Source organism: Sphingomonas sp. Leaf28 (assembly GCF_001421685.1).
GTDB lineage: Bacteria > Pseudomonadota > Alphaproteobacteria > Sphingomonadales > Sphingomonadaceae > Sphingomonas > Sphingomonas aurantiaca.
The window spans coordinates 963354-1021024 of sequence record NZ_LMKX01000001.1; the positions used below are offsets into that span (position 1 = coordinate 963354).

53 protein-coding genes (2 of these 53 cut by a window edge) are annotated in these 57671 nt (G+C 67.4%); 26 read left to right on the plus strand and 27 right to left on the minus strand.

Features of this window, described 5'->3' with window-relative positions:
* From ASE79_RS04480 to ASE79_RS04505, 6 genes are all read left to right on the plus strand, one after another.
* On the plus strand, positions 1-2232 hold the 3' portion of the coding sequence (locus ASE79_RS04480) for a glycogen/starch/alpha-glucan phosphorylase (protein ID WP_056413385.1). It extends 201 nt beyond the left edge of the window; the window shows 2232 of its 2433 coding nt (coding positions 202-2433); its start codon lies beyond the left edge, outside the window; its stop codon occupies positions 2230-2232.
* Positions 2229-4391, plus strand: a complete 2163-nt coding sequence (gene glgB / locus ASE79_RS04485) for a 1,4-alpha-glucan branching protein GlgB (protein WP_056412217.1) — start codon at positions 2229-2231, stop codon at positions 4389-4391. Before ASE79_RS04480 ends, glgB begins: the two co-directional genes overlap by 4 nt.
* A gap of 87 nt (positions 4392-4478) precedes the next feature.
* Positions 4479-5741, plus strand: coding sequence for a glucose-1-phosphate adenylyltransferase (glgC, locus tag ASE79_RS04490; protein WP_082445047.1), 1263 nt, complete (start codon positions 4479-4481; stop codon positions 5739-5741).
* Positions 5742-5781: 40 nt separating this feature from the next.
* Positions 5782-7230 (plus strand): glycogen synthase GlgA, encoded by a 1449-nt coding sequence (gene glgA / locus ASE79_RS04495; RefSeq protein ID WP_056412220.1) that lies wholly within the window; start codon positions 5782-5784, stop codon positions 7228-7230.
* The gene (locus ASE79_RS04500) at positions 7227-8846 is read left to right on the plus strand and encodes an alpha-D-glucose phosphate-specific phosphoglucomutase (RefSeq protein WP_056412223.1); all 1620 of its coding nucleotides are present in this window, start codon (positions 7227-7229) and stop codon (positions 8844-8846) included. The genes glgA and ASE79_RS04500 overlap by 4 nt, the downstream gene beginning before the upstream one ends.
* Positions 8847-8860: 14 nt before the next feature.
* On the plus strand, positions 8861-9697 hold the full coding sequence (locus ASE79_RS04505) for an HpcH/HpaI aldolase/citrate lyase family protein (protein WP_082445114.1): 837 nt from the start codon (positions 8861-8863) through the stop codon (positions 9695-9697).
* A 93-nt stretch (positions 9698-9790) separates the two neighbouring features.
* On the opposite strand, the gene ASE79_RS04510 is transcribed toward ASE79_RS04505, so the two are convergent.
* The 4 genes from ASE79_RS04510 to ASE79_RS04525 are packed head-to-tail and all read right to left on the minus strand — an operon-like array spanning position 9791 to position 13348.
* Positions 9791-10372: an ABC-type transport auxiliary lipoprotein family protein gene (locus ASE79_RS04510; RefSeq protein ID WP_056412228.1), complete on the minus strand. Its 582-nt coding sequence runs from the start codon at positions 10370-10372 to the stop codon at positions 9791-9793.
* Positions 10373-10380: 8 nt separating this feature from the next.
* Complete coding sequence (locus ASE79_RS04515; RefSeq protein ID WP_056412231.1) at positions 10381-11343, minus strand: MlaD family protein; 963 nt, start codon at positions 11341-11343, stop codon at positions 10381-10383.
* Positions 11343-12239, minus strand: a complete 897-nt coding sequence (locus tag ASE79_RS04520; protein ID WP_056412234.1) for an ABC transporter ATP-binding protein — start codon at positions 12237-12239, stop codon at positions 11343-11345. The genes ASE79_RS04515 and ASE79_RS04520 overlap by 1 nt, the downstream gene beginning before the upstream one ends.
* Complete coding sequence (locus ASE79_RS04525; RefSeq protein WP_056412237.1) at positions 12239-13348, minus strand: ABC transporter permease; 1110 nt, start codon at positions 13346-13348, stop codon at positions 12239-12241. The genes ASE79_RS04520 and ASE79_RS04525 overlap by 1 nt, the downstream gene beginning before the upstream one ends.
* 62 nt (positions 13349-13410) lie before the next feature.
* Here ASE79_RS04525 and ASE79_RS04530 point away from each other — a divergent pair, with 62 nt between their 5' ends.
* Together ASE79_RS04530 and ASE79_RS04535 are read left to right on the plus strand one after the other, a co-directional pair.
* Positions 13411-14127, plus strand: a complete 717-nt coding sequence (locus tag ASE79_RS04530; protein WP_234422784.1) for an HAD family hydrolase — start codon at positions 13411-13413, stop codon at positions 14125-14127.
* A gap of 200 nt (positions 14128-14327) precedes the next feature.
* Positions 14328-14939, plus strand: a complete 612-nt coding sequence (locus tag ASE79_RS04535; protein WP_235516743.1) for a cupin domain-containing protein — start codon at positions 14328-14330, stop codon at positions 14937-14939.
* A 122-nt stretch (positions 14940-15061) separates the two neighbouring features.
* Here ASE79_RS04535 and ASE79_RS04540 read toward each other — a convergent pair whose 3' ends face one another.
* The 4 genes from ASE79_RS04540 to ASE79_RS04555 form a co-directional block, all read right to left on the minus strand.
* Entirely contained in the window at positions 15062-15556 is a 495-nt protein-coding gene (locus ASE79_RS04540; protein WP_082445048.1) for an SgcJ/EcaC family oxidoreductase, read from the minus strand.
* A 165-nt stretch (positions 15557-15721) separates the two neighbouring features.
* Complete coding sequence (locus tag ASE79_RS04545; protein WP_056412246.1) at positions 15722-16990, minus strand: DUF445 domain-containing protein; 1269 nt, start codon at positions 16988-16990, stop codon at positions 15722-15724.
* A gap of 87 nt (positions 16991-17077) precedes the next feature.
* Positions 17078-20308 (minus strand): efflux RND transporter permease subunit, encoded by a 3231-nt coding sequence (locus ASE79_RS04550; RefSeq protein WP_056412249.1) that lies wholly within the window; start codon positions 20306-20308, stop codon positions 17078-17080.
* Positions 20309-20313: 5 nt separating this feature from the next.
* Positions 20314-21492, minus strand: a complete 1179-nt coding sequence (locus ASE79_RS04555) for an efflux RND transporter periplasmic adaptor subunit (protein WP_056412252.1) — start codon at positions 21490-21492, stop codon at positions 20314-20316.
* Positions 21493-21721: 229 nt separating this feature from the next.
* Here ASE79_RS04555 and ASE79_RS04560 point away from each other — a divergent pair, with 229 nt between their 5' ends.
* Positions 21722-22459 carry an SIMPL domain-containing protein gene (locus tag ASE79_RS04560; protein WP_056412255.1) on the plus strand — a complete coding sequence of 246 codons (738 nt, stop codon included), beginning with the start codon at positions 21722-21724 and terminating at the stop codon, positions 22457-22459.
* A gap of 112 nt (positions 22460-22571) precedes the next feature.
* Here the strand turns inward: ASE79_RS04560 and ASE79_RS04565 are convergent, their stop codons facing one another.
* The 3 genes from ASE79_RS04565 to ASE79_RS04575 form a co-directional block, all read right to left on the minus strand.
* On the minus strand, positions 22572-22829 hold the full coding sequence (locus tag ASE79_RS04565; protein WP_056412258.1) for a GlsB/YeaQ/YmgE family stress response membrane protein: 258 nt from the start codon (positions 22827-22829) through the stop codon (positions 22572-22574).
* A gap of 93 nt (positions 22830-22922) precedes the next feature.
* Positions 22923-23222 (minus strand): DUF1153 domain-containing protein, encoded by a 300-nt coding sequence (locus ASE79_RS04570; protein WP_056412261.1) that lies wholly within the window; start codon positions 23220-23222, stop codon positions 22923-22925.
* Between the two features lie 103 nt (positions 23223-23325).
* A complete protein-coding gene (locus ASE79_RS04575) occupies positions 23326-23553 on the minus strand; it encodes a hypothetical protein (RefSeq protein WP_056412264.1) in 228 nt (75 codons plus the stop codon).
* 195 nt (positions 23554-23748) lie between these two features.
* On the opposite strand from ASE79_RS04575, the gene mnmA reads away from it, so the two are divergent.
* Complete coding sequence (gene mnmA / locus ASE79_RS04580) at positions 23749-24858, plus strand: tRNA 2-thiouridine(34) synthase MnmA (RefSeq protein ID WP_056412267.1); 1110 nt, start codon at positions 23749-23751, stop codon at positions 24856-24858.
* Between the two features lie 14 nt (positions 24859-24872).
* Positions 24873-25121, plus strand: a complete 249-nt coding sequence (locus ASE79_RS04585; protein ID WP_056412271.1) for a UvrB/UvrC motif-containing protein — start codon at positions 24873-24875, stop codon at positions 25119-25121.
* 149 nt (positions 25122-25270) lie between these two features.
* On the opposite strand, the gene ASE79_RS04590 is transcribed toward ASE79_RS04585, so the two are convergent.
* Genes ASE79_RS04590 through pdxH form a run of 3 tightly spaced genes read right to left on the minus strand, consistent with a single transcriptional unit; the run spans position 25271 to position 27581 of the window.
* Positions 25271-26062 carry a PhzF family phenazine biosynthesis protein gene (locus tag ASE79_RS04590; RefSeq protein ID WP_056412274.1) on the minus strand — a complete coding sequence of 264 codons (792 nt, stop codon included), beginning with the start codon at positions 26060-26062 and terminating at the stop codon, positions 25271-25273.
* Complete coding sequence (locus ASE79_RS04595) at positions 26059-27006, minus strand: cation diffusion facilitator family transporter (protein WP_055881558.1); 948 nt, start codon at positions 27004-27006, stop codon at positions 26059-26061. The genes ASE79_RS04590 and ASE79_RS04595 overlap by 4 nt, the downstream gene beginning before the upstream one ends.
* Entirely contained in the window at positions 27003-27581 is a 579-nt protein-coding gene (gene pdxH / locus ASE79_RS04600) for a pyridoxamine 5'-phosphate oxidase (RefSeq protein ID WP_056412277.1), read from the minus strand. Before pdxH ends, ASE79_RS04595 begins: the two co-directional genes overlap by 4 nt.
* Before the next feature lie 112 nt (positions 27582-27693).
* Between pdxH and ASE79_RS04605 the strand changes: the two genes are divergently transcribed.
* The 4 genes from ASE79_RS04605 (at position 27694) to ASE79_RS04620 (ending at position 35082) form a co-directional block, all read left to right on the plus strand.
* Positions 27694-28593, plus strand: coding sequence for a Ku protein (locus ASE79_RS04605; protein WP_056412280.1), 900 nt, complete (start codon positions 27694-27696; stop codon positions 28591-28593).
* Positions 28594-28709: 116 nt separating this feature from the next.
* Positions 28710-31241 carry a DNA ligase D gene (gene ligD, locus ASE79_RS04610; protein WP_056412283.1) on the plus strand — a complete coding sequence of 844 codons (2532 nt, stop codon included), beginning with the start codon at positions 28710-28712 and terminating at the stop codon, positions 31239-31241.
* A 267-nt stretch (positions 31242-31508) separates the two neighbouring features.
* Entirely contained in the window at positions 31509-34016 is a 2508-nt protein-coding gene (locus ASE79_RS04615; protein ID WP_056412287.1) for a circularly permuted type 2 ATP-grasp protein, read from the plus strand.
* Positions 34017-34191: 175 nt separating this feature from the next.
* Positions 34192-35082 carry a transglutaminase family protein gene (locus ASE79_RS04620; protein WP_056412290.1) on the plus strand — a complete coding sequence of 297 codons (891 nt, stop codon included), beginning with the start codon at positions 34192-34194 and terminating at the stop codon, positions 35080-35082.
* Positions 35083-35212: 130 nt separating this feature from the next.
* Here ASE79_RS04620 and ASE79_RS20695 read toward each other — a convergent pair whose 3' ends face one another.
* Positions 35213-35356 (minus strand): hypothetical protein, encoded by a 144-nt coding sequence (locus ASE79_RS20695; protein ID WP_156359508.1) that lies wholly within the window; start codon positions 35354-35356, stop codon positions 35213-35215.
* A gap of 94 nt (positions 35357-35450) precedes the next feature.
* Between ASE79_RS20695 and ASE79_RS04625 the strand changes: the two genes are divergently transcribed.
* From ASE79_RS04625 to ASE79_RS04650, 6 genes are all read left to right on the plus strand, one after another.
* Positions 35451-36386: a DnaJ C-terminal domain-containing protein gene (locus tag ASE79_RS04625; RefSeq protein ID WP_082445049.1), complete on the plus strand. Its 936-nt coding sequence runs from the start codon at positions 35451-35453 to the stop codon at positions 36384-36386.
* A gap of 82 nt (positions 36387-36468) precedes the next feature.
* Positions 36469-37359: a YihY/virulence factor BrkB family protein gene (locus tag ASE79_RS04630; RefSeq protein WP_234422879.1), complete on the plus strand. Its 891-nt coding sequence runs from the start codon at positions 36469-36471 to the stop codon at positions 37357-37359.
* Positions 37356-38159: an enoyl-ACP reductase FabI gene (gene fabI, locus ASE79_RS04635; RefSeq protein WP_107956678.1), complete on the plus strand. Its 804-nt coding sequence runs from the start codon at positions 37356-37358 to the stop codon at positions 38157-38159. Before ASE79_RS04630 ends, fabI begins: the two co-directional genes overlap by 4 nt.
* A 61-nt stretch (positions 38160-38220) precedes the next feature.
* Positions 38221-38634 carry an endonuclease domain-containing protein gene (locus tag ASE79_RS04640; protein WP_082445050.1) on the plus strand — a complete coding sequence of 138 codons (414 nt, stop codon included), beginning with the start codon at positions 38221-38223 and terminating at the stop codon, positions 38632-38634.
* Positions 38631-39698, plus strand: coding sequence for a chorismate synthase (gene aroC / locus ASE79_RS04645; RefSeq protein WP_056412299.1), 1068 nt, complete (start codon positions 38631-38633; stop codon positions 39696-39698). The genes ASE79_RS04640 and aroC overlap by 4 nt, the downstream gene beginning before the upstream one ends.
* 57 nt (positions 39699-39755) lie before the next feature.
* A complete protein-coding gene (locus ASE79_RS04650; protein WP_082445051.1) occupies positions 39756-40211 on the plus strand; it encodes a hypothetical protein in 456 nt (151 codons plus the stop codon).
* Between the two features lie 58 nt (positions 40212-40269).
* On the opposite strand, the gene ASE79_RS04655 is transcribed toward ASE79_RS04650, so the two are convergent.
* From ASE79_RS04655 to ASE79_RS04675, 5 genes are all read right to left on the minus strand, one after another.
* Positions 40270-41559 (minus strand): adenylosuccinate synthase, encoded by a 1290-nt coding sequence (locus tag ASE79_RS04655; RefSeq protein ID WP_055881592.1) that lies wholly within the window; start codon positions 41557-41559, stop codon positions 40270-40272.
* A 30-nt stretch (positions 41560-41589) separates the two neighbouring features.
* Complete coding sequence (locus ASE79_RS04660) at positions 41590-42690, minus strand: ATP phosphoribosyltransferase regulatory subunit (protein WP_056412307.1); 1101 nt, start codon at positions 42688-42690, stop codon at positions 41590-41592.
* Positions 42687-43043, minus strand: coding sequence for an endonuclease domain-containing protein (locus ASE79_RS04665; protein ID WP_268796149.1), 357 nt, complete (start codon positions 43041-43043; stop codon positions 42687-42689). The genes ASE79_RS04660 and ASE79_RS04665 overlap by 4 nt, the downstream gene beginning before the upstream one ends.
* Positions 43044-43302: 259 nt before the next feature.
* Positions 43303-44880, minus strand: coding sequence for a phosphoglycerate dehydrogenase (gene serA, locus ASE79_RS04670; RefSeq protein WP_056412309.1), 1578 nt, complete (start codon positions 44878-44880; stop codon positions 43303-43305).
* A gap of 126 nt (positions 44881-45006) precedes the next feature.
* The gene (locus ASE79_RS04675; RefSeq protein ID WP_056412312.1) at positions 45007-46161 is read right to left on the minus strand and encodes a phosphoserine transaminase; all 1155 of its coding nucleotides are present in this window, start codon (positions 46159-46161) and stop codon (positions 45007-45009) included.
* Positions 46162-46331: 170 nt separating this feature from the next.
* Here ASE79_RS04675 and ASE79_RS04680 point away from each other — a divergent pair, with 170 nt between their 5' ends.
* The gene (locus ASE79_RS04680; RefSeq protein WP_321163317.1) at positions 46332-47018 is read left to right on the plus strand and encodes an extensin family protein; all 687 of its coding nucleotides are present in this window, start codon (positions 46332-46334) and stop codon (positions 47016-47018) included.
* A 46-nt stretch (positions 47019-47064) separates the two neighbouring features.
* Positions 47065-47949: a TIGR00730 family Rossman fold protein gene (locus ASE79_RS04685; protein WP_056412318.1), complete on the plus strand. Its 885-nt coding sequence runs from the start codon at positions 47065-47067 to the stop codon at positions 47947-47949.
* 123 nt (positions 47950-48072) lie between these two features.
* Here the strand turns inward: ASE79_RS04685 and ASE79_RS04690 are convergent, their stop codons facing one another.
* A complete protein-coding gene (locus ASE79_RS04690) occupies positions 48073-48774 on the minus strand; it encodes a c-type cytochrome (RefSeq protein ID WP_056413401.1) in 702 nt (233 codons plus the stop codon).
* A gap of 116 nt (positions 48775-48890) precedes the next feature.
* Between ASE79_RS04690 and ASE79_RS04695 the strand changes: the two genes are divergently transcribed.
* Positions 48891-49793 carry a prephenate dehydratase gene (locus tag ASE79_RS04695; RefSeq protein ID WP_056412322.1) on the plus strand — a complete coding sequence of 301 codons (903 nt, stop codon included), beginning with the start codon at positions 48891-48893 and terminating at the stop codon, positions 49791-49793.
* 98 nt (positions 49794-49891) lie between these two features.
* On the opposite strand, the gene ASE79_RS04700 is transcribed toward ASE79_RS04695, so the two are convergent.
* From ASE79_RS04700 to ASE79_RS04710, 3 genes are all read right to left on the minus strand, one after another.
* Positions 49892-51202 carry an ATP-binding protein gene (locus ASE79_RS04700; RefSeq protein ID WP_056413403.1) on the minus strand — a complete coding sequence of 437 codons (1311 nt, stop codon included), beginning with the start codon at positions 51200-51202 and terminating at the stop codon, positions 49892-49894.
* Between the two features lie 83 nt (positions 51203-51285).
* A complete protein-coding gene (locus tag ASE79_RS04705; RefSeq protein WP_055881618.1) occupies positions 51286-51951 on the minus strand; it encodes a response regulator transcription factor in 666 nt (221 codons plus the stop codon).
* Between the two features lie 23 nt (positions 51952-51974).
* A complete protein-coding gene (locus tag ASE79_RS04710) occupies positions 51975-52283 on the minus strand; it encodes a hypothetical protein (protein WP_407818095.1) in 309 nt (102 codons plus the stop codon).
* A gap of 127 nt (positions 52284-52410) precedes the next feature.
* Between ASE79_RS04710 and ASE79_RS04715 the strand changes: the two genes are divergently transcribed.
* Positions 52411-54189 carry an ABC-F family ATP-binding cassette domain-containing protein gene (locus ASE79_RS04715; protein ID WP_056412325.1) on the plus strand — a complete coding sequence of 593 codons (1779 nt, stop codon included), beginning with the start codon at positions 52411-52413 and terminating at the stop codon, positions 54187-54189.
* Positions 54190-54289: 100 nt separating this feature from the next.
* Positions 54290-54547 (plus strand): hypothetical protein, encoded by a 258-nt coding sequence (locus ASE79_RS04720; RefSeq protein WP_056412332.1) that lies wholly within the window; start codon positions 54290-54292, stop codon positions 54545-54547.
* A gap of 68 nt (positions 54548-54615) precedes the next feature.
* Here ASE79_RS04720 and ASE79_RS04725 read toward each other — a convergent pair whose 3' ends face one another.
* The 3 genes in view from ASE79_RS04725 to prsR are tightly spaced (at most 38 nt apart) and all read right to left on the minus strand, a layout consistent with a single transcriptional unit that may run on beyond the window.
* Entirely contained in the window at positions 54616-55419 is an 804-nt protein-coding gene (locus ASE79_RS04725; protein ID WP_056412335.1) for an ATP-binding protein, read from the minus strand.
* 38 nt (positions 55420-55457) lie between these two features.
* On the minus strand, positions 55458-57458 hold the full coding sequence (locus tag ASE79_RS04730) for a tetratricopeptide repeat protein (RefSeq protein ID WP_056412337.1): 2001 nt from the start codon (positions 57456-57458) through the stop codon (positions 55458-55460).
* On the minus strand, positions 57451-57671 hold the final stretch of the coding sequence (gene prsR, locus ASE79_RS04735) for a PEP-CTERM-box response regulator transcription factor (RefSeq protein WP_056412341.1). Its footprint extends 1138 nt past the window's final position; only the last 221 of its 1359 coding nucleotides appear in the window; the start codon falls outside the window, past its right edge; the stop codon is at positions 57451-57453. The genes ASE79_RS04730 and prsR overlap by 8 nt, the downstream gene beginning before the upstream one ends.

Consider the following 57671-nt stretch of genomic DNA (forward strand, 5'->3'; position numbering starts at 1 on the left):
GCCAAGCGCGTCTATTATCTCAGCCTCGAATTCCTGATCGGGCGCCTGTTGCGCGACGCGGTGACGAACCTGCAACGCAGCCGCGAAGTGACGCGTGCGCTCGCGCTGCACGGCGTCGACCTCGCCGCGCTCGAGGAGATCGAGCCCGATGCGGCGCTCGGCAATGGCGGGCTTGGGCGGCTCGCGGCATGCTTCATGGAGAGCATGGCGAGCCTCGCACTGCCCGCCTATGGCTATGGCATCCGCTATGTGAACGGCATGTTCCGCCAGCGGATCGACGACGGCTGGCAGGTCGAGATGCCCGAAAGCTGGCTCGCGCACGGCAATCCGTGGGAATTCGAACGCCGCGAGAGCGCCTATTTCGTGGGCTTCGGCGGTGAGGTGACCGCAACCGACAGCGGACAGATCCATTGGAGCCCGGCCGAGGCGGTCGAGGCGATGGCGGTCGATACCCCCGTCGTCGGCTGGCGCGGCAAACACGTCAACACGCTGAGACTGTGGACCGCCCGCGCGTTCGATCCGATCAAGCTCGACCGGTTCAACGCGGGCGACTTCACCGGTGCGCTCGCCGACCAGCTGCGCGCCGAGACGCTCACGCGCGTTCTCTATCCCAATGATTCGACCGCGGCGGGGCAGGAATTGCGGCTGCGGCAGGAATATTTCTTCTCGTCCGCCTCGATCCAGGACATCGTCCGCCGCCACATCCAGTATTTCGGCGACATCCGCACGCTGCCCGACAAGGCCGCGATCCAGCTGAACGACACGCACCCCGCGGTGTCGGTCGCCGAGCTGATGCGGTTGCTGATCGATCATCACGAATTCGCGTTCGACGAGGCGTGGAAGATCACGCGCGCGACGTTCGGCTATACCAACCACACATTGCTGCCCGAGGCGCTGGAGAGCTGGCCGCTGCCGCTGTTCGAGCGACTGCTGCCGCGCCACATGCAGATCGTCTACGCGATCAACGCAAGGCTGCTGCGCGAGGCACGCGGCGTGGACGGCATCGACGACCGCGCGATCGCCGCGATCAGCCTGATCGACGAGGGTGGCGAGCGGCGCGTGCGGATGGCCAATCTTGCCTTTGCCGGATCGCACAGCGTCAACGGCGTCGCAGCCCTTCATACGCAACTGATGAAGAAGACCGTCTTCGCCGATCTCCACCGCCTGTATCCGACGCGGATCAACAACAAGACCAACGGGATCACGCCGCGCCGCTGGCTGCAACAGTGCAACCCGGGACTCACCACGCTGATCCGCGACGCGATCGGGGACGGCTTCCTCGACGATGCGGAAAAGCTGATCGATCTCGATGTTTTTGCCGACGATTCCGCCTTCAGGGAGCGGTTTTGGGCGGTTAAGCGTTCGAACAAGGTGGCACTGGCAAATCATATCAAGGACAGCATGGGGCTGCGCATCGACCCCGACGCGCTGTTCGACGTGCAGATCAAGCGCATCCATGAGTATAAGCGCCAGCTGCTCAACATCATCGAGACGGTCGCGCTGTACGACCAGATCCGCAGCCATCCCGAACGCGACTGGACTCCGCGCGTCAAGCTGTTCGCGGGCAAGGCGGCGTCGAGCTATCACAATGCGAAGCTCGTCATCAAACTGGCGAACGACGTCGCGCGCCGGATCAATGCGGACCCGTCGGTCGGCGGGCTTCTGAAGGTCGCGTTCCTGCCCAACTACAACGTGTCGCTCGCCGAGAAGATCATTCCCGCCGCCGATCTCAGCGAACAGATCTCGACCGCGGGGCTCGAGGCGTCGGGCACCGGCAACATGAAGTTCGCGATGAACGGCGCGCTGACGATCGGCACGCTCGACGGCGCGAATATCGAGATCAAGGACCGCGTCGGCGACGACAATATCTTCATCTTCGGCATGACCGCGGACGAGGTCGAGGCGAAGCGCGCGTCGGGCTATGATCCGCGCAATGTGATCGACGGGTCGAACGAGCTGCGCCAGGCCGTCTCCGCGATCGCGTCGGGGGTGTTCTCGCCCGATGATCGTCAGCGTTACGCCGGGCTGATGGGCGGGCTGTACGAGGGCGACTGGTTCATGCTCGCCGCCGATTTCGACAGCTATGCCACCGCGCAGCGTAGCGTCGACGCGCGCTGGAACGATCGCGACGCATGGGTCGCCTCGACCGTGCGCAACGTCGCGCGCGTCGGCTGGTTCTCGTCCGACCGCACGATCCGCGAATATGCGCGCGATATCTGGACGGTAATGTGAAGCCACCCGAAGGCGCCATCGTTGCCCTGATCGAGGGGCGTCACGACGACCCCTTCTCGTTGCTCGGCGTGCATGCCGGGCCCGGGGGCACGTTCGCGCGCGCCTGGCTGCCGGGCGCGGCGACGGCGGAGGCGTATGCGCTCGACGGCAAGACTCTCGGCACCCTCCCCCGGATCGACGATCGCGGGCTGTTCGAAGGGCCGATCGAGGGCGATCCGCAGCCGGTGAAATATCATGCCGAGGGCGGCGGCGCGGACTGGTGGGTGACCGACCCGTACAGCTTCGGCCCCGTGCTCGGCCCCGTCGACGATGTGCTGATGGCCGAGGGCACGCACCACCGCCTCCACGACAAGATGGGCGCGCACCTGATCGAGCATGAAGGCGCACACGGCGTCCATTTCGCACTTTGGGCGCCCAACGCGCAGCGCGTCTCAGTCGTCGGCGACTTCAACGACTGGGACGGTCGCCGCCATACGATGCGCAAGCGCGGCGACGTCGGCGTGTGGGAGATCTTCATCCCCGACATCGCCGAATATCGCGCGTATAAATACGAGATCGTCGGCCCCGATGGCCGGCTCCAGCCGCTCAAGGCCGATCCGTTCGCCTTTGCCAGCGAGCTGCGCCCCGCGACCGCGTCGATCACGCGCACGCTCGCGCACGAATGGGCCGATACGAGCCACCGCGCGCACTGGGCCTCGGTCGATCCGCGCCGCGTGCCGATCAGCATCTACGAGGTGCATGCCGGATCCTGGGACCGCGACGCCGAGGGCTGGTTCCTGACCTGGGACGCGCTCGCCGACCGGTTGATCCCGTACGTGGTCGAGATGGGCTTCACGCACATCGAGTTCATGCCGATTAGCGAACATCCCTATGATCCGAGCTGGGGCTATCAGACCACCGGGCTGTACGCGCCGTCCGCACGGTTCGGCGATGTCGAGGGGTTCGCGCGGTTCGTCGATGGCGCGCATCTGGCCGGGATCGGCGTGCTGCTCGACTGGGTGCCTGCGCATTTCCCGACCGACGCGTTCGGGCTCGCGCATTTCGACGGCACCGCGCTCTACGAGCATGAGGACCCGCGGCTCGGCTTCCACCCCGACTGGAACACCGCGATCTACAATTTCGGCCGGCGCGAGGTGGCGTCGTTCCTCGTCAACAACGCGCTGTTCTGGGCCGAGCGCTATCATATCGACGGGCTTCGCGTGGATGCGGTCGCGTCGATGCTCTACCGCGATTATTCGCGCGAGGCGGGCGAATGGATCCCCAACGACACCGGCGGGCGCGAGAATTGGGAAGCGGTCGCGTTCCTGCGCGACATGAACCGCGCGGTGTACGGCCAGCATCCCGGCATCTTCACGATCGCCGAGGAATCGACTTCGTGGCCGGGCGTCTCCGCCCCCGTCGGCGACGACGGAAAGAGCGGTGGCCTGGGCTTCGGGTTCAAGTGGAACATGGGTTTCATGCACGACACGCTCCAGTACATGGCGCGCGATCCGCTGCACCGGAAGCATCACCATGGCGAGATAAATTTCGGGCTCGTCTATGCGTTCAGCGAGAATTTCGTCCTGCCGCTGAGCCACGACGAAGTGGTCCACGGCAAGGGTTCGCTGCTGACCAAGATGCCCGGCGACGACTGGCAACAATTCGCGAACCTGCGTGCCTATTACGCGTTCATGTGGGGCTATCCGGGCAAGAAATTGCTCTTCATGGGGCAGGAATTCGCGCAGCGGCGCGAATGGTCCGAAGGCCGCGCGCTCGACTGGGATCTGCGCAATGCACGGAGCCATGAAGGCATCCGCAACCTCGTCCGAGACCTGAACGCGGTCTATCGCGACAAGCCCGCGCTTCATGCCCGAGACTGCGAGGCGGAGGGCTTCGAATGGCTGATCGCCGACGACGCCGCCAATTCGGTCTTCGCGTGGCTGCGCAAGGCGCCAGGCGCAAAGCCCGTCGCGGTGATCGCCAACATGACGCCGATCGCGCGCGCACCCTACCGTATCCCGCTGCCGCTCGACGGCCGCTGGTGCGAGATCATCAACAGCGATGCGCATGACTATTGGGGCAGCGGGCTCGGCAATCTCGGCGGCGTGGTCGCGGAGAATGGCGCGGCGTGGGTGACGCTGCCGCCGCTTGCCACGATCATGCTCGAATACGAAGGCTGATCGAGTTCGAAGACCGATCCGGCGCAATGACGGAACAACCCGCGGGTGACGGCGCGTTATACCGCGGACGATTAGGGAGAGACGGACATGGTTGAACGGCGGGGACAGCCACTGGCGCGCGACGCGATGGCGTATGTGCTGGCCGGTGGTCGCGGTAGTCGGCTGATGGAGCTGACCGACACGCGCGCGAAACCCGCGGTGTATTTCGGCGGCAAGGCACGGATCATCGATTTCGCGCTGTCCAACGCGATCAATTCGGGCATCCGCCGGATCGGTGTCGCCACGCAGTACAAGGCGCATTCGCTGATCCGCCACCTGCAGAGCGGCTGGAACTTCCTGCGCTCCGAACGCAATGAGAGCTTCGACATCCTGCCCGCGTCACAGCGGATCAGCGAATTCCAATGGTATGAGGGCACCGCCGATGCGGTCTACCAGAACATCGACATCATTGAGAGCCACGCACCCGAATATATGGTCATCCTGGCGGGCGATCACATCTACAAGATGGATTACGAGCTGATCCTGCAACAGCATTGCGAGACAGGCGCGGACGTCACGATCGCCTGCCTCGAAGTGCCACGGATGGAGGCGGTCGGCTTCGGCGTGATGGCGGTCGACGAGCATGACAACGTCACCGCGTTCGTCGAGAAGCCTGCCGATCCGCCCGCGATTCCGGGCAATCCGGACATCGCGCTGGCATCGATGGGAATCTATGTCTTCCACACCAAGTTGCTGTTCGACGAACTGCGCCGCGACGCAGAGACGCCGGGCTCGTCGCGCGATTTCGGCAAGGATATCATTCCGTACCTCGTCAAGCACGGCAAGGCGGTCGCGCATCGCTTCTCGGACAGCTGTGTGCGATCCGAGGGCGAAGTCGAGGCCTATTGGCGCGATGTCGGCACGGTCGACGCCTATTGGGAAGCCAATATCGACCTCACCGACGTCGTGCCCAAGCTCGATCTCTATGACCGCAGCTGGCCGCTCTGGACCTATTCCGAGGTGACCCCGCCCGCCAAGTTCGTCCATGCCGAGGACGGTCGTCGCGGCGAGGCGGTATCGAGCCTCGTCTCGGGCGACTGCATCATCTCGGGTTCGTCGATCCACCGCAGCCTGATCTTCACCGGCACGCGCGCGCACAGCTACTCGGTGCTCGACCAGGCGGTGATCCTGCCGCATTGCGTGATCGGTCGCGGCGCGCGGCTGTCGAAGGTGGTGGTCGACCGCGGCGTGGTGATCCCCGACGGCCTCGTCGTCGGCGAGGATCCGGTGCTCGACGCGCAACGCTTCCGCCGGACCGACAATGGCGTGGTGCTCGTGACCAAATCGATGATCGACCGGCTGACCGAATGAGCATGCGACCAGCGCCGGCGTCGCTGCAACGGGAGTTCGAATGATGCGCGTTCTTTCGGTGGCGTCGGAGGCGTATCCGCTGATCAAGACCGGCGGGCTGGCTGACGTCGTCGGCGCTCTGCCCGCCGCACTCGCGCATCACGGCGTGACGATGACGACCTTCCTCCCGGGCTATCCCGCGCTCGCGGCGGTCACCGGGAACGCGAAGGTCGTCCATCGCTATGACAACCTGCTCGGCGTCGAGGCCCGGATCCTCGAAGCCAGGATCGGCGAGCATCCGCTGCTCGTGCTCGACGCACCCAGCCTCTTCACGCGCGGTGGCGGCCCGTACGGCGACGCGACCGGCGCCGACTGGGTCGACAACTGGCTGCGCTTCGCGGCCTTCAGCCGGGCCGCGGCGGATCTCGCCTCGGGCGTGGTCGAGGGCCAGGACTTTGACATCCTCCACGCGCATGACTGGCAGGCGGCGATGGCGCCCGCCTATCTGCGCTATGCCCCCGGCCCCGGCACCCCCGCAAAGACGATCGTCACGATCCACAATATCGCGTTCCAGGGCCGCTATGGCGCGGAGATCTTCGCCGACCTTGCGCTGCCCGACGCGGCGTTCGCGCTCGACGGGGTCGAATATTATGGCGGCGTCGGTTTCCTGAAGGCCGGACTTGAGGCCGCCGACGCGATTACCACGGTCAGCCCGACCTACGCCGCCGAGATTCGTCGCGGCGAATTCGGCATGGGCCTCGAAGGGCTGATCAACGTCCGTGCCGATCGCCTCACGGGAATCGTCAACGGCATCGACCCCGCAGTCTGGAACCCCGCGACCGACTCGCTGCTCGCCTCACCTTACACCGCCCGCACGCTCACCCGCCGTCGCGCGAACAAGCGCGCGGTCGAGACGCTCTACGGGCTCGACCGCGACGATGGCCCGATCTTCACCGTCATCAGCCGGCTGACCTGGCAAAAGGGCATGGACGTCCTCGTCGCAGAGATCGACGAACTCGTCGCGCTCGGCGGCCGGCTCGCGCTGCTCGGCTCGGGCGATGCCGCGCTCGAACGCGCCTTCCTCGCCGCCGCGGATCGCCATCCCGGCCGGATCGGCGTCCGCATCGGCTATGACGAGCCCGTATCGCATCTCCTTCAGGCGGGTGCCGACGCGATCCTGATCCCATCGCGGTTCGAACCCTGCGGCCTGACTCAGCTCTACGGACTGGCTTATGGCTGCATCCCCGTTGTCGCGCGCACCGGCGGCCTCGCCGACACGGTGATCGACGCGAACGAGGCTGCGATCGCCGCGGGGGTCGCGACCGGCATCCAGCATGACGGCATCACGCCGGAAGCACTCAGCCATGCGTTGCGCCGAACGTTCGCACTCTATGCACGCCCCGATCGCTGGGCCATGTTGCAGCGCAACGCGATGCGCGCGGACTTCTCGTGGGACGAGAGCGGCCGCCGCTACGCGACCCTGTATTCGAACCTCCTGGAGCGCGCATGACCCGCACCGTCTCGACCACGCCCTACACCGACCAGAAGCCCGGCACATCGGGCCTGCGCAAGAAGGTGAAGGTCTTCCAGCAGACCAACTATGCCGAGAACTTCGTCCAGTCGGTGTTCGACGTGGTCGCGGACAAGGCGGGCGCGACGCTGGTGATCGGCGGCGACGGCCGCTTCCTCAACCGCGAGGTGATCCAGGTCGCGATCCGCATGGCGGCGGCGAACGGCTTTGGCCGCGTGATCGTCGGCCGCGGTGGTATCCTGTCGACGCCTGCCGCGAGCCACATGATCCGCAAGCGCGGCGCGGTCGGCGGGCTGGTCCTGTCCGCCAGCCACAACCCCGGCGGTCCCGACGAGGATTTCGGGATCAAGTACAACATCGCCAATGGCGGCCCCGCGCCCGAATCGATCACCGACGCGATCAACGCGCGGACGCTCGAGATCGACCGCTGGCTCACAGTCGACGCCGCCGACATCGATCTCGACCAGGACGGCGAGGTCATGGTCGGTGACATGCCCGTCGAGGTCGTCGATCCGGTCGAGGCTTATGCCGCGCTGATGGAGACGCTGTTCGATTTCGACGCGATCCGCGCCGCCAAGCTGACGATGGCGTTCGACGCGATGAGCGCGGTCACCGGCCCCTATGCGACCGAGATCCTCGAACGCCGGCTGGGCTTTGCGGCCGGCACGGTGCGCAACGGCACGCCGCTCCCCGATTTCGGCGGGCATCACCCCGACCCCAACCTCGTCCACGCGCACGCGCTGTACGAGACGATGATGGCTCCAGATGCGCCTGATTTCGGCGCGGCGTCGGACGGCGATGGCGACCGCAACCTGATCATCGGCAAGCACCGCTTCGTCACCCCCTCCGACAGCCTCGCAATGCTCGCGGCCAACGCGCACCTCGCCCCTGGTTACGCCGGCGGCCTCAAGGGCATCGCCCGCTCGATGCCGACCAGCGCGGCGGCGGACCGCGTCGCGGCGGCGCTTGGTATCCCAGCCTACGAAACGCCGACCGGCTGGAAATTCTTCGGCAATCTGCTCGATGCGGGCATGGCGACGATCTGCGGCGAAGAGAGCGCCGGCACCGGCTCCGACCATGTCCGCGAGAAGGATGGGCTGTGGGCGGTCCTTCTCTGGCTCAACATCCTCGCAGTCCGCGGCGAGAGTGTCGACGTGATCGCGCGCGATCACTGGGCCAAGTTCGGTCGCAACTATTATGCACGCCACGATTATGAGGGCGTCGAAACCCAGCGGGCCGACGCGCTGATGGCCGCCCTTCGCGCCAGCCTCGCAACGCTCCCCGGACGGCAGTTCGGCGACCTCACCGTCGAGACCGCGGACGAGTTCGGCTATACTGATCCGACCGACGGCTCGATCAGCCGCGACCAGGGCGTGCGCATCCTGTTCGCAGGCGGCAGCCGGGTCGTGTTCCGCCTGTCGGGCACGGGCACCACCGGCGCGACCTTGCGCGTCTATCTCGAACGCTACGAACCCGTCGGCGGCGATCTCGACCGCGACACCGGCGAGATGCTCGCCGGCATCGTCGCCGCCGCGGAGTCGATCGCAGGGATTGCCGAGCATACCGGCCGCTTGAAACCCGACGTCATCACCTGATGAACGCTGGCAGCATGACGCATCGGCGCCGTCGGAGCGCGCTCTACATGCCCGCGTCAAACGCGCGTGCGATTGCCAAGGCACGGACGCTCGACTGCGACGTCGTCATCCTCGACCTGGAGGATGCCGTCGCGCCGGAGGAGAAGATCGCCGCGCGCGACCGCGTCGTCGCGGCCGTGCGCGAAGGAGGTTTCGGCGCGCGCGAACTCGTCGTCCGAATCAACGGCCTCGACACGGCGTGGTACGCGGACGACATCGCCGCGGTGCGCGGGATCGGCGTCGATGCGGTGCTGGTGCCCAAGCTGTCCTACCCGGCCGATTTGAACGCGGTTCGCACCTCGCTTGGCGACGACGGCCCGCCAATCTGGGCGATGATCGAGACCTGCGCCGCGATCCTGTCGCTGCCGGCGCTGTCCGAAGCCGCCACGGCGGCGCGATTGACCGCGCTGGTGGCGGGTACGAACGATCTTGCCAAAGAGATGCGGTGCCGCCTCGGGGCCGATCGGACGCCGTTGATTCCGGCGCTTGCGTCGATCGTGATGGCCGCCCGCGCGGCGGGGATCGTCGCGCTCGATGGCGTCTGCAACGCCCTCGACGATCAGGCGCGATTTGAGGCCGAATGCGCGCAGGGCGCGATGCTGGGGTTCGACGGCAAGACGCTGATCCACCCATCGCAGATCGAGGCGGCAAATAGCGGCTTTGGTCCAAGCGAGGACGAGCTGGCATGGGCCCGCGCGATCGTCGCTGCGTTCGCGATGCCCGACACTGCGGACAAGGGCGCCATTCGCCTCGATGGCCAGATGGTCGAGCGGCTGCACCTCGCCGAAGCGGAAGCGATGCTGCGGCTCTAAAGCCGGCTAGAGCTTAGCCCTCAGCGTTCGCGCGCCGTGTGGCATTGCGGCTCTCCTTGTCAGAGAGCCCCAACGGTCAGACCGCCGCGGCGTTCACCGCCCGATCCAGTCCGCCACCTCGGTCGCGACCTGGTTCGCCGCCTGGTTGATCCCCGCCGCCGCCGAGGGGGCGTCGATCGCCGAGACGGGCACGCGGGCTTCGAAGCGATGCTTCTCGACCGACGTCTTGCCGACGCGGGTCAGCGAGGCATCGAACGTCACGACCGCCTCGCGAGTCGTCGCATCAAGCCCGAACGTCCGGAGCTCGCCGCCGAGCAGGCCGCCAGGATCGCCGATCGACTGCGCGGTCGACAACACGACGAGCCCGGTCCGCGACGCGACCGTGTCCGACACCAGCCGCGCGAACAAACGCGCCGGCGGCTCCGCCCACTGCGCATCGGTGACATAGGCGATCGAGGTCGGCGTCGCCTGCACCGGCACGCGCGCGGTCGCCAGCGACTGCGGCACGACAGGCACTTGGATCGTGATCGACTTGGTCGTCGCCGAATCCTGGTTCTGCCCGACCGTCACCGCAGACGCGCTCGTCAGCGTCAGCAGCGTGGGGGGCGGTTTGGCGCCGAAGCTGATGCACCCGGCAAGCGGCAGCATCGCGATCAGGATGAGCGGTGTCTTCATGGCGTGCCTCACTTACCCTTGTAATCCGGGAGCTTCTGCTGCCCGATCAGCGAACTCGCACCCTGCTGGTCAACCTTTTCGGCGACCGACGACAAGGCCGCCGCAGTCGTCCGCAGATCGCGGACCAGACGGTTGGCCTCGGGAATCGTCGTCTTCGAGAAGGCCTGCAACCCCGGCCGCGCATCGCCGATCGCCGAATTCAGCGTGTCGGCGCTCTGCTGCGCGGAGACGATCGCCTTGTTCAGATTGGCCATCGCCGGCTTCACGTCCTCGGACAGGACGCCGTTGGTGGTCTTGGCGAGCACGCCGAACTGCTGCGCGGCATCGCCCGCCTGCTGGATCGCAACACGAGTCTGCGCGAGTGTCGCCGCGATCTCCGGCCCGCGGTCCGCGAGCGCATCGGTCAAGCGGTTGGTGTTTTCGAGGATGCCCGCGATCGATGCCTGGTTACGGTCGGTCAGCAGCCCGGTCAGCCGCTCGGTCAGCGTCGACAGGCGCTCGAGCAACTGCGGTGCCGAGTTCAGGATCGCGCCGAGGCCACCCTGCTTAGTCGGAATGACCGGTACGCCATACGGGCAAGGCTGGCCATTGACGTCGGGGCACGCGACCGCCGGAGCGCCCTTACGCGCGCCATCGAGCGACACCTGGCTGACGCCGGTGAAGCCGACGCCCGAGATCGACGCGGTCGTGCCCTGCAGCACCGGGGTCTCGTCGTTGACGCTGATCCGGACCCGGACGAACTGCGGATCGTTCTTCCACAGCGAAATCGTCTTCACCTGGCCCGACGGCACACCCGAGAACACCACCGCGGACCCGCGCGCGAGCCCGTCGACCGACTGGCGGAAGAAGATGTCGTATTCCTTCTCCTCCTTGCCGCCCAGCCGCGCGATCCACACGGTGAACAGCGCCAGCAGGGCCAGCAGGATCAGCACGACGGCGCCGACTAGGACGTGGTTCGAACGGGTTTCCATCAGCGCGTCCTTGCTTCTTTCTCGGCGTATGTCGCGTCGGCGTCGTCCGGCGCGGACTGCTTGGACTGGACTTCCGTGGGGTGGGCATCCGCGACCTGGTCGGCACGCTCGTGCGCCTCCTGCGTCGCGACCGCGGCACGACCGCGCGGCCCCTTGAAATATTCCTCGATCCACGGGTGATCGAGCGCAATCAGCTCATCGATCGTGCCGACCGCGATCACCTTCTTGTCGGCGAGCACCGCGACCCGGTCGCAGATCGCATAGAGCGTGTCGAGGTCGTGCGTGATCAGGAACACCGTCAGCCCCAGCGTCTTCTGCAACGACTGGATCAACCCGTCGAACGCCGCGGCCCCGATCGGATCGAGCCCTGCGGTCGGCTCGTCGAGAAACAGCAGCTCCGGATCGAGCGCCAGCGCCCGCGCCAGCCCTGCGCGCTTCTTCATGCCGCCCGACAGTTCGGACGGAAACTTGTTCGCCGCGTCGGCAGGCAGGCCGGTCATCACGACCTTGTACGACGCGATCTCCGAGAGCAGCGCGCCTGTCAGGTCCGGGTAGAATTCGCGCAACGGCACTTCGACATTCTCGGCGACCGTCAACGTCGAGAACAGCGCACCGCCCTGGAACAACACGCCCCAGCGCTTGCGGATCTCGGTCGCCTCGGTCTCTTCGCGGCCGATATTGGGCTCGCCAAAGACGGTGATCTCGCCCGACTCGGGAGTCTGCAGCCCGATGATCGAACGCATCAGCACCGACTTGCCGGTACCCGATCCGCCAACCACGCCCAGTATCTCGCCGCGCCGCACGTCGAGGTCTAGCCCTTCATGCACCACCGACTCGCCGAATGCGTTCTTCAGCCCCTTCACGGAGATGACGATATCGTCTGTCTTGCGGGGCATCAGTCCCAACCCAACCAGGTGAAGAACACCGCGAAGAACGCGTCGAGGACGATCACCAGGAAAATGCCCTGGACGACCGCGGAGGTGGTGCGCAGGCCGACCTGTTCCGCGTCGGATTCGACCTGCATCCCCTGGAAGCAGCCCGCGATCGCAATGATCGCGCCGAACACCGGCGCCTTGATCAGCGAGATGTACAGATCGGTGATCGGCACGACCTCGCGGATGCGCGCGATGAAGGTGACCGGCGGGATGCCCAGCTGCACCCAGCATAGCAGCCCGCCGCCGATGATCGCGATGACCGATGCGTAGAAGCCGAGCAGCGGCATCATCACGATCGCCGCCAAGACGCGCGGCAGGACCAGCGCCTCCATCGGCGACACGCCGATCGTCCGCATCGCGTCGATCTCCTCGGTCAGCTTCATCGTGCCGAGCTGTGCCGCGAACGCCGATCCCGAGCGCCCCGCGACCATTATCGCGGTCATCAGCAGGCCGAGTTCGCGGATCGTCAGGCGACCGACGAGGTTGATCGTGAAGACTTCGGCACCGAACTGGCGCAGCTGGACCGCGCCCTGCTGCGCGATGACCATGCCGATCAGGAAGCTCATCAGTCCGACAATGCCGAGTGCGGCGACGCCGACGACCTCGAAGCGCTGGACGACGGCATTGAACCGGAACCGCTGCGGATGACGAATGACGCTGCCGAATGCGACCGTGGTGGCGCCGAGAAAGCCGAGCAGTCCGAGCATCGTCTTGCCCGACAGCACGACCGCATCGCCGATCTCGCCGAGCACGCGGCTGACGGCGCTGACCTTGGCAGGCCTGGCGGCCATCGGCTGATCGGAGGCGACGACCTGGTCGAACAGCGCCTGGTCATTGGCATCGAGCCCATCGATCGTCGCATCGTTGCGCGCAGCGAAGCGGTGGACGATCCAGGCGCCGATCGTGTCGATCCGGTCGACCCCGCTGAGATCGACATGCTTGACCGACGACGCATCGACCGACTCGAGCCGGTCGGGCAGATTGCCGATCTTGGCCAGCGACAGATCGCCGGTAAACCGAAGCGTGCCGGTATCGGCACCGTCCTGTTGGAAATCGGCCATCGCGCTCATCGGCCGCACCTTTGCGGCAAACCGACTGGATCGGCAAGGTGAATGCGGCGTAAGTCGCGATGATGACCGAAATCTATCCTGCCCGCCCGTCCAGCGCACCGTCCGTCCGCCTCGCTATCTACGATATGGACAAGACGATCACGCATATGCCGACCTGGACGCCGTTCCTGCTCCACACCGCGCGGACCAGCGGTGCGCCGTGGCGGCTGGCGCTGGTGCCGTTCGCCGGCGTGGCCGCGCTCGGCTATGTCGGACGGCTGATCAGCCGGGGTCGGTTGAAGTACGTCATGCAGCGGATGATGCTCGGCAAGCGCCTGTCGCCCGCGCAGGAACGCCGCAGCGCGGAGGCGTTTGCCGACCGGGTGGTGCGCGACGGCGTGTTCGCCGGCGCGCGCGCGCGGATCGAGGCGGACCGCGCGGCGGGCTACCGGCTGGTCATGGCGACCGCATCGTACCGCTTCTATGTCGAGGCGATCGCCGAGCGGCTGGGCTTCGACGCGGTGATCGGGACGGAGAGCCTGCGCGATGCCGACGGCCATCTGCTGGCCGGGATCGACGGCGAGAATTGCTACGGCCCGGCGAAATTGCGGATGATCGAGGCCTGGATGGCCCGCGAAGGCATCGCTCGTAAGGACGCGCATGTGCGGTTCTATTCGGACCATGTGTCCGACGCGCCGACCTTCGACTGGGCGGACGAGCCGTTCGCGGTGAATGCGCATGGGCCGCTGCGGTTGCTGGCGAAGGCCAAGGGCTGGCCGATGCCCGACTGGGAGCGCTGACAGCCGGGTGCTGGTGGGCCGTCACCTGGGCCATTGATACCGCAGGACCGGCGCAACATGGTCGGAAACCGATCTTGAATGCGGTCGCTGCAACGGGGCCGAACTGGTCTTTCATCCGGAATTTCGATAGAGTTCTAGTCGTTCGCAGCTACCGTCGGTCCGTCACGAACGCGTGCTGCACGTCACCTCTAGGAGGACGTATGGAACGCCGATCGATCTTGTCCCTTCCGCTGGCGATGCTGGTCGGAGGTACCGCGTTGCACGCCGCGTCGGGGGACACGATCTCACCGCCGCGCCCCGATCCAGTTAGCACGACACCCGATCCGGGTCCGGCCGGTGCGTTGCCGGTCGCGGTGGTGCGGGCCGGCAGCGACCGGACCGGACAGAAACGCCAGATCGGCGTCAGCGCCACCACCTACAAGGTCGTCACGAGCGATGCGAAGGGCGACCTGTTCGTCATCGAGCAGGCGAATCAGCGGCGGGGCGGCCCGCCGTTGCATGTCCACCATGGCGAGGACGAACTCTTCTACGTCCTCGACGGCGAATATGCGGTGCAGGTGGGCGAGACGCGCTATGCGTTGAAAACGGGGGACTGTATCCTTGGCCCGCGTGGCGTTCCGCATGCCTGGGCCTTTGTCGGGCCCACGGCCGGCCGCCTGCTCCTGAGCTTTGCCCCTGCCGGCAAGATGGAAGCGTTCTTCAACGCGTGGGAGCAGAACGGCTTTGGTCCGGGCGGCTATTTCACGGAAAAGGACGATGGCTTGATGCGGTCCTACGGCATGGAGCGCCTCGGCCCCCCGCTCAAGTTCTGATCCGTGCCGGCCGGGCGGTGACGGGGTATCGCCGGCGCGCGGCTGGACCCGATTTCGGATGAACCATGCTCGCCGGGACCGCGCGCCATGGCGCGGTCCGATGCAGCCATCCGGTCCGCGGCTCATCCGTCCGCGGCAAGCGTCTCCTTGGTGAATTGTCCTGCGGCGACCCTCCATCCGCCACGGCTGCGTACCGCGACCAGGATCATCGCCCGCTCGAGCCCGGCGATGGGTTTGCCGTCCTTCAGGAAATCCATGTGGAAGAAGATCGTCGCCACGTTGGGGGTTAGGACATGAACCTCGGGCCGATCGCGTCTGGCGATCGTCGTGGCCGTTGCCCAGCCTTTGCCCGTATGGATGCTGGCGAACGCAGCGGTGATCGCCGCACGTCCCTCGGTCCGCTCCTCTGCGACCGGGACCCAGATGGCGTCCGCCGTATAGAGCGACTCGAACGCCTTTGGATCATGGCTATTCCAAGCGGCGACGAAGCGATCGGGCAGCATGTCCGGGGACTGTGGTGCAGCGATCGCCGCGCTCGATAGCGCCACCATGCCGCAGATCATGTGCCTGACCATCTCGCATGCCCCCAGCCCGATGTCCGAGGCAGTATCTACCATGCGGCGGCACGGACCGCGTCGTCGTTTCCCGCCAGTTTGGCCGGATCGATGCGCGGGCCCCGGTGGACGGATCGGTTGCGGGCTGATGGCCCTTGCCGGGCGTGGCGTCGTCTCGCCTGGCGCCGTCCCGTGGAGGACCGCAAGCCGGTCGGATGCAGCTACCCGTTACAACAGCACGTCGACGCTGTGGATCACCAGCCCCACCAGGCCGCCGACGATCGTCCCGTTGACGCGGATATATTGCAGGTCGCGCCCGACGGCATTCTCCAGACGGCTGGTGATCGTGTCCGCATCCCAGCTGCGCACGGTGTCGGACACGAGCTTGACGATGCCGTCGCCATAATCCGCCGCCGCGCCGACCGCTGCGCGGCGCACGAACCGGTTGATCGTGCGCGACATGCGCGGGTCGTGATGCAGCGTCTCGCCGAACTGGCGCAGCACGTCGCCGAGCTTGCCCGCCATCGCACGTTCGGGATCCCGCGCGATCGCCAGCAGCGCACCGCGCGCCTGTTCCCACAGCCCGTCGAGCCAGCGCTGCATCGCCGGGTTGTCGAGCAGGTCGTTCTTCATCGCCTCGACGCGTTCGCGCATCCGGCGATCATATTGCAGGTCCCAGGCGAGCCGGTCGAGCCCCTCCTCCGCCTTCAGCCGCAGCGGATGCTCGGGGTCCTCTGCCATTTCGGCGAGGAGGCGGTCGAAGCCGCCGATGAGCTTGTCCGCGACGGTCGTGTCGAGCCCGGTCCAGCGCAGGATCGAGCCAGCCTTGTCGTGGACCATCGCGCGGACGAGGTGATCGTTCGCTGCCAGCGTCTTGGCGGACCAGCGGATCGCGCTTTCGAGCAAGGGCGCGTGCCGGCGTTCGGCGATCGCCGCCTTGAGCAACTGGCCGAGGATCGGCGAGACTTCGGTCGCGCGCAGGCGGGTGGCAATCCCTGCCTTGACCATGCCGCCGAGCCGCGCGGGATCGAGCCCCTCGAGAATCTGCGCGACCAGTTTGGACGCCCCCTGCCGGAAACGCCCGCCCGCGCCTTCGGGCGGATCGGTCAGCCAGCGCGAGATCGCGCCCGCAACGTCCAGCCGGCGGGTGCGCCGCGCGATGACGACGGGGATCAGGAAGTTCGCGCGGAGGAACTGCGCCAGCGTGTCGCCGATCCGGTCCTTGTTGCGCGGCACGATCGCGGTATGCGGGATCGGCAGACCTAGCGGATGACGGAACAGCGCGGTAACCGCGAACCAGTCGGCCAGCCCGCCGACCATCGCCGCCTCCGCAAAGGCGCGCACGAACGCAAACGCCGGGTGGACGGGGACCAGCGCACGGCTGACGAAAAACGTCGCCGCCATGAACACGAGCAGGCCGGTGGCAACGATCCGCATGCGGACGAGCGCCGCCGGGGCTGCTTCGCCGACCGGGCGCGTGCGGGATAAAAGCGTCATACCCGAAACAATCCCCCAGCGCGCCGAAGGTTCATGCCGGCGCGGCGGTTCGACCATCCAGGTGCAGCGAGGCGGGCCGAAGGGACCTCATTCCGCGGGTTGCGTGCCGTCACCCTGATCCCGGCCATGACCCAGCTTGCCGGTTGCCGGGCCCAGCAGCGGACCCGGATTGGGGCCGGCAATCCCGATCACGTCATCGCCATTGTCGCCCGGACGATAGGTGAGCAGGCGACGACCGAGACGTGGCCCGACGCTGCGCTCGATCCCGACGGCAAGGCTGAACGCGGCGGGAATGATCAGCAACGTGAGCAGCGTCGACAGTGCGAGGCCGCCGATCACAACAGTCCCCATCGGCGCGCGCGACGACGAATCGCCGCTGATCGACATCGCGGTCGGCACCATGCCCGCGACCATCGCGACCGTCGTCATCACGATCGGCTGCGCGCGCTTGTGCCCGGCATCGATGATCGCGGTGAACGCACCGACGCCCTTGCTCATCTCGTCGAGCGCGAAGTCGATCAGCAGGATCGAGTTCTTGGCGACGATCCCGAGCAGCATCAGCAACCCGATATAGACCGGCAACGACAGCGGCTGTCCGGTCGCCCACAGAGCGAGCAACCCGCCGAGCGGCGCGAGCAGCAGCGACCCCATGTTGACGAACGGCGGCAGCACGCGGCGGTACAGCAGCACCAGCACCGCGAAGACGAGGAACGTGCCCGAGATCACCGCGGTGATGAAATTGGTGATCATCTCGGCCTGCCACTTGCTCTGGCCGAGCGTGAGTTCGCTGACGCCGACGGGCAGCGCCTTCATCGACGGCAGCGCATGGACCTGCTTCATCGCGTCCGAGATCACGACGCCGGGCGCGAGATCGGCGCCAAGCGTGATCTGGCGCTGCTGGTTGACCCGGTCGATCTTCGTCGGGCCCGAGCCGAGACCGATATCCGCGACGAGGTTGAGCGGCACCGAGCCCCCCGACGCGGTTGCGACCGGCAGGTTCTGGATCGTCGACAGGCTGGTCCGCGCCGACTGGTCGAGCGCGACCCGGATCGGGATCTGGCGATCCGAAAGCGAGAAGCGCGCCGAATTCTGGTCGATATCGCCGAGCGTCGCGATCCGGATTGCCGACGACAGCGCCTGCGTCGTGACGCCGAGATTGGCGGCGAGATCGAAGCGGGGGCGGATGACGATTTCGGGGCGCTGCATCCCGCCCGACACGCGCGGTGCGGTCAGCGACTTGAGCGAGCCCATATCGGCGACGATCTTGTCCGCCGCCTGTTGCAGCTTGGCGGGATCGCTGCCGCCGAGCACGACGGTCACGTCGCGCCCGCTGCTGCCCCAGCCCGACTGCGACCGGAACGAGACGCGCGCATCGGGGATCGCGGTCATTTGCGGTGCGAGCCGGCGTTCGAAATCGACCGATTTTTCCTTGCGGTCGGCGCGCAGGTTGGCAGTCACCGTCCCGCTGCCGACGCGCGTGCGCGCATAGACGGTGGCGACCTGCGGCTGCTGGCGAAGGATCTCGCCGACGCGCGCGACGACCGCGTCGGTCTGCGCGAGCGTGGTGCCGGGCACCATCTCGATCTGCGCGGTCGAATCGTCCTCGTCGCGGGTCGGCTGGAACTGCGAGGGGATGACGGTGAACATGAACAGCGTGATCGCGAAGGCCACGACGCCCGCGCCGATCGCCCACATCCGGTGATCCATGACGCGGTTGAACATCTTGCGGATGCCGCCGCGCGCACGCCACGCCGCCGCCTTGCGACTGTCGAGCGTCCAGTGGAGCGTGCGGACATACCAGTCCATCAGCTTGCCCTCGCCGTGGCTGGCATGGCCAAACGACTTGAGGAAATAGGCCGCGATCATCGGCGTGACGAGACGCGCGACCGCGAGGCTCATCAGCACCGCGGCGACCACGGTCAGGCCGAAATTCTTGAAGAACTGCCCGGCGATACCCGGCATCAGCGCGACCGGCAGGAACACCGCGACGATCGCCATCGTCGTCGCCAGCACCGCGAGGCCGATCTCGTCGGCGGCATCGATCGAGGCCTGATAGGCGGACTTGCCCATCCGCATGTGCCGGACGATATTCTCGATCTCGACGATCGCGTCATCGACGAGCACGCCCGCGACGAGACTGAGCGCGAGCAGCGTCATGCCATTGAGGTCGAAGCCGAGCAGATCCATGAACCAGAAGGCGGGAATCGCCGACAGCGGGATCGCCAGCGCGGAAATCGCGGTCGCGCGCCAATCGCGCAGGAAGATGAAGACGACGATGACGGCGAGGATCGCGCCCTCGATCATCGCGTGGATCGCGCTTTCATACTGCGATTCGGTATAGTCGGTGCTGGTGTAGCGCTGGACGAACTTGACCGACGGATTGCGCTTTTCGAGCGCGCGCAACTTGTCGACCGCGGCGTGATAGACGGTGACGTCGGACGCCCCCTTGGCACGCTGGAAATCGAAGGTGATCGCCTGGCGCCCGTCGACGGTCGCGCGGCTGCGCTGCTCGGCATAGAGATCGCGGACCTGCGCGATGTCGGCGAGGCGGACGGTGCGGCCATTGCCGACGTTGATCTGCGTCTGGCCCAGATCGCTCGCGTCGCGCGCATTGCCGAGCACGCGGATCGACTGTTCGGAGCCGGCGATCTCGGCACGCCCGCCCGCGGCATTCAGATTGACCTGTCGCAGCTGCGCGTTGACCTGGCTTGCGGTCAGCCCCTGGCTCTGGAGTTTCAGCGGATCGAGGATCACGCGGATCTCGCGGCTGACGCCACCGTTGCGGCTGATCGTCGCCATGCCGGGAATCGACAGCAGTTCCTTGGTGACGGTGTCGTCGATGTACCAGGACAGCTGTTCGACGGTCATGTCGGTGGTGATCGCCGCGAAGCTCGCGACGTCGTTGCCGCTGGTGTTCGCGCGGTAGACCTGCGGTTCGAGGATGCCCTCGGGAAGGTCGCTGCGGATCTGCGCGATCGCGTCGCGCACATCGTTGACCGCGCGATCGATCGGCGTGCCGATGGTGAGCTGGATCACCGTCTCCGAATTGCCTTCGGTCACGGTCGAGTTGATCTCGTCGATGCCCTGCAGCGAGCGGACGGCGGCCTCGACGCGCTGCGTGACCTGCGTCTCCATCTCGGTCGGCGCGGCACCCGGCTGGCTGACGACGACGATCGCGATCGGGAAGTCGATGTCGGGATCGCGGTTGACGTCCATCCGCATGAAACTGACGATGCCCGCAAGCATCAGGGCCAGGAACAGCACGATCGGCGGAACCGGGTTGCGGATCGACCAGGCCGAGATGTTGCGGAAGTTCATGGCTGTCAGCTCGCCTTCTTGGTGATCGGCTTGACCGTCTGTCCGGGCGCCAGGAAGCCGCCTGCGGACTGGACCACGCGCTCCGACCCGTCGAGCCCGCCCGCGATCGTCACGCCGGCATCGGACACCTGGCCGATCGTGACGTTGCGCCGCGCGATCTTGTCGCCCGGTCCGACAATATAGACGTAATTGCCCTTCTCGTCGCTCTGCAGCGCCGAATCGGGGAGCAGCGGCGCCTGTGTCACGCCGCCGACGATCGTCGCCGCGGCGAATCCGCCGGGACGCAGCGCAGGATCATATTTCACCGCGATGCGCGCGATCCCCTGGCGGGTCTGCGGATCGATCACGGGCGAGACCTGCCAGACTTCGCCGGGATAGCCCTGCGTCGTGCCGACGGGCACGACGGTCGCACGGGCACCCGCACGCAGCCCGGCGAGATCGGCCTCGCTCAACTGCGCGCGCATCTCCATCTGGCCGCCCATCGCCATGCGGAACAGCACGCCGGCCGATGGCCCGACGATCTGGCCCGGCTCGACGCCGCGGGTCAGCACGAGCCCGGCGGCGGGCGCGCGGATATCGAGCCGGCCGTTGCGGGCACGCGCCTCGCCGAGCGTGGCCTGCGCGACCTTCACGCGCGCGGCGGCGGCATCGCGAGTCGCCGCCTTGCGCTGGAGATCGGCCTTCGAGATGAAGCCGCGATCGACCAGCTGCTTCGCGCGATCGAGCTCGGCCTGCGCGATCGTCTCGTCGGAGCGCGCGACGGTGACCGATGCGGCGAGCGACGCCGCGGTCTCGGTCTGGACCGACCGATCGACCGTGGCGAGCACCTGCCCCGCCGCGACCCAGGTGCCGGGCTCGACCAGCACACGCGTGATCATCCCGCCCTCGCCCGCGACGCCGACCGGCATCTCGCGGCGTGCGGCCAGCGTTCCCGTCGCGGAGATCGTCCGATCGACCATCTGACGCCCTGGCACCACGACCGTGACGCTCGGCAATTGTGCGTTGGGCGATGCGGCCGCGGCGTCCTTCTTGCCGGACTTGAACGCATAGACCGCGGCGACGATCGCGAGCACGAGGATCACCGCGATGATGATGTTGCGGCGGCGGTGCGACGGCGCACTATAGTCCGGCAACGCCAGCTGCTCGTCGCTATCGCTGCCGACCATCTTCGTCTCGTAATTCATGCGCGCCACAATCCTACTTCCGACCGGCCTTGTCTCGACCCGCTTCGCCGTTCACACGCTGTGTTATCTGAATAAGTCACCGTGCTCAAGCCCCTCGACGAGCGCGGAACGAATACATGCTTCGAATCCGATCTATCCGCAATGCAGTTCGACAAGGTCCGGGACGTTCAGCTTGTGTTGACCTGCGCGGCGCCACACGCCGAAACACTGTTACACGGGAGACATAGTCATGAAGATCGCATCGTTCCTTACTGCGCTTGCGGGCGTCGCGGTCGTGCTGCCGGGGGCGGCTGCCGTCGCGCAGACCGCGCCGACCACGGTCGAGCCGATGATCCCGGCGGCGGGTACCGTGCTCGACGTGACGGCGGAGGGGCGGACGACGCGCGTGCCCGATCTGGCGACGATCCGCGCGGGCGTCGTCTCGCAGTCGACGACCGCCGCGGCGGCGCTGACCGACAATGCGCAGCGTATGGCGAAGGTCCTCGCGGCATTGAAGCGTGCAGGCGTAGCGCCACGCGACGTTGCGACGTCGTCGGTCCAGCTCGCGCCGCAATATCGCTACGCCGAGAACCAGCCTCCGGTGATCACCGGATATCAGGCGACCAACACCGTCTCGATCCGGTTCCGCGACGTGGCGAAATCAGGGGCGATCCTCGATGCACTGGTCGCAGAGGGCGCGAACCAGATCGATGGACCCAATCTGTCGATCGACAAGCCTGAGGCCGCGCTCGATGAAGCGCGGAGCGACGCGATCGCGCAGGCCAAGCATCGGGCGGACCTTTACGCCAAGGCTGCGGGGCTTCGCGTGTCGCGGATCGTGTCGATCGCCGAATCGGGGCAGGACACCGGCGGCTCGCCGCAGCCGATGTTCCTGGCGCGCGCATCGATGGCCAAGGACAGCACGCAGATCGCGCCGGGCGAGAAGGACGTGACGGTCACCGTGTCGGTGCGGTTCCTGCTGAACTGACGCTTCCATGATCCTCCCCCGCCAAGGGGGAGGATCGCTGCACGCTGCACGCACGAAAAAGGCCGCCCGGTTGCCCAGGCGGCCTTTTCCGTTTCGCGTGACGATGCGAAGCTTAGCGGACGCTACCGCGACGCACGAGGTTCACGATCGCGAGCAGGATGATCGCACCCAGCAGCGACACGATGAACGAGGTCAGCGTCAGCGGCGCGTTGTTGATCGAGCCACCCGACAGGATCAGACCACCGATGAATGCGCCGACGATGCCGACGACGATGTTCAGAAGGATACCCTGCTGCGCATCAGTGCGCATGATCATGCTGGCAATCCAGCCGATGACGCCGCCGATGATCAGCCAAAGAATGAGACCCATGATATTTTCCCTCCGTTGAACCCGTATCCGGGCGATGGCGGAAAGACGTGCGAGCAGTTATTTTTGTTCCGCCCGCGTTTTGAGTTTTGGATCTCAGTACTTTTGCTGGCGCTCGTACAACGACTTATAGTGCTGGATCCGCGTGACGCGGAGCCCGGGCATGCCCGATCGGTCGATCGCGCGCTGCCAGCTGGCAAATTCCTCGACGGTCAGGCCGTAGCGCGCGCAGACGTCGTCGACGCTGAGCAACCCGCCATTGACCGCAGCGACCACCTCGGCCTTGCGACGAACCACCCAGCGCGTGGTGCTGGGCGGGGGCAGCGTATCCAGCGTCAGCTGTTCTCCGAGCGGACCGATGACTTTGCCGGGACGGATTTTCTGGTTCTCGATCATTTGTAACCTCTGATCGGGGCGGGGGGCCCCCTCTCGATACGCGAACGCGACACATAGTCGCGGGATTTGAAGATCGGCTGAAACGCCGCGGTAAACCGCATCTTCACTCGTCCTTCCACCGGGTTAATGCCGTTGCCATCGGCCCATTGAACGCACCGTGAAGCGGCGCGAACAGTTTCGGATCGATCGTCGCCCGCGCGAAGCTGGCCTGCACCACCGCGGTCGGGCTCGCTGCCTGGCGGGCGGCGATACCGACGATCAGGACCGCGAGATCACCCGGAAGGACGGTGACCTCTGCGTCGCGATCGAAACGGGGAAAACTCAGGTCCAACGGGATACTCGCGCTTAGTCTTGGGAAGCCCGGTATAACGCGAGGGGGTGAAGGGACCGTAAAACTCGGCGAAAGAGTTCGTGAACTTGTCGCTTTATTCCAATGTCTGGTCGCGTTTTTCGCTCCACTCACCTTGATCGACGTTAACGGTCGCATCTTTTTGCAACGGCTCGCCGTCGCGCTTATGTAGCGCGCATGGATCAGACCGATTTTCAGCTCGGGCCAGAGATGGCCGCAAAGCGCATCGTCGTGGCGATGTCCGGTGGCGTCGACAGCTCGGTCGTCGCCGCGCTCGCGCATGCCACCGGCGCCGAGACGATCGGCGTGACGTTGCAGCTCTACGACCATGGCGAGGCGATCGGGCGCGCGGGCTCTTGCTGTGCGGGGCGCGATATCCGCGATGCGCGCGCGGTATGCGACCGGCTCGGGATCGCGCATTACGTATTCGACCATGAGACGAGTTTCCGCGAGCAGGTGGTCGACAAGTTCGCTGACGAATATCTCGCGGGGCGTACGCCGATCCCGTGCGTCCAGTGCAACATGGGGCCCAAGTTCACCGACCTGCTGAAGCTGGCGCGCGATCTGGGTGCGGATTGCCTCGCGACGGGGCATTATGTCCGGCGGGTCGAGGGGGCGAACGGCGCCGAACTGCACCGCGGTGCCGATCCGGCGCGCGATCAGAGCTATTTCCTGTTCGCGACGACGCAGACGCAGCTCGATTATCTGCGTTTTCCGCTGGGTGGCCTGCCCAAGGCGCGCGTGCGCGAGATCGCCGCCGAACTGGGGCTCGGCGTCGCGGCCAAGCCCGACAGCCAGGATATCTGCTTCGTGCCCGATGGCGATTATGCCGGGCTGGTGAAGAAGCTGCGGCCCGAGGCGGCGGAGACTGCGGGCGATATCGTCGATCTGCGTGGCGCGAAGCTGGGCGAGCATCGCGGGCTGATCCACTTCACCGTCGGCCAGCGACGCGGGCTCGAGATTGGCGGCAGTCCCGAGCCGCTCTACGTCGTGCGCGTCGAGCCCGAGACGAAGCGGGTCGTCGTGGGGCCTCGGCGCGCGCTCGCGGTCGAGGCGGCGCGGATGACCGATATCAACTGGCTTGGCGGCGACTTTACCGGGCCGCTGACCGCCAAGGTGCGGTCGATGGCGAAGCCCGTTCCCGCGCGCCTGATCGACAACCGCGTGGTGTTCGACGCGCCCGAATATGGCGTCGCGCCGGGCCAAGCCGCGGTGCTATATGCGGGCGAGCGCGTGCTCGGCGGCGGCTGGATCGCGGAGACCGAGGCGGCACTCGCCGCCGCCTGACGCGTTGGGGCGGCATGGATATCGAAGATCTCCGCCGCCAGATGGAAGCCGCCGCCGCTGCGATGGATTTCGAAACGGCCAGTCGGTTGCGCGACCAGATCAGCGTGCTGCGCGGTGGTGGCGATGTGGCCGACACCGCCGGGCTGACCCGCCAGCAGCCTGGGGCGATGGGGCTCGGGACGAGCCAGCAGCGCATGACGCCGCCGCCGGGCTGGGTGAAGCCAAAGAAGCCCGACCCGATGACGAAGGGGCGGAAGCGGTAGGAACCCGAAAGGGTCGACGTCCCCACCCTCACCGCATCGTCATCCCAGCAAAAGCTGGGATATCATCGTGAGGCTACCGTCATCTGCCCCGCATGAAACCCCAGCTTTCGCTGGGGTGACGGTTTGTTTTGGGGCCCCCCCTTTCCGCTTCACGGCAGCAGGAACGTGCCCTCGATCGTCGTCACGCACGAGCCGCCCAACACCACCCGGTCGCCTTCGAGCCGGCAGGTCAGCTTCCCGCCACGCGCGCTCGCCTGATAGGCGGTGAAGCTGTTGCCCAGCGTCTTCGCCCAATAGGGCACCATCACCGCGTGCGCCGCGCCGGTCACCGGATCCTCGTTGATCGCATAATAGGGCGTGAAGACGCGGCTGACGATGTCGGTCGCCTGCCCCCGCGCCGCGACGATCGCGACGATCGGGAACGCCGCCAGCGCGGCAAAGTCGGGCTTCAGGTCGCGGACCACGCCCTCGTTCTCGACGATTACGAGCGCATAGCCCTTGTCGTGCCACAAGGTCTCGACGGGCGACTCGATGTTGAGCGCCGCGACGATTTCCGGGATCGCCTTCGGACTTGGCCCCCATGCCGGCAGCTCGAGCGTGTAGCCGCTGCCTGCACGCGCGACCTCGAGCATCCCCGCCTGTCGCGTCCGGAACCGGACCCGGTTGAGCGCGGTATCCGACGACAGCACGAAATGGCCGCTCGCCAGCGTCGCATGGCCGCACAACGCGACCTCGGCACCGGGCGTGAACCAGCGCAGGTCGAAATCGACGCCCTCTTCGTCCGACGCGACGATGAACGCCGTCTCGCTCAGGTTGTTCTCCTGCGCGATGTTCAGCAGCACCGCGTCGTCGAGCCACGCCGCGAGCGGCATGACCGCGGCCTGGTTGCCGCCGAACGGCGTGTCGGCGAACGCATCGATCTGCGCGAACGGTATTCTCATAGACGTTTCCCAAACCAGTGCGGCGTCACGTCCGCCTCGACCAGCGGATTGTCGGTGTCGACATGGCCCTCGGGATCGAGGTGGATCAGAACCTCGACCTTGGGGAAGGCGGTGCGCAGGTTGCGCTCGACTGCCTCGACGATGTCGTGCGCCGCGCCGACGGTCAGGTCGCGCGCGACCTCCATGTGGAACTGCGCGAACTCGTGGCTGCCGGAGCGACGCGTGCGGAAATCGTGGATGCCGCGGATGCCGGGCTGGCGCGCGGCGACGTCGAGGAACTGCGCGCGCAGATCCTCGGGCCATTCCTTGTCCATCAGCTGGTCGATCGCATTGGACGACGCCGAGAACGCCCCCCAGGCGAGCCATAGCGCGATGACGATGCCGAAGATCGGATCCGCGCCGCTCCAGCCCAGATACTGGTCGAGCACCAGCGCGACGATCACCGAACCGTTGAGCAGCACGTCCGACTGGTAATGGACGTTGTCCGCCAGGATCGCGACCGAGCCGGTCTGGCGGATGATGCGGCGCTGATAGGCGAGCAGGAACACGGTGGCGACGATCGCGATGACCGACACGCCGATGCCGAAATCGGCGCCGGTGGTCGGCTGCGGATCGTTGAACGCGAGGATCGCGCGCCACGCGATGCCCGCGGCCGAGGCGGTGATCAGCATGACCTGGAACAGCGCCGCAAGCGCCTCCGCCTTGCCATGGCCGAAGCGGTGATCATGATCCGCCGGGGTCGCGGCGAGCCGCACGCCGTACAGCGTCACCAGCGATGCGAGGAGGTCGAGCGCGGTATCGGCGAGCGAGCCGAGCATCGCGACCGAGCCGGTCGTCCACGCCGCAAAGCTTTTCAGCAGCAGCAGGAAACACGCCATCGCGACGCTGGCGAGCGCCGCGCGGGTTGCGAGCGGAATGATCCGGCGCCGTTCGTCCTGGGTCATGGGAACAACAGTCCTTCGGTCCAAGTGCCGGTTTCGCGGGTGAACAGGCGCCGCTCATGTAGGCGGTGGGCGCGATCCTGCCAGAGCTCGATGCGATCGGGTGCGATCCGGTACCCGCCCCAATGCGGCGGGCGCGGCACGTCGCCGCCCTCGAACCGCGCCTGCATTTCGGCAAAGCGGTTTTCGAAAGTGTCGCGGCTGTCGAGCGGACGCGATTGGTCGGAGGCCCAGGCACCGAGCTGCGAATCACGCCCGCGCGAGGCGAAGTAGGCGTCCGATTCGGCATCGCTCACCAGGCTGACGCTGCCCTCGATCCGGACCTGCCGGCGCAGCGACTTCCAGTGGAAGAGCAAGGCGGCGTGGCGGTTGACCGTGAGCTCGCCCGCCTTGCGGCTTTCGCGGTTGGTATAGATTACGAAACCATCGGGACCGTGCCCCTTGAGCAGCACCATCCGCACCGACGGGCGCCCATCGGCATCCGCGGTAGCGAGCGCCACCGCGTTGGAATCGTTGATTTCTGTTTCCCGCGCCTCGGCGTACCAGGCGTCGAACAGCGCGATCGGATCTTCGGACATGGCTGCGCCATAGCGAAACTTCGACGCGAGCGAAACCGCGTGAGGGAACGACTCCGACCCGCCGACGATTGACGGTAAATCGAATCGTTTCCTCAACGAAGGAACACCCAGGGTGGCAGCGCGCGCATATTGGCAGGGGCAGATCCGGCTCGCCCTCGTCTCGATCCCGGTCGAGATCTACTCCGCGACCAAGTCCGGCGCGGCGGTGTCGTTCAAGCAGATCCACGAACCATCGGGCCAGCCGATCCATTACGACAAGGTCGTCACCGGCATGGGCCCCGTCGACACCGACGAGATCATGAAGGGCTATGAAGTCTCGAAGGGCGAATATGTCCTGCTCGAGCAGGACGAGATCGACGCGGTAAAGCTCGAATCGAAGAAGACGCTGGAGCTAACGCAGTTCGTCGATGCGAGCGAGATCGACGTGCTCTATTACGAGAAGCCGTATTTCGTGGTGCCCGCCGACGATCTGGCGGAAGAGGCGTTCATCGTGCTGCGCGAGGCGCTGCGGCGGACGAAGAAGGTCGGGCTAGGCCAGCTGGCGATGCGCGGGCGCGAATATGTCGTGAGCCTGAAGCCGTGCGGGCGGGGCATGGTGCTGGAGACGCTCCGCTACGCCGACGAGGTTCACAAGGCGCAAGGCTATTTCCGCGACATTCCCGACGACAAGCCGTCCGAGGAGCTGCTCGAACTTGCCGAGGCGCTGATCACGAAGCGCAGCGGTGACTTTCATCCGCAGGACTTCCACGATCGCTATGTCGACGCGCTGAAGGACCTGATCGAGCGCAAGCGCAAGGCGAAGGGCAAGACGATCATCGACGACAAGGATACCGGCGCGAAGACCGGCTCGAACGTGGTCGACCTGATGGCGGCATTGAAGAAGTCGATGGAGAAGGCCGGCGGGACTGCGGCGGCGGAGAAGAAGGCGCCTGCGAAGAAGGCTCCCGCCAAGACCGCGGCCAAGGCCCCGGCGAAGACCCCCGCCAAGACTCCGGCCAAGAAACGTGCATAGCCCCCTCGCCCCACCCCCCGTCATCCCAGCGAACGCTGGGATCTCCCCGTTACCCGCCACCCCCCTGCCACACGAGATCCCAGCGTTCGCTGGGATGAGGGCACTGGGGGCAGGCCGTGGCTGACGCTCCCGACCCCCTCGCCCTCTACAATGCCAAGCGGGACTTCGCGAAGACCGCGGAACCCGCGGGCACGCTGGCGCCCGGCAACGGCAACAGCTTCATGGTGCAGAAGCACGACGCCACCCGGCTGCACTGGGACTTTCGCCTCGAGATCGACGGCGTGCTCAAGAGCTGGGCGGTCACGCGCGGGCCGAGCCTCGACCCGGGCGAAAAGCGGCTCGCTGTCCGTACCGAGGACCACCCGTTAAGCTACGCCACGTTCGAGGGCTCGATTCCCGCGGGCGAATATGGCGGTGGCACGGTGATGCTGTGGGACCGGGGAACGTGGTCGCCGATCAAGGGAAAATCGGCGAAGGATCTCGACAAGGGCCACCTCCACTTCGTGCTCGAGGGCGAACGGATGAAGGGCGAGTGGCTGCTGATCCGCCTGAAGCCGCGCGCGAAAGAGAAGCGCGAGAACTGGCTGCTGCGCAAGATCGACGACGCGGCGGCGGGCGGGACGGATGTGCTCGTCGAGGAGGCGCTGACGAGCGTTTCGACCGGGCGGACGATGGTCGAGATCGCGGAGGGCAAATCCTCCCCGGCACGGGGAGGGGGACCAGCGAAGCTGGTGGAGGGGGCGGGCCGCAAACGTACCACCCGCCGTAAAGGTGACGCTGGGGGCAGCCCCCCCTCCACCCCCGCGAAACGTCGCGGCGGTCCCCCTCCCCGTGCCGGGGAGGATTTTCAGGAGCTGCAGCTTTGCACCCTCGTCGACGCCGTCCCGACCGGTTCCGCATGGCTGCACGAGGTCAAGTATGACGGTTACCGCGCACTGGTGTCCGTCGCGAACGGCAAGGCCAAGGTGTTCACCCGAAGCGGGCTCGACTGGACTGACAAGTTCGCCGCCATCGCCGAGGCCGCCGCCAAGCTCCCCGTCAAATCCGCGCTGATCGACGGCGAGATCGTTGCGTTCAAAAACGGGCACCCCGATTTCTCGACGCTGAAGGACGCGATCTCGAGCGGCGGCGACATGACGCTGTTCGCGTTCGACCTGCTCGCACTCGACGGCAAGGACCTGACCGGGCTCCCCAACCTTGACCGCAAGACGCGGTTGCAGCCGATCATCCCGGCGGACGAAGACCGGCTGCGCTATTCCGACCACGTCGTCGGCGCGGGCGAGCAACTGTTCGAGACGATGTGCCGCGAGGGGCTGGAAGGCATCGTCTCGAAACGCGCCGACGCGCCGTATCTCGGCAAGCGCACTAAGGCGTGGCTCAAGGTCAAGTGCACGCATCGGCAAGAGTTCGTGATCGTCGGCTGGCTGCCCTCGGACAAGAAACGCGGGTTCAAGTCGCTGCTGCTGGGCGTCCGCGAGGGCAAGGATTATCGTTATGCGGGCAAGGTCGGCACCGGCTTTGACCAGGCGCTGATGGACGACCTGCGCGATCGACTCGACGCGCTCGATCGCAAGACGCCGACGGTCGATGCGCCCAAGGCCGCGGTGCGCGGCGCGAAATGGGTGACGCCGAAACTGGTCGCCGAAATCGCGTTCGCCGAGGTCACGCCCGATGGCGTGCTGCGCCATTCGAGCTTCATCGGGCTGCGCGAGGACAAGGCGGCAAAGGACGTCGTCGCCGAGACCCCTGCCCCGCTACCCGCTGCGGAAGAGAGCGCGGCGCCGGTAACGACCGTCACGGTCAGCAGCCGCGACCGGCTGATCTTCGAAGACTCGGACGTCACCAAGGGCGATCTCGCGGACTATTATGCCGCGGTGTCGGGGATCATGCTGCCGTTCGCCGCCAACCGCCCGATCAGCCTCGTCCGCTGCCCGCAAGGCCGGTCGCGCGCGTGCTTCTTCCAGAAACACGATGCGGGCAGCTTTGGCGATGCGGTCCACAAGGTGCCGATCCGCGAGAAGGACGGATCGACCGAGGATTATCTGTATGTCGACGATGCCGACGGGCTGGTCGCGTGCGTGCAGATGGGGACGATCGAGTTCCATGGCTGGGGCTCGTCGAACGCGACCTTGGAGAAACCCGATCGGCTCGTGTTCGATCTCGATCCGGACGAGGGGCTCGACTTCGGCGATACGAAGACGGCGGCGGAGCATCTGAAGAACCAGTTGGCGGAACTGGGGCTGGTCAGCTTTCCGATGCTGTCGGGGGGCAAGGGCGTGCATGTCGTCGTGCCGCTGACCCCGCAGGCCGAATGGCCGGCGGTGAAGGATTTCGCGGACCGGTTCGCGCGGGCACTGGCGGGCGCCGAGCCGGAGCGCTTCGTCGCGACGATGGCGAAGGCAAAGCGGAAGGGGCGGATCTTCATCGACTGGCTGCGCAACCAGCGCGGCGCGACGGCGGTGATGCCGTATTCGGCGCGAGCCAGAGCGGGCGCGCCGGTGGCGGCGCCGGTCTCGTGGAGCGAGCTGCGCGATATCGAGACGGCGGCGCGCTGGGGTGTTCGGGATAGAGCGGAACTGATCGAGCGGTCGGGGTCACGGGGTCTGGAGGGTTGGGGTGTGGCGGATCAGGTTCTGCCGGATTTGTGAGAGGCCCCTCCCCCATCCACCACCCCGGCGGAGGCCGGGGTCCAGTTGGAAAGGCGGTCGTAACGGAGCGCCATCCTTCATTAGCATCGCTGCCCAATTGGGCCCCGGCCTTCGCCGGGGTGGTGGCCTTGTTTGGGAGCGGTGCTTCGCCACGCTATACTGTTTCAAGGGAACAGGAAGGCGGCGCCCACATGACATTTTATGTTGCGCCGCCGCGTCGAAAGGTGAAACACCGCCGGCTGTATTCAGGGGCTTGAGGCATTGGACATGGCGACGCACTCCGCGCCCCCGCTAGCTACGGCGCCGGCGACCGCGTTCGACGCGGCGGTCCACGCCGACCGCTGGATCGCCGACTATTGCGCGCGTAGCACCAGCGCCGACGTGCTGTGCCCGGCCGCCGATGGCAGCGTCGATCCCGCGTGGCCGGCGATGTTCGCCGAGCTGGCGATGGTCGCCTCGGACGATCTCGGTCATATCCGCGAACGCGTCCAGCGGCACGCGGTCGACATCGGCACGGGCTTTCGCATCGCCGACGAACCCGATGAGCGGCCCTGGCCCGTCTCGCCTGTCCCGCTGCTGATCGAGGCCGGCGAATGGGCGGGTATCGAGCGCGGCGTAATCCAGCGCGCGACGTTGATGGAGACGGTGATCGCCGATCTCTACGGCGAGGGAAAGCTGGTCGCGGACGGCCATATCCCCGCCGCGCTGGTCACCGGCAGCCCGTTCTTCCTGCGGCCGATGGTCGGGCTCGACCCGCCCGGCGGCCGTCATCTTGATTTCATCGCGATCGATCTGGGCCGCGGGCCGACGGGCGAATGGCGCGTGCTCGCCGATCACCTGCGCGCGCCGGCGGGCGCGGGCTATGCGCTGGAGAACCGGATCGCGGTCGGCCGCACGCTTGGCGGGTTGCAGGATCGGCTCAACGTCCAGCGGCACGCGCCGTTCTTCGCCGCGTTCCGCGCGGGGATCGCGGCGATGTGCAAGCGGACCGACCCGCGGATCGGGCTGCTGACGCCCGGCCGGTTCAACCCGAGCTATCCCGAACAGGCGCATCTCGCGCGCTATCTGGGGCTGTTGCTGGTCGAGGGCGCCGATCTCGCCGCGCTCGAGGACAAGGTCTATGTCCGCACGATCGGCGGGCTCAAGCGGATCGATGCGCTGTGGCGGCGGCTCGATCCGCGGCTGCTTGATCCGCTGGCGTTCGACACACATTCGCAGATCGGCGTTCCCGGCCTGATCGACGCCTATGCCGCGGGCAACGTCGTGCTGTCGAACGCACCCGGCTCCGCGGTGCTGGAAGCGCCCGCCTTCTCCGCCTTCCTGCCCAATCTCGCGAAGTCGCTGCTTGGCGAGGAGCTGGTACTGCCCAACATCGCGACCTGGTGGTGCGGGCAGACCGCGGCGAAGGACAGCGTGGAGGCGAATTTCGACCGCCTGCTGATCGGTCCGGCGTTCCATGCGCGCCCGCTCGGCATGACCGGCGGGCCGACCGCGGGCGCCGACATCACCGGCGCCGCGCGCGCGGCGCTTCTGGCCGACATGGCGAACCGGCCGCAGGATTATGTCGGGCAGGAACTGGTCCGGCTCTCGACGATGCCCGTCGTCGTCGGCGATGAACTCGTGCCCCGCCCCTTCACGCTGCGCGTGTTCGCGGCACGCGGTGGCGACGGCGAATGGACCGTGCTGCCCGGCGGCTTCGCGCGGATCGGCGAGCATCCGGACGCGCGCGCCGCGGTGATGGGCGAGGGCATCTGGTCCGCCGATGTCTGCGTCTATGGCGCGGAGCCGGTTGCGCCGGTGTCGCTGCTGACCGCCGCGGATTCGCTGCAGGTGCGCCGCAATCCGGGAACGTTGCCGAGCCGGGTGGCGGACAATTTCTACTGGCTGGGCCGCTATCTCGAGCGCGGCGAGGCGCTGCTCGGCGCGATCCGGGTGATGCTGGGCAATTCGATCGACGTCGATGGCGGCGCGGGGCTGTCGCCGACGACGGTCGGCAAGCTGGTCGGGCTGATCGTCGGCGCAGGCAGCGCGCCGCATCCGCCGAGCTTGCGCCGCGCCGACCTGACCGCGCTCGCGCGGACCGCGATGGAGGACGAGGCGTGGCAGTCGATCCTGACGCTCAACCGGCACGCGCGCGAGATCGGCGAAGGCTCGCGCGATCGGTTGTCGGCGGACATGGTGCGGCTGCTCGAGGCGCCCTTCCCCACGCATCGCGGGATGCTCGAGCGCGCAGGGTCGCTGCAACGCCGCTACGCCGCGATCGCGGGGCTTTCGGCCGAGCATATGGGGCGGACCGCGGCGTGGCGGTTCCACGATCTCGGCCGGCGAGTCGAGCGGGCGATGGCGATGGCGCGCGCGATCCGGTTGTTCGGGATGCCGGGGGCCTCGCCCGACGACCTGTCGGTGCTGCTGGACCTTGCCGACAGCCAGATCAGCTATCGCCAGCGCTATCCGACCGGGATCGCGCGCGTGCCGGTGATCGACCTGGTCGCGCTCGATCCGGGCAATCCGCGGTCGCTGGCCTTCTCGGCGGAGCGGATCGCCGCGCGGCTGGCGGAACTGCCGGTGCTGAGCGACGACGAGATGGCGGAACCGCAACAGGCGCAGGCGACCGGGTTGCAGGCGATCGTGATGACCGCGACCGCGGCGGCGCTGGATGCCGAGACGCTGGGCGATATCGAGCGGCGGCTGGGGGCGGTGTCGGACGCGCTGGCGCGGCGCTATTTCCTGCAGGGTGCCGAGCCGTTGCGGACGAGTGGGCTGACGTTGGCGTGAGGGGGGACGTGAGCGGCGGCGTACTACTCCCTCTCCCCTCCGGGGAGAGGGTCGGGGTGAGGGGCAGCCAAGCCATGCTCCGCCCGGAACAGCCCCTCACCCCAGCCCTCTCCCCGCAGGGGAGAGGGAGCAAGAAGGAGGCAGCCCTCTCACCGATGGGCAGCGGGTTGCGGTCATGATCTACGATATCCGCCACGTCACGACGTTCGATTATGGCGCGAGCGTCAAGTTCGCGCGGTGCAATCTGCGCCTGAAACCGATCGACTGGCCGGGGCAGCACCTCGATTCCTATGCGCTGTCGGTCCACCCCGCCGGCCGGACCAGTACCGCGCGCGCCGAGGCGGGGCTCGCCAACGTCACGCGGCTGGTGGTCGACAGCCCGGTCCGGCACCTGACGATCGAGAGCCGGTCGCGGATGACGGTCGACCGGCTCGTGCCCATCCCCGACGCGAGCGACCCGAATCTGGGCGAGATCGCGGCGATGGCGCGCGCGAGCACCGATCTGTCCGCGGCGAGCCCGGCGAACTACATCTACCCCTCGCCGCTGATTCCGCTCGACCAGGCGATCGCGGACTATTGCGCGATCGATCTCGACCCGTCGCGCGGCGCGCTGGAGGCGGGAATCGCGCTCGCGCGGCGCATCCAGCAGGAGTTCGAGTTCGATGCGGACGCAACGCTCGTCGACACCCCGCCGCACGAGGCGTTCCTGCAACGCAAGGGCGTGTGCCAGGATTTCGCGCAGATCATGATCACGGGCTTGCGGGCGGCGGGGCTGCCTGCGGCCTATGCGTCGGGCTATATCCGGACGATCCCGCCCGAAGGCCAGCCGCGCCTCGTCGGGGCGGATGCGACGCATGCCTGGGTGCTGCTGTGGTGCGGGCCGGTGCGTGGCTGGGTCGGGGTCGATCCGACCAACGGGATCTGGATGGCGAGCGACCATATCGTGATGGCGATCGGGCGCGACTATGCGGAGATCGCGCCGGTTGACGGGGTGGTACTCGGGTCGGGGGCGCAGAACATGGACGTCAGCGTCGATGTCGCTCCGCTGGACGAGGCGCTGACCTAGGTCACCGGGTAACCCGCACTACCCTCGTCATCCCCGCGGAGGCGGGGACCCATATGCTCAAGCGGCTGCGATACGCTCGCAGGCCTGCCAATATGGATCCCCGCCTGCGCGGGAATGACGAAAAAGAGTGTTACTTGTCCTCATGCGGGTTCGGATAGGCGCCGCCGCCGCTCTCGCCGCCCTGCTCCTTGGCCGGCGCGTCGTTGACGCCGTCCTTCTCCTTGGCGCCATCGTCGTTCTTCGGCACGCCCTGCATCGGTTGCTTGTCGGTCATCATCGTTCCTCTCCAAGCATCAAACACCCCGCGCGCAATTGCGTTGCGGACGCCATCGCCCCACATAGATGCGCAAGTTAGAATGGGGACGTAAGTGGCCGATCCGTACAAGACTCTGGGTGTAGCGCGCGACGCGACCGAAGCCGACATCAAGAAGGCGTATCGCAAGCTCGCCAAGGAGCTTCATCCCGATCGCAACAAGGACAATCCGAAGGCGTCGGAAAAGTTCAGCCAGGTGACCAACGCGTACGACCTGCTGAACGACAAGGACAAGCGCGCGCGCTTTGACCGCGGCGAGATCGACGGCGACGGCAACCCGGCCTCGCCGTTCGGGTTCGGCGGCGGTGGCGGCGGGCGCCCGCAGCCCGGCGGCTTTCGCAGCGAAGGCTATGAGGGTGGTGCCGGTGGCCCCGACATGAGCGATATCTTCGAAGGGCTGTTCGGGGGCGGACAGCGGGGCGGCCCCGGCGGCTTTTCGAGCGGGTTCGGCCGCCGCGCGCAACCCAAGGGCGAGAACGTCGCCTATCGCCTGCAAGTGCCGTTCGTCGAGGCCGCGGCGCTGGAGCCGCAGCGCGTGACGCTGTCGGACGGCAAGACGCTCGACCTGAAACTCCCCGCCGGCGTCGAGACGGGCACGCAGATGAAGCTTGCCGGCAAGGGCGAGCAGGGTCCCGGCGGCGCGGGCGATGCGATCCTGACGATCGAGGTCCAGCCGCACAAATTCTTCACGCGCGACGGCGACGACGTCCGGCTGGAGCTGCCGATCACGCTGGCCGAGGCGGTGCTGGGCGGTTCGGTCAAGGCGCCGACGGTCGACAAGCCGGTGATGTTGACGATCCCCAAGGGCACTACCTCGGGCAAGACGCTCCGCCTCAAGGGCAAGGGATTCCACAAGAAAGGCGGCACGCGGGGCGACCAGCTGGTGACGCTGATGATCGACATTCCGGCGAGCGATGCGGCGCTCACCGCGTTCGTCGAAGGCTGGACCGGGCGCGAGGCGGGGAACCCGCGGGGGTCCATGGGCGTCTGAACGCGTTGTGAACGACAGTCCCCTTACGCCCGAAGCGCGCGCGCACCAGCATGGTGGCGCGCGCACCCGTCTCAATCGCGGCATGGCGAAGGTCAAGCCGGGTAGTCGCGCGTTCGAGGTTTTCAAGCGCGCGGCGATCGGCGTGTTCAACGACGGGTTCATCCATGCGGGGAACCTCGCCTATCTCGCACTGATGACGGTGTTTCCGTTCTTCATCGTGGCGGCGGCGATCCTGTCGCTGTTCGGGCAGAGCGTCGAGACGGTGCGCGCGGTCGAATCGTTCCTGAACGTTCTGCCGCCCAATGTCGGCGACCTGTTGCGCAAGCCGATCGCCGACGTGCTCGCCGCGCGAACGGGCTCGCTGCTGTGGCTGGGCGCGCTCGTCGGGTTGTGGACGGTCGGCAGCTTCGTCGAGACGATCCGCGACATCTTCCACCGCGCCTACGGGATCAAGGCGACCGCGCCGTTCTGGAAATCGCGGCTCGGCTCGTCGGCGGTGATCATCCTGTCGGTGGTGATCGCGCTGCTGTCGTTCCTCGTCCAGGGTATCCTGACCGCGGCCGAGCAGTTCATCTACCGGCTGGTCCCCTTCGCGCAGGACGCCGCGGGCTGGGTCGGGCTGTCGCGGCTGATCCCGGGCCTGCTAATGTTCGGCGCGCTGTACCTGCTTTTCTATTCGGTGACGCCGTCGCGCTATCGCTATTCGAAGTGCCGCAAATGGCCGGGTGCGCTGTTCACCACCGCCTGGTGGGTCAGCGCGACCGCGCTCCTGCCGGTGATCCTGTCGCGGCTCGGCGGGTACGACTTAACCTATGGTAGTCTCGCCGGCGTCGTCATCATGCTGTTGTTTTTCTATGTCATCGGGCTCGGCCTGGTATTCGGCGCGCATTTGAACGCAGCACTGGCGGAACCCCTTGAAACCACGCTAGAGCAACCCGCTACGGATATGCAGGTACAGGCGGGAACGGCGTGAACGGTTTGATGGCGGGCAAGCGTGGGTTGATCATGGGTCTGGCGAACGACAAGTCGCTGGCCTGGGGGATCGCCAAGAAGCTGTCCGAGGCGGGCGCTGAGCTTGCGTTCAGCTATCAGGGCGAGACGATGGAAAAGCGCGTTCGCCCGCTAGCCGAGCAATTGGGCGTCGCACGGCTGTTCGATTGCGACGTGTCCGACATGGCCGCGCTCGACGCGACGTTCGACAAGCTGGCGGAAGAGTGGCCGACGATCGACTTCGTCGTCCACGCGATCGGCTTTTCGGACAAGAACGAGCTGCGCGGGCGGTTCGTTGATACCAGCCTCGACAATTTCCTGATGACGATGAACATCTCGGTCTATTCGTTCGTCGCGGTCGCGCAGCGCGCCGCCAAGATGATGACCGAGGGCGGCGCGATGTTGACGCTCAGCTATTACGGCGCCGAGAAGGTCATTCCGCATTACAACGTAATGGGCGTGGCGAAGGCCGCGCTCGAGACGAGCGTGCAGTATCTCGCGGTCGATCTTGGCCGCGACAACATACGCGTCAACGCGATCTCGGCGGGTCCGATCAAGACGCTGGCCGCCAGCGGCATCGGCGACTTCCGCCTGATCCTGAAGTGGAACGAGCTGAACTCGCCGCTCAAGCGCAACGTGACGATCGACGATGTCGGCGGCGCGGGGCTGTACCTGCTGAGCGATCTCGCTTCGGGTGTGACGGGCGAGACCCACCATGTCGACGCCGGCTACAACGTGATCGGCATGAAAGCCGAAGACGCCCCCGACATCGCACTGGCATAGCCCCTCTCCCCCTCCGGGGAGAGGGAGGGGCCCATGCGAAGCATGGGAGGGTGAGGGCAAGGTGAGGCAACACGACGGTACCGAAGCACTGGGCCGAGCACGCCAGTTGCGCCGCGAAGCGACGGAGGCGGAAATCCGGCTATGGCAGAACCTCCGCAGCCGCCGCCTCGCCGACTTCAAGTTCCGCCGTCAGGTCTGGATCGGCCCGTTCATCGCCGATTTCCTCTGCATGGACGCCATGCTCGTCGTCGAGGTAGATGGCAGCCAGCATATCGGTGACGTGGCCTATGACGCCGACAGAACCGCCTACCTCGCGAACAAGGGATATCGTGTGATCCGTGTCTGGAACAACGACGTGATGCAGCGGATGGACGGGGTGCTTGCCGCGATCCTGTCCGCGCTTAGCAGCGTGCCCTCACCCTCCCATGCTTCGCACGGGCCCCTCCCTCTCCCCGTCGGGGAGAGGGCCAAGTGAGCGTCAATACTTTCGGGCGGATGTTCCGGTTTACGACCTGGGGTGAGTCGCACGGGCCGGCGCTGGGCGCGGTGGTCGACGGGTGCCCGCCGGGGATTGCGCTGACCGAGGCCGATATCCAGCCCTGGCTCGACAAGCGCCGCCCTGGCACCTCGCGCTTTACGACACAGCGGCGTGAGCCCGATACCGTCCGCATCCTCTCGGGCGTGTTCGACGGCCGCACCACGGGCACGCCGATCAGCCTGATGATCGAGAATGTCGACCAGCGCTCGAAGGACTATTCGGACGTCGCCAAGGCCTATCGCCCCGGTCACGCCGACTACGCCTATGACGCCAAATACGGTTTTCGCGATTATCGCGGCGGCGGCCGGTCGTCGGCGCGCGAGACCGCGGCGCGCGTCGCCGCCGGTGCGGTCGCGCGGCTCGTCGTGCCGCAGGTGCGCGTGCGCGCCTGGGTCGAGGCAATCGGCGGCGACGCGATCGATCCGGCCAACTTCGACGACGCACAGATCGACCAGAACCCGTTCTTCTGCCCCGATGCCGAGGCTGCATTGCGCTGGGAGGCTTTGGTCGACGCCGCGCGGAAATCGGGGTCGTCGCTCGGCGCGGTGATCGCGTGCGAGGCGACCGGCGTGCCGGCCGGCTGGGGCGCGCCGCTTTATGCCAAGCTCGATTCCGAACTCGCCTCGGCGTGCATGAGCATCAACGCGGTCAAGGGGATCGAGATCGGCGACGGGTTCGCCGCCGCCGCGCTCTCGGGCGAAGCCAATGCCGATCCGATGCGCCCGGGCGCGGATGGCCCCGAATTCCTCGCCAACCATGCGGGCGGAATCGCGGGCGGGATCGCCACCGGCCAGCCGATCCGTCTGCGAGTCGCGTTCAAGCCGACCAGCTCGATCCTCACCCCCGTCGAGACGATCAGCCCGACCGGCGAGGCCGCGACGATCGCCACCAAGGGGCGTCATGATCCGTGCGTCGGTATCCGCGGAGTCCCCGTCGTCGAGGCGATGGTGGCGCTCGTGCTGGCCGATCAGGCGCTGCTCCATCGCGGGCAGTGCGGCTGACCAGGGAACATACACGACGCTGAAGCGCTTGCTCTTCAATAACTTAGGAGAGTGACAATGCGCATTTTGACTTCGATCGCCGCTGCAGCCCTGATCATCCCGGGCGTGGCCATGGCACAGACGAGCACCGGCGGCGCGATGGGCGGTACAATGGGTGGCGGCACGATGGGCGGTACCGCGTCGGGCAGCATGAACGGCGGCATGTCGGGCAGCACCATGGGCCAGACCAAGTCCACGACCACCGGCTCAACCGCAACGACGCGCACGCAGCGTGGCACGAAGGCACGTAGCCGCACGCGTGGCACGACGTCTGGCACCGCCTCGGGCACGATGGGCACCGGCACGACCGGCAGCACGATGTCGGGTACGACCGGCAGCACGATGGGTGCCGACACGATGGGCGGCACGACCGGCACGATGGGCGGCACGATGGGCGGCACCACGGGCACGATGGGCGGTACGACTGGCGGCGCCATGGGCTCGACCACCGGGACCACCGGCACGCCGCGCTAATCACAGCCTCGGCTAACGAATAAGAGGCCGGGCGATCGATCGCCCGGCCTTTTTCATGTCAGTCCGAGAACGGGTCGCGGACGAGGATCGTGTCGGCACGCTGCGGGCTGGTCGACACCAGCGTCACCGGGCAGCGGATCAGCTCCTCGATGCGGCGAATATACTTGATCGCCTGCGCGGGCAGGTCGGCCCAGCTGCGCGCACCGGCCGTGGTCTCCTGCCAGCCTTCCATTGTCTCGTAGATCGGCTCCACAAGCGCCTGATCCGCGGCATGCGCCGGGAAGTAATCGAGCGTCTCGCCGCGCAAGCGGTAGCCGGTGCAGATCGACACGGTCTCGAACCCGTCGAGCACGTCGATCTTGGTTAGCGCGATCCCGGTGATGCCACCGACCGCCGCTGCCTGGCGCACCAGCACCGCGTCGAACCAGCCGCAACGCCGCTTGCGCCCGGTGACGGTGCCGAACTCGTGGCCACGCACGCCGAGGCGCTCGCCGGTCTCGTTCTCGAGCTCAGTCGGGAACGGGCCCGAACCAACGCGCGTCGTATAGGCCTTGGCGATGCCGAGCACGAAACCGACCGCCGCCGGCCCAAGGCCCGACCCGCCGGCAGCAGCACCCGAGATAGTGTTCGACGAAGTCACGAACGGATAGGTGCCATGATCGACGTCGAGCAGTACGCCCTGCGCGCCCTCGAACAGGATCCGCTTGCCCGCCGCGCGCGCGGCATTGAGATCGCGCCACACGGGCTTGGCGAACGGCAGCACGAAGCCGGCAATCTCGCGCAGCTCGGCGATCAGCCGCGCGCGATCGATCGGCGGCTCGCCGAAGCCAGCACGCAGCGCGTCGTGATGCGCGGTCAGGCGATCGAGCTGCGGGCCCAGATCGTCGAGATGCGCCAGGTCGCACACGCGGATCGCACGGCGGCCGACCTTGTCCTCATAGGCCGGGCCGATGCCGCGGCGAGTCGTGCCGATCTTGCCCGCGCCGCTCGCATCCTCGCGCAGACCGTCGAGGTCGCGGTGGAACGGCAAGATCAGCGCGCAGGTATCGGCGATGCGCAGCGTCTCGGGCGTCGCGACGACGCCCTGCGCGCCGAGCCGGGCGATCTCGTCCTTGAGCGCCCAGGGATCGAGCACCACGCCGTTACCGATGAACGACGGCGTACCACGCACGATGCCCGAGGGCAGCAGCGACAGCTTGTACACATTCTCGCCGACGACCAAAGTGTGGCCGGCATTGTGGCCGCCCTGGAACCGCACGACCATGTCGGCCCGCTCTGCGAGCCAGTCGACGATCTTGCCCTTGCCTTCGTCGCCCCATTGCGCGCCGATGACTGCTACGTTGGCCAAACTCTATCTCCTGAGGATTACCCGCAGCGCCTACAGCGCGCGGGGGCCGCCCGCTACCCAAACATGCGTGCAGACCTGTGCTTCGGGGGTATCGCCCGCCTCGAGCGCGGCGACGGTGACCCAGCCCTGCGCGCGCATCGCCGCGCCTTCGGCAGCCGGCGTGCCGAACGGCAGGAACAGGCGCCGGCGATCGACGCTCGCGGTGCGCCCGACCAGCGCATCGGCGAACAGCGAGAAACCAGTAGCCGCTTCCTCCGCGCCCGTCTCGTGGACGATCGTGTAGGTGCCGCCCCGCCCGACCTCTCGCGCGCTGCCATCGGCGAACAGCGAGAAGCCGAGCCAGCTCTGATATTCGAACCCGTGCCGCTCGGTCGGATCGAGCGTCAGCGCGACGCGACCGTCGATCGCGTCGGCAATCCGTGCGAGCGCGTCGAGCCGCGAAGCGAGCGCGCCGCTCGTGTCGAACGCGCGCAACCGCTCCATCGCCTGCGCGAACGGCCCGGCGGCCTCGATCAGCGGAAGGTAGGCGGGCGCGAGCGCGGCGACCGCGCCGGCATCCTTCGCATCGAGGCGGTCGCGCAGCGTCGCGACGTGCTCGGGCGCGACGGGGAGCGGGCCGGCGGCGAGCGTCGGCACGAGATCGGGGAGCGTGAAGTCGATCGAGGCGCCGGTGACATCGGCGGCGGTGATCATGTCGACCGCGACCGCGACGAGTTCCTGTGCGGCCGCAACCGAATCGAGCCCGATCAGCTCGCAGCCGATCTGCCGCGTCTCACGCGCGGGCGCGAGCTGCGATGCGCGCAGTTTGAGAACGGAACCCGCATAGCTCAGCCGCACCGGCCGCGGGTGATGCCCCATCCGCGTCGCGGCGATCCGCGCGACCTGCGCGGTGATATCGGGGCGGATCGCGAGCGTGCGCTGCGACACCGGATCGACGAATCGCACCGCGTCGTGCAGCCCGCCCGCCTTCAGCCGCATCTCGAGCCCGTCGGCGAATTCGGCAAGCGGCGGATCGACGCGCTCGTAGCCGTGGAGGCGAGCGGCCTCGAGCACACGGGCTTCAAGTGCCGCCGCCGAATCGGCGAAGGGCGGCAGGCGGTCTCTAAATCCCTCGGGGAGGAGTGCGGTCACTGCATCGACTCCGTGCCAAGCGCTGCCGAAATGACCCGCCACACCCCGTCCATCCCGGACATGATGTCGGCATTGCTGAACCGTATCACGCGATATCCCTGTCGTTCGAGCCAATCCGTTCGGCTGTCGTCGCGCGCTTGGTCACTATGCGTATCGCCGTCAACCTCGATGACGAGTTTCGCGTCGCGCGCGGCGAAGTCGGCGATGTAGGGACCGATGACGCACTGCCGGGTGAATTTCACGCCGCTGATTTGACGCCCGCGAAGTTGCCGCCAAAGCATTGCCTCCGCAGGCGTAGGCTCGCGCCGCATCCGCTTCGCCCGATCCAGCAGAACATCGTCGACCTTGGCCACCGCTCCCTCTCCCCCTCGGGGAGAGGGCCGGGGTGAGGGGCGCCGCGAGCGCTGCCCTTCCCAACGGCCCCTCACCCAACCCTCTCCCCGGAGGGGAGAGGGCTAGAGCAGTACCACGACCAGGCAGCAGCGTCAGCCACTGCTCCCTCTCCCCTCCGGGGAGAGGGCCGGGGTGAGGGGTGCCGCGAGCGCTGCCCTTCCCAACGGCCCCTCACCCAACCCTCTCCTCGGAGGGGAGAGGGCTAAGTAGGTAGCAGCCTTAGAAGTTCAGGCCCATTGCGGTCTTCACGCCCGGCAGCGCGCGGACCTTGGTCAGCAGGTCCGGCGTCACCGCCTCGTCGACCGACAGCAGCAGCACCGCCTCGCCGCCCGCCGAGCGGCGGCCGAGGTGGAAGGTGCCGATGTTGACACCCGCTTCGCCCAGCGCGGTGCCGAGGCGGCCGATAAAGCCCGGCGCGTCGACGTTGACGACGTAGAGCATCGGCCCCGCCAGATCGGCCTCGATCTTCACCCCGAACAGTTCGACCAGGCGCGGCGCCTGGTCGCCGAACAGCGTGCCCGCGACCGACCGCTCGCCATCCTCGGTGCGGACCGCGACGCGCAGCAGCGTGTGGTAATCGCCCTCGCGCTCGGTCCGGACCTCGCGGACCTCGACGCCGCGGTCGCGCGCGATCAATGGCGCGTTGACCATGTTGACGGTCGCGGTCTGCGTCTTGAGGAACCCGGCAAGCACCGCGCTGGTGATCGGCTTGGGGTTGAGTTCGGCGGCGGCACCCTCGCTATGCACCGAGATCCGGTCGATCGAGCCGTGCGCGAGCTGGCCGACCATCGAGCCGAGCTTGTCGGCGAGCGCCATATAGGGCTTGAGCCGCGGCGCTTCCTCGGCCGACAGCGACGGCATGTTGAGCGCGTTGGTGACGCCGCCCGACATCAGGAAATCGGCCATCTGCTCGGCGACCTGGATCGCGACATTGACCTGCGCCTCGCTGGTCGACGCGCCGAGATGCGGCGTGCTGACGAAGTTGGGCGTGCCGAACAACGGCGATGCCTTGGCCGGCTCGTCGACGAACACGTCGAGCGCGGCGCCGCCGACCTGACCCGAATCGAGCGCCGCCTTCAGCGCGACCTCGTCGATCAGACCGCCGCGGGCGCAGTTGATGATCCGCACGCCCTTCTTGGTCTTGGCGAGCGCCTCGGCCGAGAGGATGTTGCGAGTCTGGTCGGTGAGCGGCGTGTGCAGCGTGATGAAGTCGGCGCGCGCGAGCAGCTCGTCGAGCGTGACCTTCTCGACGCCCATCTCGATCGCGCGCTCGGGCGTCAGGAACGGATCGAACGCGACGACCTTCATCTTGAGCCCGCGCGCGCGGTCGGCGACGATCGAGCCGATATTGCCCGCGCCGATCAGGCCGAGCGTCTTGGACGTCAGCTCGACACCCATGAAGCGGTTCTTTTCCCACTTGCCGGCCTGGGTCGAGGCGTCGGCCTCGGGCAGCTGGCGGGCGAGCGCGAACATCAGCGCGATCGCGTGCTCGGCGGTGGTGATCGAGTTGCCGAACGGCGTGTTCATCACGACGACGCCCTTGGCCGAGGCGGCGGGGATGTCGACGTTATCGACGCCGATGCCGGCGCGGCCGACGACCTTCAGGTTGGTCGCGTGCTCGAGGATTTCCTTGGTGACCTTGGTCGAGCTGCGGATCGCGAGGCCGTCATACGCGCCGATCATCGCCATTAGTTCGGCGGGCGTCTTGCCGGTGATCTCGTCGACCTCGACGCCGCGCTCGCGGAAGATCTGCGCGGCGCGGGGATCCATTTTGTCGGAAATGAGGACTTTTGGCATGGGATTTCCTTCTTCTCCCTCTCCCCTCCGGGGAGAGGGTCGGGGTGAGGGGTGGTACGGGGAGGTAGCGTGCGTGGCAGCCCCTCACCCCAGCCCTCTCCCCGGAGGGGAGAGGGAGCGAGAATGTTAGGCGGACTTGGCGGTGGCGTAGGCCCAGTCGAGCCACGGCCCGAGCGCCTCGATGTCGGCGGTATCGACGGTCGCACCGCACCAGATACGCAGGCCGGGAGGCGCGTCGCGGTAGCCCGCCACGTCATACGCAGCGCCAGCCTTTTCGAGCGCGGCGGCCATCGCCTTGATCATCGCCTCGTCTGCACCCTCGACCGTCAGGCAGACGCTGGTACGCGAGCGCGTCGCCGGATCGGCAGCGAGATGGCCGAGCCAGTCGCGGTCCGCCACGATCTTGTCCAAGGCCGCGGCATTGGCGTCGGAGCGCGCGATCAGGCCGTCCTCGCCGAGCGACTTCGCCCATTCGAGGCTGAAGATCGCGTCCTCGACGGCCAGCATCGACGGCGTGTTGATCGTCTCGCCCTTGAACACGCCCTCGGTCAGCTTGCCCTTCGAGACGAGGCGGAACACCTTGGGCAGCGGCCAGGCGGGGGTGTAGGTCTCGAGCCGCTCGACCGCGCGCGGGCCGAGGATCAGCACGCCGTGCGCGCCCTCGCCGCCGAGCACCTTCTGCCACGAGAAGGTCGCGACATCGATCTTGGTCCAGTCGATGTCATAGGCGAACACGCCCGACGTCGCATCGGCGAACGACAGCCCCTCGCGATCGTCGGGGATCCAGTCCGCGTTCGGCACGCGCACACCGCTGGTGGTGCCGTTCCAGGTGAACAGCACGTCGTTCGACCAGTCGACCGAGTCCAGGTCGGGGATCTGGCCGTAATCGGCGCGGATCACGGTGGGGGCGATCTTGAGCTGCTTGACCGCATCGGTCACCCAGCCCTCGCCGAAGCTTTCCCAGGCGAGCGCGGTGACGGGCCTGGCGCCCAGCATCGTCCACATCGCCATCTCGTACGCGCCGGTGTCGGAGCCGGGGACGATGCCGATGCGGTGCGTATCGGGGAGCTTCAGCAGCTCGCGCATCAGGTCGATGCTGTACTGGAGGCGGGTCTTGCCGATCTTCGAGCGATGCGAGCGACCGAGCGAGGCGGTGGCGAGCTTGTCCGCGGACCAGCCCGGAGGCTTCGCGCAGGGACCGCTGGAGAAAAAGGGGCGTGCCGGTTTGGTGGCAGGCAGCGCGGGCGCACCCGTGGCGGGGGCGTAGGTCGTATCAGTCATGTATCTCTCCTCACAGAGAGCACGCGCGGCGTTGGGACCGCGTGGCCCGTTGCCGGCCCTAAACACGTGGCGCGGGGAGTCAACCGCTCCGGACTCGCTCCACCGCGCCGCACCCTCGCCCCGTCACCCCGGGCTTGTTCCGAGGCGGATGGTGCAGCACGTCGTCCATCATGCGGGGTAAGACGATGGGCGAACACGGAAATACGCGCAGCGTCACGGCGATGGCGATGCTGGCATTGGCGCTCGCCGGCTGCGGTCGCGCCGATCGCCCCGCAGCCCCGCAACAGACGCGCCCCAACCTGTCGGTCCCGAGCAATCGCGAGACCGCGCAGTGTCTTGCCGACCTGCGCGAGCTTCATGTCTCGTTCCAGGTGCTGCCGGACCGCGAGACCGGGCCCGGCTGTGGCCTGTCGGGCACGGTGAAGCTCGTCGACATCGGCGTGCCGGTCGCCAATCTCACCGCGGTGCGCTGCGGCGCGGCGCGGGCGTTCATCGGCTGGACCCGCAACGCGGTCGCTCCCGCCGCCTACCAGATGCTCGGCAGCGAACTTGCACGGATCGACAGCATGGGCAGCTATGCGTGCCGCAACGTCGTCGGCTCGGCGCGGAACGCTACGCGCCGCTCAGGCCATGCGATCGCCAACGCGGTCGATGTCGGCGGATTCGTGCTGAAGGACGGGCGGCGGATCACCGTGTTGAACGACTGGAATTCGCCCGATCCGCAGGTGCGGCAATTCCTCCAGACGATCCGCGCGTCGGCGTGCAAGCGATTCGGGACGGTGCTCAGCCCCGACTACAACGCCGCGCACCGCAACCACCTGCATCTCGAAGACGATCGCGCGAATTTCTGCCGTTAGTACACTGGTCTAGCGGCGTGCGCCCGTTTCCTCTAATCCCGCCTGAATGACAGATACACGCATACCGTCGCGCGTTTTCGCGAATGCCAGCCAGGACGCCGAGTCCGCTCGCGAGATCGTTTCCACCCCGCAAACCCAGCATGCGCATTACCGCCTCGCCTTCCAGGACATGGACTTCCTGCTCCGCGAAGACCTGCGCCCGGTGCGGTTCCAGCTCGAGCTGCTCAAGACCGAACTCGTCCTCGAGGAGGCGAAGATCGCCTCGACCTTCGTGTTCTACGGCTCGGCGCGGATTCCCGAGCCTTCGAAGGCCAAGGCACTGCTCGAACTCGCCACCGACGAAAAGTCGAAGAAGATCGCCGAGCGGCTCGTCGAGAAGTCGAAATATTACGACGTCGCGCGCGAGCTCGCCGCCAAGGTCAGCGTGCTGCCGCGCGACGAGCGCGGCTGGCGGCAGTTCGTGGTGTGTTCGGGCGGCGGTCCGTCGATCATGGAAGCCGCGAACCGCGGCGCGACCGATGTCGGCGCCGAATCGATAGGGCTCAACATCGTCCTGCCGCACGAGCAGGCGCCCAACCCCTATGTGACCCCGTCGCTGTCGGTGCAGTTCCATTACTTCGCGCTGCGCAAGATGCACTTCCTGCTCCACGCGCGCGCGCTGGCGGCATTCCCGGGCGGGTTCGGGACGTTCGACGAGCTGTTCGAGCTGCTGACGCTGATCCAGACGGGCAAGATCCAGCCGATCCCGGTGCTGCTGTTCGGCCGCGCCTTCTGGGAGCGGGTCGTGAATTTCGATGCGCTGGTCGAGGAAGGCGTCGTCAGCGAGAAGGATCTCGGGATCTTCCGTTATGTCGAGACCGCGGACGAGGCGTGGGACGCGGTGCAGTCATTCTACCGCGAGCGGGCTGCGGAGGACGCGGCGGACGCCTGACGCTCTGCTCCCTCTCCCCCTTCCGGGGAGAGGGTCGGGGTGAGGGGCTGTTCCAGGTGACGCGCTGCTGGGCTGCCCCTCACCCCAGCCCTCTCCCCGCAGGGGAGAGGGAGCAGAAAGGCACTACTTCTCCGAGCGGGCGCCCTTGCGCGCGGCTTCGGGATCGACCGACGGCGCGCCCGAGGCGGGGGTGCCGGTGTTGGCGATGTCCGCAGTCGGTGCGCCCTCGGTGGCCGCGGCTTCCGCAGCGTTCGCGGTGGCGGGCTGATCCTTCGCCGCCGGCGCGGCGCCCGCAGCAGGCGCCGCCGGGAGCGGCAGGTTCGAGCCCTGCTGGTTGAGATACAAGATCACGTTCGCGCGGTCCTGCGCGTTGCCGAGGCCCGCGAACGTCATCTTGGTGCCGTTGGCGAACTTGCGCGGGCTGGTCAGCCACGCGTTCATCTTGTCGAAGTCCCACTTGCCGCCGACGCCCGCGAGCGCTGCCGAGAAGGCGTAGCCGTTCTTGCCCTTGGCGATTTCCTCGCCGACCGTGCCGTACAGGTTCGGGCCGACACCGTTCGCGCCGCCCTGGTTGATCGTGTGGCAGGCCGCGCACTTCTTGAACACCTCGGCGCCCTTGGCGGCGTCGGCGGTCGGCAGCAGCGAGGCGATCGGTACTTCGGCGGCAGCACCCTCGCCGCCCTCGGCGACCACGCCCTCGATCGCATAGCCCATCTTCTCGGGGCGCTCGCCGTGGAACATCATCCCACCGACGATCGACAGTCCGAGTGCCGCACCACAGCCTGCGAGCACCCAGCCGGCGATCGTATTGGTCCGATTGTCCATCTTGTGCATCCGCCCTGTTCTGTTTGGGATAGCCATAGAAAAGGCGGACGCGCACCGCAACCCGCGGCTGCACCCACTCTTGAACATGCGCGCCCGCCTTAGTACGCGCCCGGCGCATGGAAAACTTCGCCGCACCCGCCCGCCCCATCGTCGCGCGGATGACAGAAGCCGCCGCCGCAGACCCCACGCGCGCGGTCGCATTCCAAGGCGCGCCGGGCGCCAACAGCCATGTTGCGGCGGTCGAGGCGTTCCCGGATGGCCTCCCCCTGCCCTGCTTCGATTTCTCCGACGCGATCGACGCGGTGAAGGACGGCCGTGCCGACTGCGCGATCATCCCGATCGAGAATTCGCTGCACGGCCGCGTCGCCGACATTCATTTCCTGCTGCCCGAATCGGGGCTGGTCATCACCGGCGAGCATTTCCTGCCGATCCGCCATGCGCTGATGGGGACAGGCCCGCGCGACGGGATCCGCCAGGCGATGAGCCACCCGCAGGCGCTCGGCCAATGCCGCCACTGGCTGAAGGCGCACGGGATCGAGCCGGTGAGCTATCCCGACACTGCGGGCGCGGCGGCGGTCGTCGCCGAGCTCGGCGATCCGACGATCGCCGCGCTCGCGCCGCCGGCCGCCGCGGGGCTGTACGGACTGGAACTGCTCGCGACCGACATCGCCGATGCGGATCACAACACGACGCGGTTCGTGGTGCTGGCGCGGGGCGGCAAGCCGCCGGCGGCGCAGGAGCCGGTCGGCGGCGCGTGGATGACGACGCTGATCTTCGAGGTGAGGAACGTCCCCGCCGCGCTCTACAAGGCGATGGGCGGCTTCGCGACCAATGCCGTCAACATCACCAAGCTCGAAAGCTATCAGCGCAACGGGAGTTTCTCGGCGACCGAATTCTACGCGGACGTGGTCGGCAAGCCCGGTGACGCGAACCTCGATCATGCGCTGGAAGAACTGGGGTTCCATTCCAAGTGGCTACGCGTGCTGGGGACGTATCGCCAAGCGCGCTCGCGGGGGTAATCAACTCACTCCGTCATCCTGACGAAAGTCAGGATCCAGAGTAACAAAAGCCACCGATCGTGGCTCTGGATCCTTACTTTCATCAGGATGACGATGCGCTAGTTCGCGGCGGGCAACCGCAGCCGGACCAGCAACCCGCCAAGATCCTCGCTCTCCTCGAGCGCGACGGTTCCCTCGTAGATCTCCGCCACGTCGCGCACGATCGCCAGCCCCAGGCCGGTCCCGGGCTTGCCCGTATCAAGCCGCACGCCGCGATCGAAGATGCGGACACGTTCTTCCTCGGGGATGCCGACGCCGTCGTCCTCGACGAGGAATTCGACGAACCCCGATTGCGCGCCGACCGTCACGAACACACTCCCGCCGCCATATTTCGCCGCGTTCTCGATCAGATTCCCGAGCATCTCGTCGAGATCCTGCCGCTCGACATGAACCTGCAGCCCGCGCGGCCCGGTCACGTCGATCCGGACATGGCGATACAGCCGCCCGACCGCACGCTCGACCGATTCGAGGCTCGGCCACACATCGGCGCGGCTGTGCGCAGACCCGCGCCGGCCCACCGCGCGCGCGCGCGCGAGGTGATGATCGACCTGCCGCCGCATCGTCCGCGCCTCGCGGATCACCGTGTCGGCCAAATCGTCCGACTGCGCGGTGGCGGCATTCATGATCACCGTCAGCGGCGTCTTGAGCGCATGCGCGAGGTTGCCGGCGTGGCGTCGCGCCTCCTCCGCCTGGCGTTCGTTATGCTCGATCAGCGCGTTGAGTTCCTCAACCATCGGCGCAACCTCGACGGGCATCGCGCTCGACACGCGGTTCGACTGGCCCGCGCGCATCCGGGCGATCTCCTCGCGCACGCGGCGCAGCGGCCATAGCCCGTAAAAGGTCTGGAGCGCCGCCATCACGATCAACCCGAGCGCGAGCAGCGCGAAGCTGCGGACGAGCGTGCGGCGCAGCGTCGTGATCTGTGCGTCGAGCCCGTCGCGGCTCTGCGCAACCTGGAACCGCCAGTGGACCTTGGAGCCGGGGATGACCGCGTCGCGCTCGACGATCCGCAGCTTCTCGTCGGGGAATTGCGTGCTGTCGTAGAAATGCGCGTTGCGATCGTCGTGCGGGCCGCCGAACGCGAGCTTGCGATCCCAGAGCGAGCGCGACGGGAAATCCTCGCGCCCCTTGCCCGAGACCTGCCAGTAGAGCCCGGAATAAGGCTCGACGAAGCGCTGGTCGGCGGCCGCGTCGCGCGAGAAGATCACTTCCCCCTCGGGCCCGATCTCGGAGGAATTGAGCAGCGACCGCAGGACATATTCGAGCTGGTCGTCGAAATTGCGCGTCACCGCCTGCGTCAGCACGCGATCGAGCGCGAACCCGCCGCCGCTGAGCAGCACGACGATCCAGACCGCCGCGATCAGGATCATCCGTCGCGACAGCGATCCCTTCACGGCCGCCGGCACGCGGATCGGTCCCTCTGTCAGCGGCGCGGTGTCCATGGCCGGACCGATCAGGCGTCCGGATCTTCGAGGCTGTAGCCAAGGCCGCGGATCGTCGTGATCACGTCCTGGCCGAGCTTCTTGCGGATCCGCGTGACGAACACCTCGATCGTGTTCGAATCGCGATCGAAATCCTGGTCGTAGATATGCTCGATCAGCTCGGTACGGCTGACGACCTTGCCCTTGTGATGGAGCAGATAGCTCAGCAGCTTATATTCCTGCGCGGTCAGCTTCACGGGCTCGCCGGCGCGCGTGACCTTCCCGCTGCGCGTGTCGAGGCGGATGTCGCCCGCGGTCAGCTCGGACGAGGCATTGCCCGACGCACGACGGATCAGCGCGCGAAGACGCGCGATCAGTTCCTCGCTCTGGAACGGCTTGGCGACGTAATCGTCCGCGCCCGCATCGAGCCCGGCAACCTTGTCCGACCAGCTGTCGCGCGCGGTCAGCACGAGCACGGGCATCACCTTGCCCTCTTTGCGCCAGCGATCGAGCACCGTCAGGCCGTCGATCTCGGGCAGGCCGAGATCGAGCACGACCGCGTCGTAATTCTCGGTCGAGCCGAGGAAATGCCCTTCCTCGCCATCGACCGCGAGATCGATCGCATAGCCGGCCCCCTCGAGGGTATTCTTCAATTGCTGGCCGAGATTCGGCTCGTCCTCGACGATCAGAACGCGCATGATACTCCTCTCGATTGGGGCTTTCAGCGACCCGTGCGGCCGACGATCTGGCCGGTGCGGCCATCGACGTCGACCCAGATGACGGTTCCATCGCGCAGGAATTTGAGCGTGTAAATGGCGCTGCCCGAATCATAGTCGGAGCCGAGATACTGCGCGCCCCGCATCGTCGGGATCACGCGCGACTCGATTTCGCGCAGCGACGGGGCACCGGTCTTGCGCGCCTGCAACGCCGACATCTGGTCGCTGCGACGCTGGAGGGGCTCGCCCGCCACCAAAGGCGCGGCGCCGATCAGGAATGGCGCTGCGGCCAGGGTCGCAAGAAAAAGCAACATCTTCATCGCCGTGACATAGGGCCCCGGCATTGAACAGCCTGTGAATGATCGTGACAGGCCGTGGACAGCACGAAGCCGGCGAGGTGTAACTTGCCTGCATCACCTCGCCCCCCTAGGTGGCGCGGACATGGCAGCACCAATCTTAGCATTCGAAGGCCTCGGACTCGTCCAGGGCTCGGGATGGCTCTTTCGCAACCTCGACATCCATATCGGACCGCGCGACCGGCTCGCGCTCATCGGCCGCAACGGCGCGGGCAAGACGACCTTGCTCAAACTGCTCGGCGGTAGCGTGATTGCCGACGAGGGGCGCAGGGTGATCGTCCCCGGCACGCGCGTCGTGATCCTGGAGCAGGAGCCCGATCTGCGCGGCTTCGCGACGCTGCGCGATTACGTGATGGGCGGCGACGATGCGCCGGTCAGCTACGAGGCTGATTCGATCGCCGACCAGCTCGGCATCGACCTGTCGCGCGAGGCGGGGTCCGCGTCGGGCGGCGAGCGACGCCGCGCGGCGATCGTCCGCGCGCTCGCGCAGGATCCCGACGTGCTGCTGCTCGACGAGCCGACCAACCATCTCGACATCGGCGCGATCGAATGGATCGAGGACTGGCTCAAGCGCTTCCGCGGCGCGTTCGTCGTCATCAGCCATGACCGTACGTTCCTGACCCGGCTCACCAAGCAGACCTTGTGGCTCGACCGCGGCGCGATCCGCCGCGCGGAGATCGGCTTTGGTGGGTTCGAGGCGTGGACCGAGCAGGTCTATGCCGAGGAACAGCGCCAGGCCGAGAAGCTCGACGCACGGCTGAAGCTCGAGGAGCATTGGCTGCTGCGCGGCGTCACCGGGCGGCGCAAGCGCAACCAGGGCCGCCTGACCAAGCTGCACGAGATGCGCGCCGAACGCGCATCGATGATCGGGCCGCAGGGGTCGGCGAACCTGACGACCGCCAGCGACGACAGCAAGTCGAAGGTCGTGATCGACGCGAAGAACGTCACCAAGGCGTATGGCGACCGCACGATCATCGGCGACCTGACGTTGCGCGTCACGCGCGGCGACCGGATCGGCATCGTCGGCCGCAACGGCGCGGGCAAGTCGACGCTGCTGAAGCTGCTGACCGGCGAGATCCAGCCCGACAGCGGCTCGATCAAGCTCGCCCAGACCTTGGACGCGGTCGTGATCGACCAGCAGCGCAGCCTGATGGCACCCGAGAAGACGGTGCGCGAAGTCGTCGTCGACGGCGGCGAGTGGATCGACGTGCTCGGCGTGCGCAAGCATATCCACGGCTATCTGAAGGACTTCCTGTTCGACCCGAACATGGTCGACGCGAAGATCGGGTCATTGTCGGGTGGCGAGCGGTCACGCCTGTTGCTGGCGCGCGAATTCGCCAAGCCGTCGAACCTGCTCGTGCTCGACGAGCCGACCAACGACCTCGATCTCGAGACGCTCGACCTGTTGCAGGAGGTGATCGGCGATTATGACGGCACCGTCCTGATCGTCAGCCATGACCGCGACTTCCTCGACCGGACCGTGACGATCACGCTCGGGCTCGACGGCTCGGGCACGGTCGACGTGGTCGCAGGTGGCTATGAGGACTGGGAGAAGCGCCGCGCCTCGACGACCACCGGCAAGCGTGCATCAAAGAAGGTTGCCGCGACCGCGCCGGTGGCGGCGCCGCGCGCAAAACTGACCTACAAGGATCAGCGCGACTATGAGCTGCTGCCCAAGCGAATCGAGGAACTCGACGCGCAGATGGCGGCGGATGCGATCAAGCTCGCCAAGCCCGACCTTTACATGCGCGACAATGCGACGTTCGCGAAGCTGACCAAGGCGATCGAACAGGCAAGGGCAGAGAAGGATGCGGCCGAGTTGCGCTGGCTCGAACTGGCCGAGATGGTCGAGGGCGCACGCTAATCGACAGCAAAAGTCGAAAACTAAACTGAGTTAAGGTCGCAATTCGTTGACTTATGTTGCGGTGCAATGCATGGGCCAAGCGATAATTTTGGAGAATACCATGAAGCTCAAGGCCCTTACCGGCAGCGCACTCGCTGTTGCCATGATGACCACCTCGGTTGCAGCATCGGCTGCCCCCGTTGCGAACGCTGCCAGCAGCCTGTCGCTGTCGAACGCACGCGTCGGTTCGGCAACCACCGGCGAGAGCAAGCTCGCAGGCGGCGGCGGCATCTTCGCAATCCTGATCGCAGCTGGCGTTGCTGCAATCGGCATCGTTGCGATCGTCAAGGACGACAACAACGATTCGGACAGCAACTAAGAGTTGTGGGCCGGCGCTTCGGCGCCGGCCCGTTCGTTTCAGACTACCGATCCGGAGCCGCAGCCGGCCTAAAGCGCCCTGCCCATGCGACCCGCCAGATCGACGACATATTGCCACGCGATGCGCCCCGAGCGGCTGCCACGACGCGTCGCCCAGCCGACGGCCTCGCCCGGCTCGAACGCCAGATCATACCGCTCCGCATACGCCGTGACGATCGCAAGATACGTCTCCTGATCGAGCGCGTGAAACCCCAGACTGAGACCGAATCGATCCGCCAGCGCCAGATGGTCGTCGGCCGAATCGCGCGGGTTGATCGCGCTCTCCTGCTCGGCGATGTCGCGCGGCGCGAGATGGCGCCGATTCGCGGTGACGAGCAGCCGCACATTGGCGGGCCGCGGTTCCGCGCCCCCTTCCAGCACCGAGCGCAACGCCCGTGCCTCCGCCGGCACCTCGAACCCCAGATCGTCGACGAACAGCGCGAAGGCGCGCTCCTGCCCTGCCAGCATCGCGAACAGCGTCGGCAGGCTGTCGAGGTCCGACACCTCGATCAGCGCGAGATCGCCGCCATCCGCCTGGATCGCAGCGACCGCGCTTTTCACCAGCGCGGACTTGCCCGTGCCGCGCGCGCCCCACAGCAGCACGTCCTGCGCCGCGTAGCCGCGCGCCAGCCGATAGAGATTCGCCAGCAGCGACGCCTTTTGCCGGTCGAGCCCGATCAGCATCGCCAGCGGTAGCGGCGCAAACGCCCGCGCCGCGACCAGCCCGCCGGCACGCCAGACATAGGCCGGGTGCGCTCGCAGGTCGGCCGCGGGCGGCGGTGGCGGGGACAGGCGTTCGAGCGCGGCGGCGATACGGTCCAGCGGGTCGGTCATCGCGTGCTCTTGGCCGTGCGCCCCGGTCGTGACAAGAGTCAGCGCAGTTGGCGCAGATGCCCCGCGATCGCCGCATCGCCGGGCGCGAGGCGATTGGCCTTGACGAGCAGCTGCCGGGCGCCCTCCTCGTCGCCATTCGCGGCCAGCGCGACGCCGTAGGCATCGGCAGCCGCCGCGTGCATCGGCGACAGGCCATAGGCCGCGCGGCCATAGCGGACCGCGATCGCGCCATCGTCGCTGCCCGCATAGGCGAGCGCGAGATCGGCGAGGACCGCACCGTCCTGGTTGCCGACCCGGCGGCGGATCCCCTCGAGCGTCTCGATCGCGCTGTCCCAGTCGCCCGATGCGACCTGCCAATGGCCGAGCACGCGCTGGCCCGCGAGGCTTTGCGGGTTCTGCGACAGATAGAGCGCCAGCGCGGCCGCCGCGTCCTCCGCGCGCCCGGCGCGGCTGCGCGCGTCGACCAGCCGGAGCATCGTCGGCTCGTCGAACGAGAGGTCCGCGGCCTGCGCGAAGACGCCCGCCGCCTCGGCATAGCGCCCCGCCGCGACCAGCGCATCGCCGAGCGCAAGCTGCGCCGCCGGCGCACCGGGGGCGACGCCCGCAAGCGACCGCGCGCGTGCAATCGCGCCTGCCGTATCGCCCGCGGCGATCTGGCCGCGGATCACCCCGAGCACATAGGTCGGATCGCCCGGCGCGGTCGCGGCGTCCGCCATGAGCGCACCGATCGCGGTGTCGGTCGCAAAGACCGATGCCGGCGCCACGGGGCCCGCTGCGGCGCGATCGCGGAACGACGCAGCCGAGCCCGCGTCGCCAACCGCGTCGAACGCACGCGCGATCAGCGTCAGCGAATAGACATCCGCGTCGGGACGCAGACCGATCGGCCGGAGCGTGTCGAGCGCACCACGTGGGTCGCCAGACCGGAGCAGCGCCGCGCCAAGCAGCTGGCGCGCGACGATGTTGAGCGGCTGCAGCCCGACGAGCTGCCGCCACGACGCCGCCGCCTGCTCGAACTTGCCTTGCGCATAATCGAGGCTGCCGGACAGCAACAGCGCACCCGGCAGCCCGTTGATCGTCCCCCCCGCGGCGCGCAGCAACGACCGCGCGAGATCGATCCGGCTTGCGCGCGCGGCGAGCGCGGCCTGGAGGTACAGCGCCTGCGGGCTGCCGGGACGCGCCAGCAGCGCGCGACGCGTGACCGCGAGCATGTCGGCACTCCGCCCGGCATCGCCCAGCGTGGCGGCATATTCGATCAGCGCGGGGTGGTAATAGGCATCGCGCGCCAACGCCGCCTCGAACCAGGGGAGCGCAGCGATCAGGCCATAGCGGCTGCGGATCACTTCGCCCTGCAACGTCAGGATCGCAGGGTCGCGCGGCGCGAGCGCCACCGCGCGGGCGGCCGCAAGCGCGGCGCCACCGACATCGCCGGTCGTCAGGCGGAGCCGGCCGAGATCGGTCCACGCCGCTGCATCGCCAGGTGCACCGCCGATCAGCGCCTCGAGCCGCGCGCGTGCATCGACGACGTTGCCCTGCGCCGCCAGCGCGCGTGCGGAAATCCGCGCGGCATAGCCCGCGTAACGCGGCAAGGCCTGCGCCGCTTCGTCGAGCGCACCGTCGGGATCGCCCTGCAGCAGATCGGCATGCGCCTGGAGTTGGTGGAGCCGCTCGGCGGGCAATCCCGCATCTTGCGCGCGCGAAAGTTCGGCGTCGGCGGCCAGCCCGTCGCCGAGTTCGAGATAGGCACGCGCCAGCACCGCATGCGCGAGTCCCCAATCGGGTTGCGCGGTGACCGCCGCCTGCGCGTTGGTGCGCGCCGCGCTGTAATTGCCAGCGTCCAGCGTCGCCAGGCTATCGGCGAGCAAGCGGCGCGCATCAGGCTTCGGCGGTCGCAGCGCCAGCGCGACACCGACCCCGACGACGATCAGGCACAGCAGCCCGATCGCCAGCAGGCGCACGCGCGCGCCCGAAAGCGCCGCGGGCATCGTCAGCCGCCGCCGCCGCTTGCGCCGGCGCAGCATCGGATAGCGCGCGTCAGCCATGCAGGTCGTAGCTTTTCAGCAGATCATACAGCGTCGGCCGGCTGATCCCGAGCAACCGCGACGCGCCCGAGATATTGCCGTCGGCGCGTACGAGCGCCTGGCGGATCGCCTTGCGATCGGCGAGTTCGCGCGCCGCGCGCAGGTTCAGCGCGGCCGCATCCTCGGCCTTGCCGTCGAGATCGAGATCGATCGCGGTGACCAGCTTGCCATCGG

Coding starts and splice junctions, on each gene's coding strand:
- ASE79_RS04705 (WP_055881618.1), bottom strand. CDS start 51,951: ATGCGCGTTCTGATCGTCGAGGACGAGCCGAATCTCGGCCAGCAATTG.
- glgC (WP_082445047.1), top strand. CDS start 4,479: ATGGTTGAACGGCGGGGACAGCCACTGGCGCGCGACGCGATGGCGTAT.
- ASE79_RS04650 (WP_082445051.1), top strand. CDS start 39,756: ATGCGCATTTTGACTTCGATCGCCGCTGCAGCCCTGATCATCCCGGGC.
- ASE79_RS04510 (WP_056412228.1), bottom strand. CDS start 10,372: ATGAAGACACCGCTCATCCTGATCGCGATGCTGCCGCTTGCCGGGTGC.
- mnmA (WP_056412267.1), top strand. CDS start 23,749: ATGGATCAGACCGATTTTCAGCTCGGGCCAGAGATGGCCGCAAAGCGC.
- ASE79_RS04680 (WP_321163317.1), top strand. CDS start 46,332: ATGCGGGGTAAGACGATGGGCGAACACGGAAATACGCGCAGCGTCACG.
- ASE79_RS04630 (WP_234422879.1), top strand. CDS start 36,469: ATGGCGAAGGTCAAGCCGGGTAGTCGCGCGTTCGAGGTTTTCAAGCGC.
- ASE79_RS04545 (WP_056412246.1), bottom strand. CDS start 16,990: ATGACGCTTTTATCCCGCACGCGCCCGGTCGGCGAAGCAGCCCCGGCG.
- ASE79_RS04585 (WP_056412271.1), top strand. CDS start 24,873: ATGGATATCGAAGATCTCCGCCGCCAGATGGAAGCCGCCGCCGCTGCG.
- pdxH (WP_056412277.1), bottom strand. CDS start 27,581: ATGTCCGAAGATCCGATCGCGCTGTTCGACGCCTGGTACGCCGAGGCG.
- ASE79_RS04730 (WP_056412337.1), bottom strand. CDS start 57,458: ATGGCTGACGCGCGCTATCCGATGCTGCGCCGGCGCAAGCGGCGGCGG.
- ASE79_RS04615 (WP_056412287.1), top strand. CDS start 31,509: ATGGCGACGCACTCCGCGCCCCCGCTAGCTACGGCGCCGGCGACCGCG.
- ASE79_RS04570 (WP_056412261.1), bottom strand. CDS start 23,222: ATGATCGAGAACCAGAAAATCCGTCCCGGCAAAGTCATCGGTCCGCTC.
- ASE79_RS04720 (WP_056412332.1), top strand. CDS start 54,290: ATGAAGCTCAAGGCCCTTACCGGCAGCGCACTCGCTGTTGCCATGATG.
- serA (WP_056412309.1), bottom strand. CDS start 44,880: ATGCCAAAAGTCCTCATTTCCGACAAAATGGATCCCCGCGCCGCGCAG.
- ASE79_RS04710 (WP_407818095.1), bottom strand. CDS start 52,283: ATGTTGCTTTTTCTTGCGACCCTGGCCGCAGCGCCATTCCTGATCGGC.
- ASE79_RS04715 (WP_056412325.1), top strand. CDS start 52,411: ATGGCAGCACCAATCTTAGCATTCGAAGGCCTCGGACTCGTCCAGGGC.
- ASE79_RS04685 (WP_056412318.1), top strand. CDS start 47,065: ATGACAGATACACGCATACCGTCGCGCGTTTTCGCGAATGCCAGCCAG.
- ASE79_RS04690 (WP_056413401.1), bottom strand. CDS start 48,774: ATGGACAATCGGACCAATACGATCGCCGGCTGGGTGCTCGCAGGCTGT.
- ASE79_RS04695 (WP_056412322.1), top strand. CDS start 48,891: ATGGAAAACTTCGCCGCACCCGCCCGCCCCATCGTCGCGCGGATGACA.
- ASE79_RS04550 (WP_056412249.1), bottom strand. CDS start 20,308: ATGAACTTCCGCAACATCTCGGCCTGGTCGATCCGCAACCCGGTTCCG.
- ASE79_RS04675 (WP_056412312.1), bottom strand. CDS start 46,161: ATGACTGATACGACCTACGCCCCCGCCACGGGTGCGCCCGCGCTGCCT.
- ASE79_RS04535 (WP_235516743.1), top strand. CDS start 14,328: ATGGAACGCCGATCGATCTTGTCCCTTCCGCTGGCGATGCTGGTCGGA.
- ASE79_RS04560 (WP_056412255.1), top strand. CDS start 21,722: ATGAAGATCGCATCGTTCCTTACTGCGCTTGCGGGCGTCGCGGTCGTG.
- ASE79_RS04525 (WP_056412237.1), bottom strand. CDS start 13,348: ATGAGCGCGATGGCCGATTTCCAACAGGACGGTGCCGATACCGGCACG.
- ASE79_RS04595 (WP_055881558.1), bottom strand. CDS start 27,006: ATGACCCAGGACGAACGGCGCCGGATCATTCCGCTCGCAACCCGCGCG.
- ASE79_RS04530 (WP_234422784.1), top strand. CDS start 13,411: ATGACCGAAATCTATCCTGCCCGCCCGTCCAGCGCACCGTCCGTCCGC.
- ASE79_RS04555 (WP_056412252.1), bottom strand. CDS start 21,492: ATGAATTACGAGACGAAGATGGTCGGCAGCGATAGCGACGAGCAGCTG.
- ASE79_RS04505 (WP_082445114.1), top strand. CDS start 8,861: ATGACGCATCGGCGCCGTCGGAGCGCGCTCTACATGCCCGCGTCAAAC.
- ASE79_RS04500 (WP_056412223.1), top strand. CDS start 7,227: ATGACCCGCACCGTCTCGACCACGCCCTACACCGACCAGAAGCCCGGC.
- glgA (WP_056412220.1), top strand. CDS start 5,782: ATGATGCGCGTTCTTTCGGTGGCGTCGGAGGCGTATCCGCTGATCAAG.
- ASE79_RS04620 (WP_056412290.1), top strand. CDS start 34,192: ATGATCTACGATATCCGCCACGTCACGACGTTCGATTATGGCGCGAGC.
- ASE79_RS04540 (WP_082445048.1), bottom strand. CDS start 15,556: ATGGTAGATACTGCCTCGGACATCGGGCTGGGGGCATGCGAGATGGTC.
- ASE79_RS04700 (WP_056413403.1), bottom strand. CDS start 51,202: ATGATCCTGATCGCGGCGGTCTGGATCGTCGTGCTGCTCAGCGGCGGC.
- ASE79_RS04515 (WP_056412231.1), bottom strand. CDS start 11,343: ATGGAAACCCGTTCGAACCACGTCCTAGTCGGCGCCGTCGTGCTGATC.
- ASE79_RS04565 (WP_056412258.1), bottom strand. CDS start 22,829: ATGGGTCTCATTCTTTGGCTGATCATCGGCGGCGTCATCGGCTGGATT.
- ASE79_RS04520 (WP_056412234.1), bottom strand. CDS start 12,239: ATGCCCCGCAAGACAGACGATATCGTCATCTCCGTGAAGGGGCTGAAG.
- ASE79_RS20695 (WP_156359508.1), bottom strand. CDS start 35,356: ATGACCGACAAGCAACCGATGCAGGGCGTGCCGAAGAACGACGATGGC.
- ASE79_RS04725 (WP_056412335.1), bottom strand. CDS start 55,419: ATGACCGACCCGCTGGACCGTATCGCCGCCGCGCTCGAACGCCTGTCC.
- ASE79_RS04590 (WP_056412274.1), bottom strand. CDS start 26,062: ATGAGAATACCGTTCGCGCAGATCGATGCGTTCGCCGACACGCCGTTC.